52 protein-coding genes, 1 pseudogene and 1 riboswitch (1 of these 54 running past the window's edge) are annotated in these 57,671 nt (G+C 40.5%); of the genes and pseudogenes, 30 read left to right on the top strand and 23 right to left on the bottom strand.

Annotation, left to right across the window (positions count from 1 at the left end; genetic code table 11):
* The 3 genes from I6E72_RS12065 to I6E72_RS12055 all read right to left on the bottom strand — a co-directional run.
* A protein-coding gene (locus I6E72_RS12065) for an OmpA family protein (RefSeq protein WP_024607656.1) crosses the window boundary here: on the bottom strand, positions 1–298 show its beginning. The gene continues 764 nt to the left of window position 1, outside the view; the window shows 298 of its 1,062 coding nt (coding positions 1–298); the start codon lies at positions 296–298; its stop codon lies beyond the left edge, outside the window.
* A 390-nt stretch (positions 299–688) separates the two neighbouring features.
* Entirely contained in the window at positions 689–2,098 is a 1,410-nt protein-coding gene (locus tag I6E72_RS12060) for a protein adenylyltransferase SelO (protein ID WP_197112433.1), read from the bottom strand.
* Between the two features lie 11 nt (positions 2,099–2,109).
* Positions 2,110–2,805 carry a DNA-3-methyladenine glycosylase I gene (locus tag I6E72_RS12055; protein ID WP_007579979.1) on the bottom strand — a complete coding sequence of 232 codons (696 nt, stop codon included), beginning with the start codon at positions 2,803–2,805 and terminating at the stop codon, positions 2,110–2,112.
* 192 nt (positions 2,806–2,997) lie between these two features.
* A riboswitch (Lysine riboswitch) is annotated at positions 2,998–3,197 on the top strand.
* Between the two features lie 190 nt (positions 3,198–3,387).
* Between I6E72_RS12055 and dapA the strand changes: the two genes are divergently transcribed.
* From dapA to I6E72_RS12030, 5 genes are all read left to right on the top strand, one after another.
* Complete coding sequence (gene dapA, locus I6E72_RS12050; RefSeq protein ID WP_007579977.1) at positions 3,388–4,272, top strand: 4-hydroxy-tetrahydrodipicolinate synthase; 885 nt, start codon at positions 3,388–3,390, stop codon at positions 4,270–4,272.
* Between the two features lie 15 nt (positions 4,273–4,287).
* The gene (locus I6E72_RS12045) at positions 4,288–5,028 is read left to right on the top strand and encodes a 2,3,4,5-tetrahydropyridine-2,6-dicarboxylate N-succinyltransferase (protein WP_007376223.1); all 741 of its coding nucleotides are present in this window, start codon (positions 4,288–4,290) and stop codon (positions 5,026–5,028) included.
* Complete coding sequence (locus I6E72_RS12040; RefSeq protein WP_197112431.1) at positions 5,028–6,233, top strand: PLP-dependent decarboxylase; 1,206 nt, start codon at positions 5,028–5,030, stop codon at positions 6,231–6,233. The genes I6E72_RS12045 and I6E72_RS12040 overlap by 1 nt, the downstream gene beginning before the upstream one ends.
* Positions 6,234–6,238: 5 nt before the next feature.
* Entirely contained in the window at positions 6,239–7,360 is a 1,122-nt protein-coding gene (locus I6E72_RS12035; protein WP_197112429.1) for a succinylglutamate desuccinylase/aspartoacylase family protein, read from the top strand.
* A 207-nt stretch (positions 7,361–7,567) separates the two neighbouring features.
* Positions 7,568–8,602, top strand: a complete 1,035-nt coding sequence (locus I6E72_RS12030; RefSeq protein ID WP_165728327.1) for a phospholipase A — start codon at positions 7,568–7,570, stop codon at positions 8,600–8,602.
* A 72-nt stretch (positions 8,603–8,674) separates the two neighbouring features.
* Here I6E72_RS12030 and I6E72_RS12025 read toward each other — a convergent pair whose 3' ends face one another.
* The gene (locus tag I6E72_RS12025) at positions 8,675–9,568 is read right to left on the bottom strand and encodes a bifunctional GNAT family N-acetyltransferase/hotdog fold thioesterase (RefSeq protein WP_197102875.1); all 894 of its coding nucleotides are present in this window, start codon (positions 9,566–9,568) and stop codon (positions 8,675–8,677) included.
* Between the two features lie 247 nt (positions 9,569–9,815).
* On the opposite strand from I6E72_RS12025, the gene I6E72_RS12020 reads away from it, so the two are divergent.
* On the top strand, positions 9,816–10,529 hold the full coding sequence (locus tag I6E72_RS12020) for a spermidine synthase (protein WP_197112427.1): 714 nt from the start codon (positions 9,816–9,818) through the stop codon (positions 10,527–10,529).
* Here the strand turns inward: I6E72_RS12020 and dtd are convergent.
* Positions 10,518–10,955 (bottom strand): D-aminoacyl-tRNA deacylase, encoded by a 438-nt coding sequence (dtd, locus tag I6E72_RS12015; RefSeq protein WP_024589537.1) that lies wholly within the window; start codon positions 10,953–10,955, stop codon positions 10,518–10,520. The two genes, I6E72_RS12020 and dtd, sit on opposite strands and share 12 nt — an antisense overlap.
* Entirely contained in the window at positions 10,956–11,861 is a 906-nt protein-coding gene (locus I6E72_RS12010; RefSeq protein WP_024600023.1) for a virulence factor BrkB family protein, read from the bottom strand. It lies immediately after the preceding gene.
* 87 nt (positions 11,862–11,948) lie between these two features.
* On the opposite strand from I6E72_RS12010, the gene I6E72_RS12005 reads away from it, so the two are divergent.
* From I6E72_RS12005 to I6E72_RS11995, 3 genes are all read left to right on the top strand, one after another.
* Entirely contained in the window at positions 11,949–12,605 is a 657-nt protein-coding gene (locus I6E72_RS12005; RefSeq protein ID WP_197112425.1) for a DUF2959 domain-containing protein, read from the top strand.
* A 73-nt stretch (positions 12,606–12,678) separates the two neighbouring features.
* Entirely contained in the window at positions 12,679–13,758 is a 1,080-nt protein-coding gene (locus I6E72_RS12000; RefSeq protein WP_197112423.1) for an MBL fold metallo-hydrolase, read from the top strand.
* A gap of 67 nt (positions 13,759–13,825) precedes the next feature.
* Positions 13,826–14,554 carry a CBM9 family sugar-binding protein gene (locus I6E72_RS11995; RefSeq protein ID WP_197112421.1) on the top strand — a complete coding sequence of 243 codons (729 nt, stop codon included), beginning with the start codon at positions 13,826–13,828 and terminating at the stop codon, positions 14,552–14,554.
* 374 nt (positions 14,555–14,928) lie between these two features.
* On the opposite strand, the gene typA is transcribed toward I6E72_RS11995, so the two are convergent.
* Positions 14,929–16,752, bottom strand: coding sequence for a translational GTPase TypA (gene typA / locus I6E72_RS11990; protein ID WP_024589533.1), 1,824 nt, complete (start codon positions 16,750–16,752; stop codon positions 14,929–14,931).
* A 507-nt stretch (positions 16,753–17,259) separates the two neighbouring features.
* On the opposite strand from typA, the gene glnA reads away from it, so the two are divergent.
* From glnA to I6E72_RS11965, 5 genes are all read left to right on the top strand, one after another.
* A complete protein-coding gene (glnA, locus tag I6E72_RS11985) occupies positions 17,260–18,666 on the top strand; it encodes a glutamate--ammonia ligase (protein WP_024589532.1) in 1,407 nt (468 codons plus the stop codon).
* Between the two features lie 113 nt (positions 18,667–18,779).
* Positions 18,780–19,301, top strand: a complete 522-nt coding sequence (locus I6E72_RS11980) for a DUF4124 domain-containing protein (protein WP_024589531.1) — start codon at positions 18,780–18,782, stop codon at positions 19,299–19,301.
* An 82-nt stretch (positions 19,302–19,383) separates the two neighbouring features.
* Positions 19,384–20,454 (top strand): nitrogen regulation protein NR(II), encoded by a 1,071-nt coding sequence (glnL, locus tag I6E72_RS11975; RefSeq protein ID WP_007582173.1) that lies wholly within the window; start codon positions 19,384–19,386, stop codon positions 20,452–20,454.
* Between the two features lie 14 nt (positions 20,455–20,468).
* Entirely contained in the window at positions 20,469–21,854 is a 1,386-nt protein-coding gene (gene ntrC / locus I6E72_RS11970) for a nitrogen regulation protein NR(I) (RefSeq protein WP_197102867.1), read from the top strand.
* A gap of 29 nt (positions 21,855–21,883) precedes the next feature.
* Positions 21,884–22,342: a cyclic nucleotide-binding domain-containing protein gene (locus I6E72_RS11965; RefSeq protein ID WP_197112419.1), complete on the top strand. Its 459-nt coding sequence runs from the start codon at positions 21,884–21,886 to the stop codon at positions 22,340–22,342.
* 9 nt (positions 22,343–22,351) lie between these two features.
* Here I6E72_RS11965 and I6E72_RS11960 read toward each other — a convergent pair whose 3' ends face one another.
* Positions 22,352–23,017, bottom strand: coding sequence for a hypothetical protein (locus I6E72_RS11960; protein WP_197102865.1), 666 nt, complete (start codon positions 23,015–23,017; stop codon positions 22,352–22,354).
* A gap of 55 nt (positions 23,018–23,072) precedes the next feature.
* Positions 23,073–23,360 carry a hypothetical protein gene (locus I6E72_RS11955; RefSeq protein ID WP_007582180.1) on the bottom strand — a complete coding sequence of 96 codons (288 nt, stop codon included), beginning with the start codon at positions 23,358–23,360 and terminating at the stop codon, positions 23,073–23,075.
* 245 nt (positions 23,361–23,605) lie between these two features.
* Between I6E72_RS11955 and I6E72_RS11950 the strand changes: the two genes are divergently transcribed.
* The 4 genes from I6E72_RS11950 (at position 23,606) to I6E72_RS11935 (ending at position 28,124) form a co-directional block, all read left to right on the top strand.
* Positions 23,606–23,989, top strand: coding sequence for an RNA-binding S4 domain-containing protein (locus tag I6E72_RS11950; RefSeq protein WP_010554787.1), 384 nt, complete (start codon positions 23,606–23,608; stop codon positions 23,987–23,989).
* Positions 23,990–24,090: 101 nt separating this feature from the next.
* On the top strand, positions 24,091–24,519 hold the full coding sequence (locus I6E72_RS11945; RefSeq protein WP_165722250.1) for a hypothetical protein: 429 nt from the start codon (positions 24,091–24,093) through the stop codon (positions 24,517–24,519).
* A gap of 202 nt (positions 24,520–24,721) precedes the next feature.
* Positions 24,722–27,466, top strand: a complete 2,745-nt coding sequence (acnA, locus tag I6E72_RS11940) for an aconitate hydratase AcnA (RefSeq protein WP_010554785.1) — start codon at positions 24,722–24,724, stop codon at positions 27,464–27,466.
* Between the two features lie 403 nt (positions 27,467–27,869).
* Positions 27,870–28,124 (top strand): hypothetical protein, encoded by a 255-nt coding sequence (locus I6E72_RS11935; protein WP_010554784.1) that lies wholly within the window; start codon positions 27,870–27,872, stop codon positions 28,122–28,124.
* On the opposite strand, the gene I6E72_RS11930 is transcribed toward I6E72_RS11935, so the two are convergent.
* The 4 genes from I6E72_RS11930 to I6E72_RS11915 all read right to left on the bottom strand — a co-directional run bounded on the left by I6E72_RS11930 (position 28,125) and on the right by I6E72_RS11915 (position 33,178).
* On the bottom strand, positions 28,125–28,673 hold the full coding sequence (locus I6E72_RS11930; protein ID WP_010554783.1) for a DUF4124 domain-containing protein: 549 nt from the start codon (positions 28,671–28,673) through the stop codon (positions 28,125–28,127).
* Positions 28,674–28,817: 144 nt separating this feature from the next.
* Positions 28,818–29,558: a phosphoadenylyl-sulfate reductase gene (locus I6E72_RS11925; protein WP_007582191.1), complete on the bottom strand. Its 741-nt coding sequence runs from the start codon at positions 29,556–29,558 to the stop codon at positions 28,818–28,820.
* Between the two features lie 43 nt (positions 29,559–29,601).
* Positions 29,602–31,299, bottom strand: coding sequence for an assimilatory sulfite reductase (NADPH) hemoprotein subunit (gene cysI / locus I6E72_RS11920; RefSeq protein WP_007582193.1), 1,698 nt, complete (start codon positions 31,297–31,299; stop codon positions 29,602–29,604).
* A gap of 61 nt (positions 31,300–31,360) precedes the next feature.
* The gene (locus I6E72_RS11915) at positions 31,361–33,178 is read right to left on the bottom strand and encodes an assimilatory sulfite reductase (NADPH) flavoprotein subunit (protein WP_197112417.1); all 1,818 of its coding nucleotides are present in this window, start codon (positions 33,176–33,178) and stop codon (positions 31,361–31,363) included.
* A 303-nt stretch (positions 33,179–33,481) separates the two neighbouring features.
* On the opposite strand from I6E72_RS11915, the gene I6E72_RS11910 reads away from it, so the two are divergent.
* Positions 33,482–35,107: an endonuclease gene (locus I6E72_RS11910; RefSeq protein ID WP_197112415.1), complete on the top strand. Its 1,626-nt coding sequence runs from the start codon at positions 33,482–33,484 to the stop codon at positions 35,105–35,107.
* An 87-nt stretch (positions 35,108–35,194) separates the two neighbouring features.
* Here the strand turns inward: I6E72_RS11910 and I6E72_RS11905 are convergent, their stop codons facing one another.
* Positions 35,195–36,181: a hypothetical protein gene (locus I6E72_RS11905; protein WP_197112413.1), complete on the bottom strand. Its 987-nt coding sequence runs from the start codon at positions 36,179–36,181 to the stop codon at positions 35,195–35,197.
* A 418-nt stretch (positions 36,182–36,599) separates the two neighbouring features.
* Between I6E72_RS11905 and I6E72_RS11900 the strand changes: the two genes are divergently transcribed.
* Positions 36,600–38,099: a DUF3360 family protein gene (locus I6E72_RS11900; RefSeq protein WP_007582201.1), complete on the top strand. Its 1,500-nt coding sequence runs from the start codon at positions 36,600–36,602 to the stop codon at positions 38,097–38,099.
* A 93-nt stretch (positions 38,100–38,192) separates the two neighbouring features.
* Here the strand turns inward: I6E72_RS11900 and leuD are convergent, their stop codons facing one another.
* The 5 genes from leuD to fabR all read right to left on the bottom strand — a co-directional run bounded on the left by leuD (position 38,193) and on the right by fabR (position 43,908).
* A complete protein-coding gene (gene leuD / locus I6E72_RS11895) occupies positions 38,193–38,792 on the bottom strand; it encodes a 3-isopropylmalate dehydratase small subunit (RefSeq protein WP_197112411.1) in 600 nt (199 codons plus the stop codon).
* Positions 38,792–40,192 carry a 3-isopropylmalate dehydratase large subunit gene (gene leuC, locus I6E72_RS11890; protein ID WP_166379169.1) on the bottom strand — a complete coding sequence of 467 codons (1,401 nt, stop codon included), beginning with the start codon at positions 40,190–40,192 and terminating at the stop codon, positions 38,792–38,794. The genes leuD and leuC overlap by 1 nt, the downstream gene beginning before the upstream one ends.
* A gap of 60 nt (positions 40,193–40,252) precedes the next feature.
* Positions 40,253–41,329 (bottom strand): 3-isopropylmalate dehydrogenase, encoded by a 1,077-nt coding sequence (leuB, locus tag I6E72_RS11885; protein WP_166379167.1) that lies wholly within the window; start codon positions 41,327–41,329, stop codon positions 40,253–40,255.
* Positions 41,326–42,879 carry a 2-isopropylmalate synthase gene (leuA, locus tag I6E72_RS11880; protein WP_008171909.1) on the bottom strand — a complete coding sequence of 518 codons (1,554 nt, stop codon included), beginning with the start codon at positions 42,877–42,879 and terminating at the stop codon, positions 41,326–41,328. The genes leuB and leuA overlap by 4 nt, the downstream gene beginning before the upstream one ends.
* A gap of 405 nt (positions 42,880–43,284) precedes the next feature.
* Positions 43,285–43,908 carry an HTH-type transcriptional repressor FabR gene (gene fabR, locus I6E72_RS11875; protein ID WP_010555448.1) on the bottom strand — a complete coding sequence of 208 codons (624 nt, stop codon included), beginning with the start codon at positions 43,906–43,908 and terminating at the stop codon, positions 43,285–43,287.
* Positions 43,909–44,034: 126 nt separating this feature from the next.
* Here fabR and I6E72_RS11870 point away from each other — a divergent pair, with 126 nt between their 5' ends.
* On the top strand, positions 44,035–45,168 hold the full coding sequence (locus I6E72_RS11870; RefSeq protein WP_024589509.1) for an acyl-CoA desaturase: 1,134 nt from the start codon (positions 44,035–44,037) through the stop codon (positions 45,166–45,168).
* 13 nt (positions 45,169–45,181) lie between these two features.
* The gene (gene sthA / locus I6E72_RS11865) at positions 45,182–46,612 is read left to right on the top strand and encodes a Si-specific NAD(P)(+) transhydrogenase (protein WP_033040546.1); all 1,431 of its coding nucleotides are present in this window, start codon (positions 45,182–45,184) and stop codon (positions 46,610–46,612) included.
* Positions 46,613–46,719: 107 nt separating this feature from the next.
* Here sthA and hemE read toward each other — a convergent pair whose 3' ends face one another.
* A complete protein-coding gene (gene hemE / locus I6E72_RS11860) occupies positions 46,720–47,784 on the bottom strand; it encodes a uroporphyrinogen decarboxylase (RefSeq protein WP_197112409.1) in 1,065 nt (354 codons plus the stop codon).
* A gap of 530 nt (positions 47,785–48,314) precedes the next feature.
* On the opposite strand from hemE, the gene I6E72_RS11855 reads away from it, so the two are divergent.
* Complete coding sequence (locus I6E72_RS11855; protein ID WP_007582240.1) at positions 48,315–48,785, top strand: Rsd/AlgQ family anti-sigma factor; 471 nt, start codon at positions 48,315–48,317, stop codon at positions 48,783–48,785.
* 65 nt (positions 48,786–48,850) lie between these two features.
* On the opposite strand, the gene fkpA is transcribed toward I6E72_RS11855, so the two are convergent.
* Positions 48,851–49,597 carry an FKBP-type peptidyl-prolyl cis-trans isomerase gene (gene fkpA, locus I6E72_RS11850; protein ID WP_007582243.1) on the bottom strand — a complete coding sequence of 249 codons (747 nt, stop codon included), beginning with the start codon at positions 49,595–49,597 and terminating at the stop codon, positions 48,851–48,853.
* Positions 49,598–49,812: 215 nt separating this feature from the next.
* Between fkpA and I6E72_RS11845 the strand changes: the two genes are divergently transcribed.
* Together I6E72_RS11845 and I6E72_RS11840 are read left to right on the top strand one after the other, a co-directional pair.
* Entirely contained in the window at positions 49,813–50,811 is a 999-nt protein-coding gene (locus I6E72_RS11845; RefSeq protein WP_101162983.1) for a WD40 repeat domain-containing protein, read from the top strand.
* The gene (locus I6E72_RS11840) at positions 50,798–51,013 is read left to right on the top strand and encodes a SlyX family protein (protein ID WP_007378900.1); all 216 of its coding nucleotides are present in this window, start codon (positions 50,798–50,800) and stop codon (positions 51,011–51,013) included. The genes I6E72_RS11845 and I6E72_RS11840 overlap by 14 nt, the downstream gene beginning before the upstream one ends.
* Positions 51,014–51,045: 32 nt before the next feature.
* Here the strand turns inward: I6E72_RS11840 and I6E72_RS11835 are convergent, their stop codons facing one another.
* Entirely contained in the window at positions 51,046–51,249 is a 204-nt protein-coding gene (locus I6E72_RS11835; RefSeq protein WP_007378899.1) for a YheV family putative zinc ribbon protein, read from the bottom strand.
* Positions 51,250–51,381: 132 nt separating this feature from the next.
* Here I6E72_RS11835 and I6E72_RS11830 point away from each other — a divergent pair, with 132 nt between their 5' ends.
* From I6E72_RS11830 to I6E72_RS11810, 5 genes are all read left to right on the top strand, one after another.
* Positions 51,382–53,304, top strand: a complete 1,923-nt coding sequence (locus I6E72_RS11830) for an ATP-binding cassette domain-containing protein (protein WP_024589507.1) — start codon at positions 51,382–51,384, stop codon at positions 53,302–53,304.
* Entirely contained in the window at positions 53,288–53,710 is a 423-nt protein-coding gene (locus tag I6E72_RS11825; RefSeq protein ID WP_169044557.1) for a TIGR02444 family protein, read from the top strand. The genes I6E72_RS11830 and I6E72_RS11825 overlap by 17 nt, the downstream gene beginning before the upstream one ends.
* A 1,006-nt stretch (positions 53,711–54,716) precedes the next feature.
* Positions 54,717–55,709, top strand: coding sequence for a hydrolase (locus tag I6E72_RS11820; RefSeq protein WP_007582255.1), 993 nt, complete (start codon positions 54,717–54,719; stop codon positions 55,707–55,709).
* Entirely contained in the window at positions 55,706–55,960 is a 255-nt protein-coding gene (locus I6E72_RS11815; protein ID WP_007582257.1) for a YheU family protein, read from the top strand. The genes I6E72_RS11820 and I6E72_RS11815 overlap by 4 nt, the downstream gene beginning before the upstream one ends.
* 64 nt (positions 55,961–56,024) lie before the next feature.
* Complete coding sequence (locus tag I6E72_RS11810) at positions 56,025–57,221, top strand: dipeptidase (RefSeq protein WP_197112407.1); 1,197 nt, start codon at positions 56,025–56,027, stop codon at positions 57,219–57,221.
* A gap of 379 nt (positions 57,222–57,600) precedes the next feature.
* Here the strand turns inward: I6E72_RS11810 and I6E72_RS11805 are convergent.
* Positions 57,601–57,671: pseudogene (locus I6E72_RS11805) on the bottom strand (elongation factor Tu); the annotation flags it as partial.

Here is a 57,671-nt window from a genome sequence, read left to right as displayed (position 1 = left end):
CGTAACGCTCGCCATCAATACCGTTGCGGTTGCCAGCAACTTTATCAAAAGCATTAAAATCCATATCTGCATATTCAAGACGTGCGCTCCAGTAATCACTGAAACGGTAACCGGCTTCAACACCCCAGCCAGTTGATTCATTTACATCAAGACCAGCTTGAGCACGCATGTTTTTCCAAGATGCGTCATAATAGTCGCCAAATGCGCCAATGTAGAAACCTTCTTCTTTATCAGCAGCGAATGTAGATGCGCTAGTTGCAGCCAACGCGATTGCAATTGTAAGTGATTTTAATTTCATTGTTTTCTTCCCATTTGAACAATTTTAAATTGTAGCTAATCGATACTAGCTCAATCAGTTTTATATAGACTAACTGAGCCTTTGTTAATCAATACTTAACGAAAAATAAAGTTTATAACTTTTTTCTATGCCTCGTCACAACACACATCCACTTACTATAGGCGAAATTAAAACTTTATTGAAAAATAAATATAGTAGTTTGTTGTAAATTAGTACTTAGCAAGGAATGTAAGAGCAATTAAATTAAATGCACTTATAAATGCAAAGAAATATTGCTTGGCTTTAATTCGGCGCATAATACCACCAGAATTAACATTACCCTAGGTATATGCACATATTTGATTAAAAAATGACTCTTTTTAATCATGTAGTTATACTCAAAGTTAAGTATTAAGTACCACAAAAAGTTTGGTAATCATTATCATTTATCGGTGCAGCCTGAAATTCTGATAATTTTTCACTGTCAGAATACGGGTTACTGGCTATTTTTATAAAGCGCTGTAGTAACTCACTAGACCCTGTAGCGTTATATTGTGCAATTATTTCTTCGATCACATGATTACGCGGTATTACACGAGGATTTGCAGCTCTCATTATTTCATAACTATTATCGTCGGTTAAGCTTACCCACTTAGCTCTCCATTCAATTAGCGACTCAGGTATTACTGTTTCTTCTTTTAAAGATTCAGTAAGCGCATCGAAGGTATTGGTGTAATCGAGCTGATTATCTTTTAATAGTGCTAACAACTCTGCGATTAACTCGCCACTACTATTGCAAGATTCATTTAAACCCAGCTTTTGTCCCCACATAGCCGTAAACTCAGTATTAAATTGCTCAGCAAAGCTATTAATGTATGGCGTCATTAACGAAACAGCTTGTTCGTCATCATCGCTGATAAGCGGTATTAAACTCTCAGCTAAACGAGCACAGTTCCAGTTAGCTATATTAGGTTGATTACCAAATGCATACCGACCTTGTTTGTCGATAGAGCTAAATACAGTATCAAAGTCAAAGCTATTCATCATGGCACACGGGCCGTAATCAATGGTTTCTCCGCTTACTAGCGTATTATCGGTATTCATTACTCCGTGAATAAAGCCAACACGCATCCAGCTCACAACTAGCTTAACTTGGTTTTTAATCACAGCGCCTAAAAATGCTAAATAGCGCTGCGATCCTGTATCTGTTATTTCTGGGTAGTGTCGCTCTATAGCTAAATCGGCTAAATTTTTAAGTCCTTCAACATCGCCTTGCGTCGCTAAATATTGAAACGAGCCAACACGAATATGGCTCGTTGCTAAACGAGTCACTATGGCGCCTGCTTGTGGCGGATTACGATAAACCGTTTCACCACTACCAACAACCGCTAAGCAGCGTGTGGTTTTAATGCCTAGTGCATGCATTGCCTCGCTCATTACGTATTCACGAATAGCAGGACCAAGAGCACAACGCCCATCTCCCCCTCTTGAGTAAGGAGTAGCACCAGAGCCTTTTAATTGAATATCCCACAACTGGTTTTTATCATCATTAATAGCGCCCAGTAAATGCGCTCGCCCATCGCCTAAACGTGGTGAAAAATGTCCAAATTGGTGCCCAGAGTAACCAAGTGCTACCGCAGGAATCGCTTGTTTCTCGTTACCGCTAAAAGTGCTAGCACGCAAATCAGCTGCAACGTTAATATTAAACTCTTTTGCTAAGCTCTCGTTCCACAGCAATAACTGAGGAGAGGCAACACTTGCAGGGAAATCTTCTATCGCAAAGTTTTCCGTAATGTCTGTGTATCTTGGCACTAATTTCATGGTAATTCCTATTATTGCTGACTTATACCAACACGGTTGTCACCAACGCCATAAGCAACAATTAAACTTAACTCTTGCATACTTAAGCCGCTTTGCTTTTGCATTTCATTAAAAAAGGCTTGGGTTGCATTTAGTGACTTTTTAGTTTGTAAGCCGCCATCTATAATTTTATGGGCGCGTAAGTAACTCTCTACATCGCGTGATAGTAAAAAGGTATCTTTACCAAGTGCTCGTAGCGCATAAGGTCCTGTATTTCCGCCTAAACGCGCACCATGTTTTTTTAAATACGCCCATAAACCAATAATATCGTCTGCTGGCCAATTAGCGATAAACTGACTAAAACTGCCATGTTCCCCTGCTATTTCGTGGATCATGTAAGCATTTTCGGTAATTGTTTTTACTTTTTTATAGTTACGAACAATTCGCTCATCCGTTGCTTTTTGTTCCAGCATATCAGGTGGCATCATTAATAACTTATCAACGCTAAAATCCCAAAAAACCTCTCTAAAGCCTGGCCACTTATTATTAATGACTGACCAATAAAAGCCGCTTTGAAATACTTTTCGAGTAAATTCCTCAAGCCAATCGTCGTCACTTAACGTGCTTAGTTGTTTTTTAGATAGCGGTTTTGCAAGTAATAACTTAAGCATTTTTTCGGAGCCTTTTCGCTCTACCGCTCGCTTATAAATATCGCTAAATTTTTCCATACTAATTAAATACCTCACTACTTATATTGCTAGTGTACGAGAAAAGCACCCAATACGTAACCACTCCCATTATGGATGAATGAATATGCATTTAGTCGCTTGACACCTAGACGGCTAAAATGCTTTAATCGCCGTAATTACCCTATTTAAATTGCACAGGTTTGTAAGTTTTTACTCTACAAACAGGTGTAAAGGGCTAGAAGAGGTGCGTTATTCAGGTAGCGTATGTTAGGAGCGCAAACTCCAGTGAGCATACGTGAGGGGAATTAACGCCGAGAAGTAACCACTTTTGCGAGGTGTTTATTTCGGGCGACTAGGTTGAACCCTAGCGACTGTCACCAATAGCTGCTTATAAAAGCAGCTTATTAGTTTGGTGGAGAGCTTCTGGTCTTAAATATTAAGGCCGTGCGCCCTATTATTTTAAGCCCATTCGCTCTTCGAATTATTAGTTCGAACGACGTTAATGCGGCTCCTTCCATAAAGCTTTTTAACTCTTCGAATAATACCAATTGCATTAAATTAGTTATCGCTAAAATGATCACGTTTTTAATAAAGTTGGTACAAATTATAAGTTCGTGAGAGATGATCAACAACTTCAATTTAAACGACTACTCATTGTGGACCGCGCTCGTAACGCCATTTGATCAACACGGCGATGTTGACTACAACACGTTAACTAAACTGGTTAGCGATCAAGAAGCAGCGCATAACGGTATTTTACTACTTGGCAGCACGGGCGAAGGTTTAGCACTAACGCTAAAAGAGCAACAAGCCATTGTTGAACACGTATGCCAGCTAAAACCAGCAGTACCACTCATGGTTGCTGTGGGCGGCAGTAACTTAAAGCAACAAATTGAGTGGGTTAACTACTGTAATACACTCCCAATTCATAGCTTTTTACTTGGCTCACCGCTTTATGCAAAGCCTGGCGCTATAGGTCAAACTCATTGGTTTGAAAGCCTACTTAATGCAAGTGTTCACCCGTGTATGCTTTATAACGTACCGGGTCGAAGTGCTGTTAGCATTCCAACGGCAACAATTCAAAACTTACAAAATAATAAAAATTTATGGGCGTTAAAAGAAGCGAGCGGCAGCATTGCTCAGTTTGAAGCTTATCGCCAAGCTGCGCCTAATTTAGCTATTTTTAGTGGCGACGATGCGCTGATGCCTTATTTTGCCCAAGCCGGTGCAAAAGGTTTAGTGTCGGTAGCTGCAAATGCATGGCCCGCACAAACTCACGAGTTTGTTAAACGCAGCTTAAGTGGTCAACACCCTAATTTATTTGCCCAGTGGTCAAGCGCTATTAATAGCCTATTTGCTGTTGCAAACCCTATTCCCGTAAAGGTATTGATGCATTTGCAAGGTCGCTTAAGCAGCCCGCAACTTCGTCCACCTTTAACACACCTTGAGTTAACTCAAACCGATTGCATCACAACTGCAAACAACACCATTTTATCTTGGCATTAAATACAGGTTTTTATAATGAGCTGGTTAGAACTATTAAATAATTTAGAATCGGGCGCAGTACGCGCAGCATCACAAAACGAAAGCGGCCAATGGCAAGCTAACGTAGAAGTAAAACAAGGCATTTTGGATGCCTTCAAAAATGGCACTAATACTGAGTTTGCAGGTGGTTTTGTTGATAAACATAACTTAGCTCCGCAAGAATTTAGTACTGACGATGGCGTACGTATGGTGCCGGGTGGCTCTAGTGTTCGCCGTGGTGCTTATGTTGCTAAAGGCACGATTATTATGCCACCAGCGTATGTAAACATTGGTGCATACATCGACGAAGGCACAATGGTAGATAGCCACGCATTAGTTGGCTCGTGTGCACAAGTAGGTAAAAACGTACATTTAAGTGCTGCAGTGCAGCTTGGTGGTGTACTTGAGCCAATTGGTGCAAGCCCAGTAGTTGTAGAAGACGACGCCTTTATTGGCGCTGGCTGTATTATTGTTGAAGGTGTAGTCATTAAAAAAGGTGCAGTACTTGCCCCAGGCGTGCGTTTATCAGCAACTATTCCGGTATACGACTGCGTAAACGAGCGCCAACTAGATAAAGGCGAGCCAATCCCTGAGTACGCTATTGTAATACCAGGCTCTCGCCCTGCGTCAAACGAATGGGCGCGCGAGCAAGGCCTAAGCATGTCGTGTGCGTTAATAGTTAAATACCGCGACGAGAAAAGCGATGCATCGTTATTACTTGAAGAGGTTTTACGATAATGAGCTTTTTGAGCACGCCTATCAAAACCGCTGTAAATACTATTACACAACAACTTGATACACCTTTTTTTGTTTACGACCTAGATCAACTAAACACGCATCTTGCGCGTTTAGTTGCGCAAACCGATGTAAAACTGTGGTACGCGGTAAAAGCAAATCCACTGTCTAAAATTATTCAAAGCTTAGACAGTGCTGGCTTTAATTTTGACGTAGCAAGTAAAGGTGAGCTTGAGCAAGTGCTAGCACAAGGTATTAGCTCACAGCGCGTGCTCAACACAGGGCCTGCAAAAAGCCCTAAACAAATTAAACACTTTATTGAGCGCGGAGTACGTATATTCGTAGCCGAAAGCCTCAATCAAGTACGTTGGTTAAACCAACAAGCGCAACTACAAAATACGCAGTTACAAGTATTACTGCGAGTGCAATTACGCTGGCCTGAAGGTGAAAAAAACCCACTGGGCGGCGACAGCCTTACGCCGTTTGGTTTGGGTTGTGATGAGTGGCAAGCACTCAATGTAACCGACTACCCTACACTTAAGTTTGACGGCTTACATATTTTTCAGTGGGGCAACATGCTTAGCACGCAAAAGCTAAGCGAATTGTGGTCACAAATGATTGCACCACTTAGCCAACTTGCCAGCGATTTAAACATCAATCTTAAAGTTTTAGATTTAGGTGGCGGTTTAGGTATTCCTTATACACAAAATGAAGCAACGCTTGATTGGGATGACTTAATAGCTGCGCTCGCTAAAATTAAAAATGATGCGGGTGTAGAAGAGTTATGGATGGAACTTGGTCGTTATGCCGTGGGAGAATGTGGTCATTACGCAAACCCAGTAATAGAGCGCAAACAAAACTATAATCAACAGCAAGTAATTTTAAGCGGCGGTATAAATCACTTATTACGCCCTGCTGTTACCAGCCAAGATTTTCCTGCTGCGTTACTGCGTGAATCCAGTGCTAAAATTCAAGCGGTCACTTTATACGGCCCGCTTTGTACCGCGCTTGATTGCTTGGGTGAACATAACTTACCAAGCGATTTAAATGAGCACGATTGGCTGGTGTTCAGCCAATGTGGTGCTTACGGTTTTACCGAAAGTATGCCGTATTTTTTATGCCATGAGCTAGCCGCAGAGTACACTCTTCAAAACGGTACACTTACCTGTGTTCGCCAAGCCGAAAATGCTAGCCATTATTTAAGGTAATAAATATGAGCAATAAAACACACATCAGCCAAGAGAACATTGTAGTAGGGGAAGTTGCAAACGGCTTACCACTTACAATTCCTGTGTATCGTTTAAAAGGCGATGGCACAGGGCCTAGTGTTTATGTTCAGGCCAATATGCATGGCGCTGAAGTGCAAGGTAACGCAGTTATTTTTCAGCTACTTGAGCAATTAAAACACCTTAATCTTAATGGCGATATTACATTAGTGCCTTATGCTAACCCAATTGGTTGTAATCAAAAATCTGGCGAGTTTACCCTTGGCAGGTTCGATCCGATTACGGGCACTAATTGGAATCGCATGTATCACTACAATAAAAATTTAGTGGCACAGTTTGCACAAAATCATACCCAGTATGACGACGCTACATTAAAAAGTAACTTCAAACAGGCGCTTATTGAAGAAGTAGACAACAAACTTAACGGCCCTGCTTATTTACTTAATACGGGTAAACGCATTGCACTTAACCTACAAAAGCTCGCTCATCAGGCTGATATAGTACTCGATTTACACACAGGTCCTATTTCAAGCAAGCATTTGTACTGCCCAACCTATGCAACCGACAGCGCACGTTACTTTAATATTGAGCATATATTGCTTATTCCTAGTGATTTTGACGGTGCTATGGATGAAGCTAACTTTTGCCCATGGTGGCATTTGAGTGATGCACTTAGTGGGCAAGGTCGCGAATTATCAATACCTGTAGAAGCATTTACTGTAGAGCTAGGCAGCCAAGAAAAAATAGACTTAAAAGAAGCACTAAACGATGCTAACAGCATTTTAAGTTACTTAAATCACAAAGGCGTATTACAAAACGCACCGCATACGCCAGCCAATATGACTCGCTATGCATGTAATTTAGATGACTACTTTGCTTATTACGCCCCCATTGGCGGCATGGTTGAATACATAGCCCCACTTGGTGGGCACATTAAAGCCGGTGAGCCTATTGCTAATATTTTACGCATGGAGCGCTACTTAAGCGAGCAACCACTGCAAACACTTACTCTTGATTGCGATGCAATTGCTATTTTGCACTTTGCCTCAGCGAGTGTTAATCAAGGTACCGAGCTTTATAAGTTTTTTACTAACATATTTGAGCTTTAGCTCACCCTTCTCATTGCGTGAGAGCACATAGTTAATGTGCATTAAAAAAGCGGCCTAGGCCGCTTTTTTTCTGATCTATATTTACTTTGTATACGTAATGTCCTTGTTATAAATACAAATTCAGTAAAAGTTCACCGTTACATATGTAAAAAGACGTTATAATTAAATTAACGCATACAACACAACCCGAACCCACAAGGAATTACAATGAGCTGGCGCCACTGGATCACACTTTCTGCCTTAATAAGTACAGCTACCTTCGCACAAGAAGAAGTTGCTACAAATGAGCAAGACAACGACATCGAACTTGTAAAGCAGTGTATTTTAAATGAGGTAATTGGCGGAGATGGTAAACAAACATTAGACGATCTTCGTAAAAAGTGTTCAGCTCTTGAAGAAAACAAACAACTTACCGCGCTTGATAAACGCCAAGCTCGTGAAGAAGTAGGTAAAAAAAATAGAAATGTAATTACGCCACATAAGCGTAACTATATTTTGCCTCTTTCGTACGTGTCACACCCAAACGATCGCCCATTTGATGGCTTTGATGCACTAACAGACGATAACGACGGTGAACCGCTCGACAACTTAGAAGCAAAATACCAACTATCGATAAAAGTGCCTCTTTACGATGATTTTTCGGATAAAGACCAAGCTATATTTTTTGGCTTTACACTGCAATCGTATTGGCAGCTTTATAACTCAGAAATTTCTTCTCCATTTCGTGAGACCAACTACGAACCAGAGATATTTTGGATAAATTACCTCGACCCAGAAAACGTATTATGGGGCGACGAAATGGCAATTGCTTTAGGTATTTCGCATCAGTCAAATGGTCGAAGCCAACCAAACTCACGTTCGTGGAACCGTATTTATGCAGATTTTATCTGGGAAAACAGAGGCTTTGTTTTTAGCTTTAAACCTTGGTACCGAATAGCTGAGGACGAAAAAGAAGATATTTTAGAAGCCAATGGCGACGACAACCCAGACATATATAAATACATGGGTTACTTTGAGTTTAGCGGCGCGTATCGTTTTCATGACCATGAATTTAGCTTTATGACACGTAACAATTTAAATTCAGATAATCGTGGTGCAATTCAACTCGACTGGTCGTTTCCTTTATGGGGCCGAGTTCGTGGTTATGCACAATACTTTAACGGTTATGGCGAAAGCTTAATTGATTACAATGCGGATGTAGAACGTATCGGTGTAGGTATATTATTAACCGATCTGCTGTGATACTTCCCTAAGTTTTACGCACAAAAAAGCCAAGCATCGCTTGGCTTTTTTGTGTTTTGAACAGCTAAACAGTTATTTTTTTACTACAAACTGCCCTTCAAATTCGGCAACCACGTTATCACCATCGTAAATAGTTACTGGCACTACGTAACTTGCTTTACCATCGGTTTCTAAATCGCTTAACTTGCCCTTACAGGTTTGTATATCAACACAACCACGTGGGTCGGTAGTAAGCGGCTTTAAGTACTTAATGTTAGCATCGGCTAATACAATATTACCTTCAAGCCCAGCTTCTTTAAGTGCTAAGTACGTAGCGCCCCAACCTGTTAGCGTGGCCAAGCTATAAATAGAGCCTGCAAACATGGTGTTATGTAGGTTTAAGTTAGCGTCTAGGTCGGCGCTGGTTGTAAATTGCCAATCGGTATAGCTTTCTACCTTAATACCCATCGCGTCACTAATTGGAATAGACTCACGCCACGTATTTTGTAGTACTTGCGTCCAATTTGGATGACGAAACCAGCCTGGCTCAGACGGTTTTTGCTTTACCATTTTAAAATGTTGTACATCGCCATACGCTAAGTGCGCTTTTTCTTTTAATTCGTAACCGTGGCGTTTATAAAACTCAAGCGCTCGTTCGCGAGCAAACAAAACCAGTTCATCGGCATTTTGTGTCCATGCTATTTTTTCAAGCTCATGAAGCAAACGACTACCAATATGCTGATTACGGTTCCCCTCTGCAACTGCCATGTAGCGCACTTGTGCTTGCTCATGACTGTTAAAGTGCAAACGTGCTACGCCTAGTACTTCGCCTTCTTTATTTTTTATAAAGCGATGCTCAGAGTCTTGTTCCATATCGTCTTGTTCAGAGCCACGAGGCTCGCCCCAAGGCGCGCGTAATACCTGCCAACGCAATTGGTAATACGCTTGCCAATCTTCGCTACTTTGTGGGGTGCTTACCTGAAACATACATACTCCTGTTGTTATATAAGCCGTAAATAAAAGTCAAAAAAAGGCTACGGCGCTATACTAATAGTATTGGTTATCTACCAAGCTAAAAAAATAAAATAATTAAATTGATTGGCATTATTATGGCAAATACCATACTCCATCTTAAAAAAACTGCAAATACGACTTTGGTGATGGCTGTAAAATAACGTAAAAAAATAATGACAAAGGCCATTGCGCTTTAACGTTGCTAGTTTATGCTGAGAATATGACTGAAAAAATCAATTATATAAATTCACTGACGGGTTTGCTGAGCGATCAATTTATTGAAAATAGCCACAGCATTGGTCAGTTAATCTATTGGCATAAATGCAGTGGCGATCACATTCAAGTACGTGAGCACGAGCAGTTACGCTGGTTACTTATTAACGACACTCTTCAATCTGTTATTGATTCAAATAGCCCGGATTCATTACTTTTTCCACACTTATTGTACCTAGATAAGCACTGGCAAGCTCTTAGCGCGCCACAAAAAGTGTTAGAACTCGGCCTTGGCGGCGGTGCAATTCGTAACTATTTACAACACAAATACCCTAAAGCACAAATAACATCGGTTGAAAAAAACGCCGATATTATTGATTGCTATACCCAGTTTTTTTCGTCAAATAAGAATGAGCAACTGCTGTGCGCCGATGCGCAACAGATTTTAGAAAGTGTGCAAAATATTGATTGGATTATTCTAGATTTATTTAGCCAAATAGACGCGCCTCGATTTTTATTTGAAGAGGCATTTTATAAAAAAATCTACTCGGCTTTAAATAACAACGGCGTGCTATTTATTAACTTTTTATCGCAGCATGAGTCGCAATTAAAACAACTTCAGCAGCTATTACTCGATGTATTTGGTTGTAATATTAGCCCGCAAAAAATTACGGGCTATGTAAATCATATTGTCGTGGTAACCAAAAACTTAAACAGATAAGTTAAACGTAACGGGCCCATCGTTACACAAGCTTACTTGCATATCGGCACCAAACTCACCTGTGGCTATTGTAAGCCCCAACTCTTTAGCTTGAGCTACAAAGTATTCGTAAAGCTCGTTAGCTTGGCTTGGCGTTGCCGCAGATGAAAAACTAGGGCGCATACCCTTTTTAGTATCAGCCGCTAGCGTAAATTGCGAAACAACAAGTAACTCACCTTTAATATCTTTAAGGCTTAAGTTCATTTTGTCGTTTTCGTCAGTAAAAATACGATAATTACTTACCTTGTGTAAAAGCTTATCGGCCGTTTGTTTGTCGTCGTGTTTTTCAACGCCCAGCAACAACAATATACCTTGGCTAATTTCACCTACTACTTGGTTGTTAATTTCTACTTTGGCATGCTTTACACGTTGTATTAAACCTTGCATTTAAACTGTGTCCTTTATTGCTGGTTCATCATCTTCTAGTTCAAGCTCTGGTGTTTCTGGAATATCATTTGGGCTAATACACGCAGTAAATTCAGCGCCAAGCAAAACAACTACCCACGACAAATACACCCATACAAACAAAATAGGAATGGTTGCTACTGCGCCATAAATAACTTCGTATGACGGAAAATGGCTAATATAAAGAGCAAACCCCTTTTTAGTCAGCTCAAATAAAAGTGCCGCAAAAAAAGCGCCAGGTATTGCCGCTCTAAACGACACCCGCGTATTAGGCACTAAGGTGTAGAGCATAATAAAGCCCACCATCGAAATTCCATACGGCAATAGCTTTAACAAAAACCCGCTAAACCCAGGAATACCCTGATCAGCAAACGACACCAAAGATACAATATAAGAGGTAACACCAATACTGGCACCGAGCAACATAGGCCCTAAGCTCAAAACCATCCAGTACACAGCAAATGAGATCATCATTGGGCGCTTTTTCTTAATTCGCCAAATTCGGTTTAATGTGGCATCTACATTACGTATTAACAGCAAGGCTATTGCAGCTAAAAAGCCAATACCTACCGCCGTCATTTGGTTGGCATTGCCCGCAAAGGAGCTAATATGCTCTCTAATAACATCGGTAGAGGTAGGGACAAAGTTGGTAAACAAAAAGCTCTCAATTTCCATGCGAGTAGATTCAAAGCCCGGAAAGGCTGAAAATATAGCAACACCCACCGCAATTAATGGCACTAAAGAAAGAAGGGTTACGTAAGCAAGGTAACCTGCATTAACCGTTATTTGATCGTCTATACAACGATTAAAATACTGCATCCACCAACCAGGTTGCTGGCGTATAAAGGACTTAACTTGCTGTTTGTAATGTGAGAGCTTATCATTCATACAATTGACTTGTGCTTATATAGTTTTGATTATAATAACAATCAGCGCCATAATTTACAGCACTAACGCTCGTAAACAGGAATTCAAATGAAAAAACAAACATTACTCAGTGTTTCAATGCTTGTAGTAACACTTACTTTAACTGGCTGCCAATCAGCTTATTATTCTGCGATGGAAAAAGTCGGTGTTCACAAACGCGATATTCTAATTGACCGCGTAGAAGAAACCAAAGACTCGCAACAAGAGTCACAAGAAGAATTTAAATCGGCACTAGAGCGCTTAACTACTCTAATTGATTTTAATGGTGGCGAACTACAAGACACTTACAATCAACTAAACGATGATTACGAGTCGAGCTTAAATGCCGCTAACGAAGTATCAACTAACATCAATAAAGTAGAAGACGTGGCGGAAGCGCTATTTGATGAGTGGGCCGATGAGTTAGAGCAGTACAAAAGTGCATCACTTAAGCGTGAAAGCAGCAAAAAGCTAGCCGCGACTAAGCGTCAATTTGATCAGCTATTACGCTCAATGCGCAGCGCAGAGAGTAAAATGGAGCCAGTATTAACCTCGCTTCATGATAACGTTTTATACTTAAAGCATAACTTAAATGCACAAGCGGTATCGGCTATTAAAGGTGAATTCACTAACCTTAAGCGTGATATTCAAGTATTAATGAACGACATGAACAAATCGATTGCCGATTCAAACAAATTTATTGAACAAATGAACAGCGCTGGCTAATTATTTGTTACTTTAACAAGCCTGCTTAATTGCAGGCTTTTTTATGTTAAAGGCATGCTAAAAGGGATTTACAATGAAACGCTTTTTAACCGCAACAACGCTTTTATGCTTACTAACTGCCTGCGCCGCACCTAATAATATTAACCGTATTACCAGCCCCGACTCAGTTGTTGTTATTAATGATAAGAACGGTCGTTATAAAAATTTATACGCAGGTGAAAAAACATATCCCACTACCTGCACTGAAAACTGCTACCCAGCCCACCCAGACTTACTATGCAAAACCGGCAGCGAAAACTGCCAGTACCAAGGTCTGCAAACTAAACCACAACTTAGCACCGGCTATACCGTACGCTGGCTTGGCCACGCTAGTTTTGTAATTAACACCCCAAATGGTCAAAGTGTGCTGTTTGATCCGGTAAAAAATCAGTTTGATTCTCCAGTCGCACTTGGCTTTAAACTCGGCGGTGGTATTTATCGTAAAGCCGGCGCTTGGCCTAGTGAGCAAGAACTGGAAAATATTGATGCTGTAATGTATTCGCATATTCATTACGATCACTTTAATAAGGCCGACATACAAAGCATTGGCAATAAACCTCGCTATTTAACACCACTCGGTATGGCCGACAACTTCCCCACCGGCGGTTTTAATATTAGCGAAATGCCGTGGTACTCAACAACCAACATTGACGACTTAGTTATTAATGCCGTGCCAGCTCATCATTTTAGCGCTCGCGTATTGGTGCCCTTTATTTACGAAGATAACAATAAAGACTTATGGAATGGCTGGCTGCTTGAACAAAACGGCAGTACCTTATTTTTTGCAGGCGATACGGGCTACTCAAAACACTTTAAAGACATACAGCAAAAATATGGCGATATAGATGTGTGCTTAATACCAATCGCATCTTACTACAGTAAAGAAAGTGGTAAATTTTATCGCTACGTTCACACCACACCAGAAGACGCGCTCAACGCAGCACAAGAACTTAACTGCAAAGTAATGATTCCTTGGGGGTATGGTAACTCAAGTTGGAAAATGGGCGACCATACTAGCCACTCTGCTTTGCTACGTTTATTACACATGGTTAAAAAAATGGATGCTAAAACACCGCTGTATATTTTAAACGAAGGCGAAAGTATTTCACTGTAACTATTTACTTAGCTGTTTTAAGATTGTTATTACATTAAGACAAATCGACAATAAAATTGAGAGATTAATGAAGAAATTAGCACTCGCCTTAAGCTTTTTATTAAGCACGCCAGCAATGGCTATTGATGTTGAACATACATCAACTCCAATTACTATTGATGGCGTATCAGAAAGCGCATGGGATAAAGCCGCTTGGCACGACATGCCTTATCTAATGGATGGCACACTGCCATCAAACGATGCCGACTTTAAAGGGCGTTATCGTTTATTGTGGGATCAAAACTATTTATACCTACAAGCCGATATTGTGGATGATGTTCTAATAGATACACACGCAGATCCAACCTATAAATATTGGGATGACGATGCGCTTGAAGTATTTATTGATAGCGATGCATCGGGCGGAAATCATCAATTTAATCACACCGCATTGGCGTACCATATTGGCCTTGATAACCAAGCTGCCGATTACGGACCTGATAAAAAAGCCCATTTGTATACCGACCACCTAGTTAGTAACTGGAAGCGCAATACCACCGCACCCTTTAATATTACCTGGGAAGTAGCAATAAAACTCTACCCTAATGATTATAAAGAAGGTGCTAAAAACCCCCCACTTACACTTAGCGAAAAACAAGTAATAGGCTTTATGTTAGCGTATTGCGATAACGATGGCAGTGACGTGCGCGAGCACTTTATGGGTTCACACGAAGTACAACCAGTAAATGGCGACAGAAATCGTGGCTTTATAGATGCAGACGTATTTGGCAAAATCACCCTACTCCCTAAAAAGTAAGTAACTACCAATAAAATAATTGAACACGTATGTTGGGTTGAGCGAAGCGAAGCGAAACCCAACGCAAAAAAATCCCACCAACAAACACTGATACTTTGCATTATGGCTGTTTCAGCTCTCTCTTTCTCTTCTCATTCCCTTCTCCTTGTGCAAAAGATCTTTAAGTAAATTATTCACAAAGAGGTTAAGAGGCGCTGCGCTTTTAGAGGTAAATATATTATGGAAATTTCATCACAAAACAGTAGCTATGTAATTTTGAGCTAAATACTGTCAGCTGACGACTTATAGCCTACAGCTCTTGTTTTCAAAACACAAAAAAGCCGCTGTATTTTTCAATACAGCGGCTTTTAAAATCATAATTCTAAATTAATAGATTATGCTTTAGGTCCACGACCTGCACGTTTACGTTCGTTTTCTGTAAGGTAACGCTTACGAATACGAATGTTTAGTGGAGTTACTTCAACTAGCTCGTCATCATCGATGAACTCAAGCGCTTGCTCAAGTGAGTAGTTAAGGTGTGGAGAAAGCGTTTGCGCTTCATCAGTACCAGATGCACGTACGTTAGTTAACTGCTTGCCTTTAAGGGCGTTAACTGTAAGGTCGTTATCACGGTTATGAATACCGATAACCATACCTTCGTATACTTCAACACCGTGACCGATGAATAAACGGCCGCGTTCTTGTAAGTTGAATAATGCGTTAGTAAGTGCTTTACCAGTTGCATTTGCAATCATTACGCCGTTCTTACGAACACCGATGTCGCCACCTTTGTGAGGACCGTAATGATCGAACGTATGGTACATAAGACCAGAACCCGAAGTAAGCGTCATGAAATCAGTTTGGAAACCAATTAAACCACGGCTAGGGATCATGAAATCTAAACGCATACGGCCTTTGCCATCTGGAGTCATGTTAGTAAGCTCACCTTTACGTAGGCCAACTTGTTCCATAACAGAACCCTGATGCTCGTCTTGACAGTCAATAGTAACTGTTTCAAACGGTTCTTCTAGAACGCCATCTACAGTACGTAAGATAACTTCCGGACGAGAAACTGAAAGCTCGTAACCTTCACGACGCATGTTCTCGATTAAGATACCTAGGTGTAATTCACCACGACCAGAAACACGGAAGCTATCTGGGCTACCAGTATCTTCAACGCGAAGTGCTACGTTGTGTACTAATTCTTTGTCTAAACGTTCACGGATATTACGTGACGTTACAAACTTACCTTCTTTACCACAGAAAGGTGAGTTATTTACAGAGAATGTCATTGTTACAGTTGGCTCATCAACACTTAGTGGTGGTAATGCTTCAACGTTTCCTGGGAAACAAACTGTATCAGAAATCTTAAGCTCACCAATACCTGTTACAGTTACGATGTTACCAGCGTAAGCTCTATCAGTTTCGATACGTTCAAGACCTAGGTAGCTTTGTACTGCGCCAATTTTACCATTACGTGTAGTGCCATCAGCACTGATAATAGTAACTTGTTGGTTAGGAGCAACAGAACCACGTTTAATACGACCAATACCAACTACACCAACATAAGAGTTGTAATCTAGTTGAGAAATTTGCATTTGGAAGTCACCTTCAGGATCTGCATCCGGTGGTGATACTTCGTCAACGATCATCTTGAACATAGGTTCCATGTTGTCTGATGGCTCGTCTAAATCTAGTGTTGCCCAGCCGTTGATAGCTGAAGCGTAGATTACTTTAAAATCTAACTGTTCGTCAGTTGCGCCAAGGTTGTCGAATAAATCAAAGATTTGATCCATAACCCAATCAGGACGTGAACCTGGCTTATCAATTTTATTGATAACTACGATTGGCTTTAAGCCTTGCGCGAATGCCTTTTGCGTAACGAAACGCGTTTGTGGCATTGGACCTTCTTGAGCATCAACAAGTAATAATACTGAGTCAGCCATCGAAAGTACGCGTTCAACTTCACCACCGAAATCGGCGTGTCCCGGAGTATCTACGATATTGATATGGTAGTCGTTCCAAGAGATGGCTGTGTTTTTAGCCAAAATGGTAATACCACGTTCTTTCTCAATGTCGTTTGAGTCCATCACGCGCTCTTCGTTACCGCCGCGTGTTTCTAATGTACCTGATTGCTCAAGTAGTTTGTCAACCAGAGTTGTTTTACCGTGGTCAACGTGCGCGATAATCGCTATATTTCTTAACTTTTCGATGCTCATATATTTACTCAGAGAAATTAAATTCTCAATGATCCTGCAAGATCTACGCACTCATCCACGCTTTCGCGAGATGTCCCAGCATAGGATTTAAAAGGGCGCATATTATCCCTCATTAATGACATGGATGAAAGTTTATCCAATACATATTTTAAAACTTTCTCAATACTTTTACTAAGTATCTGTTTTATATATGACAATTATATGAATTAAATTTCAATATTTTTTTGAAAAACAGCCTTTTTGACTATTTTTCCGATCTTTTTGTTACTCTTTTGCATTTAGGTTATGCTAATTTCAGCTGATTAAATTAACAACAAATTACGCTCTGTAAATTTTGCACCGAAATGGAATATTTACGCACCAACATGGTGCGTTTGTATATTCCATTTTGATGCAATGATATTTTTTTAATTTATAAACAGCCAGTTACAATAATGGCACAAAATCAGCTTAGTAAATACCAAAGCAATTATGCAGCAATAACAAAACCCAATAGTTGGAGGACACATGTCACAATCGGTTTTAGATTTTATTAAAGAAAATGACGTCAAGTTCATTGATTTACGCTTTACTGACACTAAGGGTAAAGAACAACATGTATCGATCCCTCATCACCAAGTTGATGAAGATTTTTTCGAAGACGGTAAAATGTTCGACGGTTCTTCAATTGCAGGCTGGAAAGGCATAAACGAATCAGACATGGTATTAATGCCAGTTCCTGAGTCAATCAAACTAGACCCTTTCACTGAAGAAGCGACATTAATTTTACGTTGTGACGTAGTAGAGCCTTCTACACTACAAGGCTATGAGCGCGACCCGCGTTCTGTTGCTAAGCGCGCTGAAGATTACATGAAATCTACAGGCATTGCAGACACTGTTTTATTTGGCCCTGAGCCAGAATTTTTCGTATTTGACGATGTTAAATACAAATCAGATATGTCTGGATCTATGTACAAAATTGATTCTAAGCAAGCTGCTTGGAACTCAGATAAAGAATATGCAGATGGCAACACTGGTCATCGTCCAGGTGTTAAAGGCGGTTACTTCCCAGTTGCTCCAGTTGATGACTTCCAAGATTGGCGTTCAGCTACGTGTCTAGTTCTAGAAGAAATGGGCCAAGTAGTAGAAGCACATCACCACGAAGTAGCAACAGCAGGTCAAAACGAAATCGCTACTCGCTTTAATACAATGGTATTAAAAGCGGATGAAATTCAAGAAATGAAATATGTTATCCATAACATGGCTCACTTATACGGTAAAACAGCAACGTTTATGCCTAAGCCAGTTGTTGGTGATAACGGTTCTGGTATGCATTGTCACCAGTCACTTGCTAAAGATGGTGTAAACCTTTTTGCTGGTGATAAGTACGGCGGTCTTTCTGAAGATGCACTTTACTACATTGGCGGCATCATCAAGCATGCTAAAGCAATTAACGCTTTTGCAAATGCGTCTACTAACTCGTACAAACGTTTAGTACCAGGTTTTGAAGCACCAGTTATGCTTGCATACTCTGCACGTAACCGTTCTGCATCAATCCGTATCCCAGTGGTTCCATCTGAAAAAGGTCGTCGTATTGAAGTACGCTTCCCGGATCCAACTGCTAACCCATACCTTGCTTTCTCAGCAATGCTTATGGCTGGCCTTGATGGTATCAAAAACAAGATCCATCCTGGCGATGCTATGGATAAAGATTTATACGACTTACCAGCTGAAGAAGCAGCAGAAATTCCAACTGTTGCAGCATCACTTGACGAAGCACTATCTGCACTTAGCGCAGACCGTGAATTCTTAACTCAAGGTGGCGTATTCACTGATGACTTAATCGATGCTTACATCGAACTTAAGTCTAAAGAAGTTGAAAAGCTTAACATGACAACTCACCCAGTTGAGTTTGAAATGTACTACAGCTGTTAATTAAGCTGTAAAAAATATGTGTGTTCTCAAGCCCGCTTTGCGGGCTTTTTTAATGGTAAAATTAGTCAATCTCCACTAAAGTTAAGTTACCGATAAAAATGCAGGGCTGCAGAGTGAATAACAAGATTTTATTACTATTAATTACTTTAGGATTAAGTAATTATGGTTATGCCGGTGAAACAAAAATATACGCTTGGAAAGATAAAAATGGCGTATTAGTGTTCTCAGACACCCCTCATAAAGGGGCCCAAGAGGTAAAGCTCACCAGCCAAGATCTTAATATGCCTGCAACAAATACTGACATTTTTGACGAGCAACCTCAGCCTCAACAAGCGGCCTTTAGTATTGCTATTTCCTCACCTGATCATAACCAGACTATTCGTGAAAATACCGGCACTGTTTATGTAACTAGCCGAATAAAACCACGCTTTGAAACTGGTTTTACTATACAACTTTTTATTGATGGTAAAGCACACGGCCCAGCCAGTGACAGCTCAACCTTTGCAATTAGAGATGTAGAACGTGGTCAGCACACACTACAATTAAAGCTTTTTAATAGTAAAAACCAAGTTATTGCTACAAGCGAACCCTGCATATTTTTTATGCACCGAAAAGGGCTAAACCTAGGTAACTAAATTGGGGCATTACTAAACGTGCAGCAGTGTATTTAACCATATAACTTGCTTGCAAACATCCACGCACTAAAATGGTGCAGCTATGATTAATAATAAAAACTTTAGCCCTGAGCTACTCGATGCCATTTGGCAAAATCAAACAACCGCTATCATGCTACTTGATAAAAACTTCACCGTTGTATATGCCAACACCAGTACCAGCGAGCTGCTTGGCCTTGGTAATAAGCGCTTGTTAGAACAACCGTTTGATAGCCTTTTTAACTACCATTCAATCGATTTACAGCGTATAGAACAATACTCATTAGTTGAAGGCGTAGATTGCCAGCAGCATAGAGCTGACGTGGTTTTTAGCGATTCTCGCCATGCAAAAGTAGCCGTAAGTACACGACAAATTAAGTTTAATGGCTCGCTTTATATTTTATTTGAGTGGCGCCAAACCGATGACGAAATTAAGCACGACCAAGCGTCTAATCAAATGCATCAATATCAAGCTGCCCGAAACCTAATTAGAGGCTTAGCTCACGAAATTAAAAATCCTTTAGGTGGAATTCGCGGAGCGGCGCAGTTATTGCAGTATGAGGTTGATCAACAAGAAAGAGATCAATGTGCTGAGCTCATCATTGAGCAAGCCGACCGATTACGCGAACTAGTAGATAGGCTTTTGGGGCCCAATCAACTTCCGCAAAAATCGTATGGCAATATACATCAATCACTTGAATCAGTTGCAAGGCTAAGTACGTTAGATAATTGTTCTAACATTAGCTTAGTTAAAGATTACGACCCAAGTATTCCTGATGTATACATTGATCAAGGCAAAATTCAGCAAGTGGTATTAAACATTGTTCGAAATGCCCAACAGGCGCTTGTAGATGGCGGTGAAATAACAATAAAAACCCGCATTAATCATCAGCATCGTCGCCCAGGTAAAGCACCTAAAAAAGCCTTGTTGATCCAAATATCTGATAACGGACCAGGTATTGATCCCAGTGTACGCGAAACACTGTTCTACCCTATGATCACCAATAAAGAAGGTGGCTCTGGGTTAGGACTCTCAATAGCGCAAACACTGATAGATCAACATGATGGCTATATAGAATGTGATAGCTGGCCTGGACATACTGAATTTAATATCTATCTGCCCTTTGCAGATTAATGTTTGGAGTTTGCATGAAAACAGTTTGGCTTGTAGATGATGATGCTTCTATTCGATTTGTACTTGAAAAAGCACTAACCCGTGCAGGGTTTAACACAGAGAGCTTTGCTAATGCGCAAGATGTACTAAGCGCCCTAAAGTTTAGCCAACCTACTGTTTTAGTTTCTGACGTACGAATGCCTGGTATGGATGGTATGGCGTTGCTTGAACTTATTGCGGAGCAAAACCCTGGGCTGCCGGTTATTATAATGACTGCGCACTCAGATTTAGACTCAGCTGTAAATGCATTCCAAAAAGGTGCTTTTGAATACCTCGCTAAGCCGTTTGATTTAAACGAAGCAGTGGCGCTAGTCGAAAGCGCATGCAGAGCAAACTCCACTAAAAAAACTAAGCGCAAGCAAGCTCCACCAAAAAGTGCCCACATAATTGGTGAAGCGCCCGCAATGCAAGAAGTGTTTAGAGCGATAGGTAAACTATCGGCTTCTAGCATGAGCGTATTAATAAATGGTGAATCTGGAACAGGTAAAGAACTTGTCGCCAGTGCTTTGCACAATCATAGCCCACGTAAAGAAAACCAATTTATTGCACTTAACATGGCAGCCATTCCAAAAGAGCTTGTTGAGTCAGAGTTATTTGGCCACGAAAAAGGCGCATTTACGGGCGCCGACAGCGTGCGTAAAGGCCGTTTTGAGCAAGCCAATGGCGGCACACTATTTTTAGATGAAATTGGTGATATGCCACTTGATGTACAAACACGTTTATTACGCGTTCTTGCCGATGGTGAGTTTTATCGCGTTGGTGGCCATCAAAGTATAAAAGTGGACGTACGCATTATTGCAGCTACGCACCAAAACCTTGAAGATTTAGTTAAACAGGGCAAATTTAGGGATGATTTATTTCATCGTCTTAATGTTGTGCGCCTACGTTTACCCGCTCTTCGAGAACGCACTGAAGATATAGAAAGCTTATCGCAACATTTTTTACATAAAAGCGCTAAAGAGCTACAAGTAGAAAGCAAAGTGCTGAGCCCTAAGGCAACAGAGCAATTACGTTTATTTAATTGGCCAGGCAATGTACGCCAATTAGAAAACACGTGTCGCTGGCTGACAGTTATGGCACCGGGTGAGCTTGTAAGCGAGCAAGACTTACCGCCGGAGATTCTGGATGCTTCACCAACCCAAGAAGAAGGTGATTGGTTAGATGCGTTTCAACAATGGCTTAATCAAGAGCTAAAAAAAGGCAAAGAAAATATTTGGCCTGACATTCAAGCCCAGCTAGAAACTCGCTTAATTAAAACCGCACTGGCTAATTGTTCTGGTCATAAGCAAGATGCTGCTATAAAAATTGGTTGGGGACGCAACACGTTGACCCGAAAATTAAAAGAGCGCAATATTAGCTGATTAAACGCTTTTAACACATTTGGTTATTGATGAAGCTAATCGAACATATTCCATTATTCAAACAAATGGAAATAATAAACAGGCTGCACTTTTTTAAAGAATTTACGCTCAGCGAGCGCCAAGTCTTATTAGAGTCGTTCGGCCTGTTGTATTTAGTAAGCCAGCATCAATTTTTATTTAAGCAATACGATAACGACAAACGTTTGTACATTGTACTTAGCGGCGCTTTACTGGTATTTAAGCATAACCATTTGCTAGAACTTGGCACTATTGAGCCCGGTGAATTTATAGGTGAAGGTGCCTTTATAAATAACCGAGAGCGCAGTACCAGTGCTCGCGCTAAAACCGACACCATAGTACTTGCCATTACCCCTGAAGCACTCACCCGCTTACCTAATGTTATCCGCGAAAAAATTAAAGACCGAATTATAGAAGGTATGAGTCTGCGTATTGCAAAACTTAGCGAGCATATAGAAACTCACGATTAACTCTATCACTCAGTCCATATAAACAATTTGTAGTGAGCAATCAAGCCAGCTGGGGTTATTAACGTGAGCTGTAAACCTGTAAGTATCGGATGGTTTGGCGCCAAAGGGCGTATTTATAAATGGTTGTGAGTGACTGTATGTTTGCGAATAATTTTTGTAATAAATGACAACGTAACCGTACAAAAACTCCCAACCTAACCTTACAACAGCGCCACTGGGTAAGGTAAAGTCAGCATATTTATCTGTAAATGTGACGAGTAAATCATTGTACTTGTCTTCGCTGCATTGAGTTGTTCGTAACTTTTTAGGCATAACAAAGGTTGTACCCGCCACTGCATTTTTTAGATAAAAGCCTATATTGCCATCACCATAAAAATGATTTGAACGCGTTGTATAGTTAACTTGTGGCTCGTAACCTAGCCCCTGCATAATAGTAGCTAACTGCTCAGTCTCTTTTGGGTAAATTTTGTCACTTGATAAGAGTAATGTAGCCTCACCAAACTCTGATGGGATTGCCAGCGGTACATATTCATAAGGGAGCGATTGTGCTTTTAGCGCAGCATCGAGCTGATTGCTCTGTTCATCTTGCAAGTTTTCACTAAATACATACACGGTAGGTTGTTGGCACGCAGCTAATGGTAATGCCAACACACACATTAAAATTCCATTTTTCATAGTTACCCCTTTTGATTACGCTTGTAGTCTATTAAAGGTAACTATTTATAGCAATTTAATTGGTTTGGCTATCTAACCAAGCATCAACACTTTTTCGAGTATATAAAACTTCTTTAAATAAACGATGTCGTTCAAACTCGAGTTTTGTTTTTCTCGTGGCATCGCCACTAACTAAACGGCTATGGGTATCATTGAACTTTGAAATTACAGAAAAACCGCGCTCATCTTGATCAGCTTGCTTTTTTACAGAATTAGCAAGGTGCTCTCTAACATCGTCAGCAGTTAACATACCTGAATTGTCTAATCCCATTAGCTCTTTTTTCATTGCCAATCTTACGCCCATTTCCTACTCCATTTAATGAAAACTATTTAATCCGCCAAAGTTTTAGCAATTAGCAGGCCACACGTAAAATTAACTGCTGCAAAGGTTACTCTTCAATTGCTTCAGTTTTTTTAAAGACAGATAAAATACATAAAAAATTTCATAGCTATTTACGTATTACAATTAGCGAAAGTCACTTGCTTTGGTGCAAAAGTAGCTGCAAGCCTTTATACTACAGCCTGTGCGTTACCCCACCGAGAGCAAATATGAACGAAGAATACATAGAAATAGAATTAGAAGAAGAGCCGATTGAGCTCTGTAAATTATTAAAAGTACTAAACTTAGTTGAAGGTGGCGGCCAAGCTAAAAACCTAATTACCGAAGGCTATGTGGGTGTTAACCATGAAATTTGTACAATAAAGCGGAAAAAATTATACAGTGGCGATGTATTAGAATTTGATGGTGAATTTTTTAAACTTGCGCTAAGTGAAGATGCAACCCCTGCAGAAAAACCTGCGGTACAAACTCAAGCAGAGTCAAAGCAAGCTGCACCACAACCAACAAATCAGCCAGCTAAAAGTAAGCGTAAGCGAACTAAAAAACCAAAAGTAGATGATAAAACAGGTCGTCGACCTATTTCATTTGGTTAAGCATTTAAAAGCCCTCTTTTTATATAAAAAGGTCAACTTGTATAGTTGGCCTTTTTACTCTTTAATAACCTAGTTAATAATAATAAAAACAAGGTTATAAAATGTCTGTTAAAACACCTAAAAATTGGTTTAAGCCCGTTGTATGGGCGGCACTCGTATGGAACTTACTTGGCGTTATTGCATTTGCTATGCACATGATGATGACACCCGAAATGATAGGTAAACTTCCGCTAGATCAACAAGCTGCCTACTCTAACGTTCCTATTTGGTCAACCATTTCATTTGCTATAGCTGTATTTGGAAGCACTTTTGGTTGTCTGTTTTTACTTGCTAAAAACGCGCTGGCAACACCTACTTTTGCGCTATCGCTCGGCGCTATTTTAATTCAGCAATATTATAATTTTGTGGTCATAAACAGTATTGAGCTACTTGGCGCAAGTGCTGTATTTATGCCTATTTTTGTAATCGTTATTGCCATCGCTTTACTTTGTTTGAGTATTAAAGGTAAGCAACAAGGTTGGTTACAGTAATTAATAAGGGTTGAAATAACTTTTGACCCTACCTCTTTCAAATCATCTCTTGAAATTAAACTTTTCAGCATCATCTCTACTATATTAACTGTATAAAATTCGTTCTCTAAACACGATTTTTTACACTGGTATGTACTTTGCAACTCGAACACTACAGAGGTCACTCTTCAAAATATTTTTCTAATTCATAAAGGGGCAAATAATGAATAATAGTTTCGATACCCAACATCAGCTCACAATAAATGGTGAGCAATATCATATTCATTCTCTAAAAGGACTTGGCGACAAAGCGAAACGACTGCCCTTTTCCTTAAAAGTATTACTTGAAAACCTTCTTCGTAACGAAGATGGCGCAAATATAAAAGAACAAGATATTCAAGCCCTTCTTAATTGGGATCCTCAAGCAAAGCCTGCATCTGAAGTTGCCTTTACTCCCGCCCGTGTTGTTATGCAAGATTTTACCGGTGTACCCGCTATTGTAGATTTAGCCGCGATGCGTGACGCAATGGAAAAACTAGGTGGTGATCCTGCAAAAATAAACCCGTTATCACCTGCTGAACTTGTTATTGATCATTCGGTACAAGTAGATGGCTACGGAAATGATGGTGCATTTGATTTAAATGCAAAACTTGAATACGACCGAAATAAAGAACGTTATGAATTTTTACGTTGGGGACAAACCGCTTTTGATAATTTAAAAGTAGTGCCACCAGCAACCGGTATTGTTCACCAAGTAAACCTAGAATACTTAGCGCGCGTTGTTTTTAATGAAGAGCGCGACGGCAAAAAATTCGCTTACCCAGATACGCTTGTAGGGACTGACTCTCACACCACCATGATTAATGGCTTAGGTGTGCTTGGTTGGGGTGTAGGCGGTATTGAAGCTGAAGCAGCCATGCTTGGTCAGCCAATTAGCTTACTCATTCCACAAGTAGTCGGTATGAAGCTAAGTGGCCGCTTACCTGAAGGTACTACCGCTACAGATTTAGTATTAACGGTAACAGAAATACTGCGTAACCATGGTGTAGTGGGTAAATTTGTAGAGTTTTATGGTGATGGCCTTGCCGACTTACCACTTGCCGATAGAGCAACCATAGCGAATATGGCACCTGAATACGGCGCTACGTGTGGTATTTTCCCAATTGATGATGAAACCATTAACTACCTTCGCTTAACAAACCGCGACGAAAGTCACCTAAAGGTAATTGAGGATTACGCAAAACACCAAGGTTTATGGCGTAACGATGGTGACGAAGCTAGCTATACCGATACACTCGAGCTTAAACTAGGTGATGTTGTACCAAGCCTTGCAGGCCCTAAACGACCACAGGATAGAATTTCCCTAGACAAGGCTGGTGAAGTGATTAGCCAGCATTTAAAAAACTTTCAAGATGAACGTATGGCTCGTCGTGATAATAGCGACGAAGAACAAGCTCGTATTGAAAGTGAAGGGCCAACAACAAATCCAGATGAACCAGTTAACGAAGCGCAGTTTATGGGCGCCGCCAAGGTTAAATTTAAAGGGCAAGAGTTTGAGTTAAACGATGGCGCTTGTGTTATTGCCGCAATTACCAGCTGTACTAATACTTCTAACCCAAGTGTTATTTTAGCTGCTGGTTTGGTTGCCAAAAAAGCAAAACAGTTAGGCATTAATGTAAAACCTTGGGTTAAAACATCACTTGCACCAGGCTCTAAAGTAGTTACCGACTACCTAGAAAAAGCAGGCCTGATGGATGACCTAGAAAGCCTAGGCTTTAACTTAGTTGGCTACGGCTGTACTACGTGTATTGGTAACTCAGGGCCGCTTGCAACTGAAATATCAGACGCAATTCAAAAACATAAATTAGTAGTGAGCTCTATTTTATCGGGTAACCGTAACTTTGAAGGGCGTATTCACCAAGATGTTAAAATGAACTTTTTAGCCTCTCCTCCGCTTGTTGTAGCTTATGCCATTGCAGGTAGAACCGATATTGACGTATACAACGAACCCCTTGCTCAAGATGCTAACGGTAATGATATTTACCTTAAAAACATTTGGCCAAGCGTTAAAGAAGTAAGTGACCTAGTTAAAGAAACAGTAACTAAAGAAATGTTCGAAAAAAGCTACGCTAACGTTTACGAAGGCGATAGCCGCTGGCAGCAAATTAAAATACCCGATGGCAAACTTTACGATTGGGATGACGCATCTACCTACATTAAAAAAGCACCATTTTTTGATGGTATGAAAGTAGAACCACCAGGTATCCCCACTATCGAAGGCGCACGTTGTTTAGCTAAACTTGGGGATTCAGTAACCACTGACCATATTTCTCCAGCAGGTGCTATTAAAGCAGATGCACCAGCAGGTTTATACTTGCAAGAAAATGGCGTAGATAAAGCGCAGTTTAACTCGTACGGTTCACGCCGTGGTAATCACGAAGTAATGATGCGTGGTACGTTTGCTAATGTGCGTCTTAAAAACTTACTAGCTCCAGGTACTGAAGGTGGCGTAACACGTACTCAGCCTGGCGATACGCTAGAGAGTATTTATGATGCAGCAATGGAGTATCAAAAAAATAATACGCCACTCATTATTTTAGCGGGTAAGGAATACGGTACGGGTTCATCTCGTGACTGGGCTGCTAAAGGCTCACTTTTATTAGGCGTTAAAGCCGTTGTAGCACAAAGCTATGAACGTATTCATCGCTCTAACTTAATTGGTATGGGTGTATTACCTCTGCAATTTAAAGAAGGTGAAAGCTACGAGTCACATGGGTTAACAGGGCAAGAACAATTTGATATTGATGGCCTGTACGATAAAACCGATGAAGTAACCGTTATTGCTACAAATGCCGAAGGTAAAAAAGTAACCTTGAGTGCTGATGTACGTATTGATACCCCTAAAGAGTGGGATTACTACAAACACGGCGGTATTTTACAATATGTACTGCGTAATATGCTCGACTAACAAAGACAGTAGTTAATACATTTAAAAGCCCAGCTTAATAATAAGCTGGGCTTTTTTATGTGTGCTGTTTGTTGTCTTAAATCAATGCTAAGCATTTAAAGCGTGCCTACACTAGGGCCTGTTGACCTTTCAGGATTAAAATTTGTTCAACCTAGGGGCTATTTAATCGCGGCGTGAGGTTTGTAACCTAGTGGGCTAAGTAAAAACCGAGCAACAAAGAGTAAATAGCCCCTAGGCAGAACCCTTCGGGCAGCGCATGTTTGGCATTTATTCCACGTTATCGCCTATTCATGGGGAATAACCACACTACATAGGCTCTGCCTTGCCTAAATACCAAACACACTGCTGCAAATTTAACCTCGAAAGATAAACAGGCCCTAGGGCTACTCTTAGTGAGGTAACTATGTCGCAAACAATGATAATTAGGCTGCTTAAAACATCAATAGTGCTTGGGTTGTGCCTTATCGTGACTGGCCACACTTTAATTGTGTCGAGTTACTTCACTGTTAATCATGGTATTAAAGGAATAATTATAGCGGCGGCATGCATTGCTATAGGCGTGTTGTTGTCGCTTCCTACTAAAATATATTTAACCGTATTATTGATGGAAGCCGAAAAACGTTATTTAAAAAACCATAAAAGTACTCACTCTAAATAATTAAAGTGCACTTAAATTATTAATTTCTTTATTACGTTTTTCTAGTTTGTCTTTTACATTTTCGGCATCATTAAATAGCTTTTTAACAGAGTCTGGGTTCAAAATACTAATCCCCTCTGGTGCAGCCGACATTGTATTTGTACTTGGAGAGGTATTTAAAATAGACGTGTCTTCTGCTGCAATAACAGTAATATCTTTAGGATCGAGTTTTACTTCAATACTTTTTGCATGCGGGTTAGGTGTATCAGAAAAGTGCCATTGGCCTGTTTCGTCTTGCCACTTAAAAATTTTGCTGCTTGAGGTAGTACTTTCAGGCATTGGTTCATCAGAAATACTGCTCGCAATTTTATCGCCAGCTTGCTTAACTCCCTGCACTGCTTGGTCCAAAGTATTGCTAGATAGCGCAACCATTTTTTCTTTAATTTGCTGAGATTCACTGCTAATTGATGATGCAGAAAGCCATGTTTGACCATCGGGCTTTTTTAAATAAAACAAAGAGATAACTGCAATAGCCATGATTGATATAGCTAAGTAGGTAAAGTATTTCATAGCGTTCCTGCTTTAATTAATCCTTTATTGCCTTGAGTCTAATAAAAAACACTTAATTAGGCAATTTTTTGTACCCTAATAAAAGAAAATAAAAACGCAGCCGAAGCTGCGTTTTTATTTGCATTTAACTACACCGTAGTCGCGTTAAATACCGTCACCATCCATGTGTAGTCCGCATTCTCGGTTTAAACCAAAAAAGCGAGTTTCTTCCTCTGTCATTCCTGGTTCTAACTTACGTGTTGTATGTACGTCTCCCATAGACACATAACCTTGCTCCCATAATGGGTGGTAAGGTAAATCGTGCTTGGTAAGATACTGATACACGTCGCGGTTAGACCATTCAATAATCGGGTACACTTTAACGGTACCACGGCTAATTTCTACAAACTGTTTATCAGCACGTGTAGATGATTGATCGCGACGCAGACCACTAAACCACGTGCCCGCTTCTATTTCTTTTAACGCGCGGGTCATCGGCTCTACTTTATTAAGCTGATTATATTGCTTAATGCCGTCTTCGCCTTTCTCCCATAGTTTACCAAATTTAGCCTCTTGCCATGCTGGGCTAAGTGGCGCTCTATACACCTTTAAGTTAAGTGATAAACGCTCACTCATTTGCTCAATAAACTGATACGTTTCAGGAAACAAATAGCCTGTATCGGTTAATACAACGGGAATATCTGGACGTTGTGAGGTCATTAAATGCAGCATTACTGCCGCTTGAATACCAAAGCTAGATGATAAAAAAGCCGTATTAGGCAAGTTATCAAGCGCCCATGCAACACGCTGTTCTGCGCTCATATTCGCTAGTAAACCATTAGCATCAGCTAACATAGCCGTTTGGCTTTGTTTATCTAGCTGTAAAATGTTTTTAAATTCACTCATGGTAAATTCCAAACCTCACCAGCGCCAAAGCGCTGGTATTTAATTAAGCGTGAAAATCGGTTACTGATACTTTTACTTCAGCAACAATGCCTTTGCGTATAACAAAGTCACCAAAACACTCACCGTCATTGCGCTCGCTCGCCCATTGGCCAATGAGCTTATCGAATGCTTCTAGGTAAACGTCTTCGCCTACGTTCTCAAGGTACAATTTAGGAATACGTGTACCTTCTAAATTACCACCTAAGTAAACGTTGTATTTACCTGGGCCTTTACCCACTAAACCAGCTTCTGCAAGCATTGCGCGGCCACAGCCGTTCGGGCAACCTACAACGCGCATAATAATGCTGTCATCGGGTATACCGTGCTTAGCAAGTAATGCTTCAGTTTTTTCTACTAGGCTTGGTAAGTAACGCTCTGCTTCGGCCATTGCAAGTGGGCACGTTGGCAGTGAAACACACGCCATAGAATTTTTACGCTGCTGCGAATCTGTGTCATCAATCAGGCCATGGCTACGAGCAATTTCTTCAATTACGGCTTTTTGATCTGCAGGTACGCCAGCAATAATTAAGTTTTGGTTTGCCGTCATACGCATGTCACCTTGGTGAACTTCTGCAATTTTACGACAACCTGTTTTAAGCGGCTTGCCTGGATAGTCTAAAATACGACCACTTTGAATAAATAGCGTTAAGTGGTGCTTACCATCAATGCCTTCAACCCAACCAATGCGGTCGCCACGATGAGTAAACTCAAACGGACGGCTTGGTGCAAACGTAACGCCTGAGCGCTTTTCAACTTCTGCTTTAAATACATCAACACCTACACGGTCTAATGTGTATTTAGTTTTTGCATTTTTACGGTTTGAACGATTACCCCAATCGCGCTGCACAGATACAACATGCTCTGCAATTTTTAAGGTATCTTCTAGCGTAATAAAGCCAAAGTCATCGGCTTTGCGCGGATAAGTTGCTGTATCGCCATGCGTCATGGCAAGGCCACCGCCCACTAATACGTTAAAACCAACTAGCTTGCCGTTATCAGCAATTGCCACAAAGTTTAAATCGTTAGCGTGCACATCAACTTCGTTGTTAGGTGGGATAGTTACCGTTGTTTTAAACTTACGCGGTAAGTAGTTAGATCCTAAAATTGGCTCTTCTGTGGTTTCTGCTTTTTCGCCATTTAGCCAAATTTCAGCATACGCTTTCGTTTTTGGTAATAAATGTTCAGAAATTTTTGCAGCCCAGTCGTAAGCTTCTTGGTGTAACTCAGACTCAACGGGGTTAGTAGTACAAAGCACGTTACGGTTAACGTCACCCGCGGTAGCAATAGAGTCTATACCTACGCTATCAAGCATTTGGTGCATGCCTTTAATATTAGGCTTTAATACACCATGAAACTGAAACGTTTGACGCGTTGTTAAACGAATGCTGCCGTAGCTTGTTTTGTCATCTGCAAACTTGTCGATTGCTAACCACTGCTCTGGCTTAATAATACCGCCAGGCATACGTGCACGTAACATTACATTATGTAGCGGCTCTAGCTTTTGCTTAGCGCGCTCACCACGTATATCGCGGTCATCTTGCTGATACATGCCATGAAAACGAATTAGCTGAAAGTTATCGGCTGTAAAGCCACCGGTAATTTCGTCTGTTAAATCTTTTTCTATGGTGCCACGTAAAAAGTTACTTTCTCTTTTCAAACGTTCGTTATCAGAAAGTTTTACGTTTTTATCTTGTTCGCTCATTTTAAATCCTAAATTTGTTACAGTGACGGCTGCTAGCTGTTAAATAAAATAAGAAACGTGATTAATACACGTCTTTCTGATAGCGGTTTGCGCTACGCAAATCTTTTAAATATTGCTCTGCGTCTTCATTGCTCTTGCCTGTGTTTTCTTTAACAATATCAAGCAAGGCGTTGTGTACATCTTTTGCCATGCGATTTGCATCGCCACAAATATAAAAGTGAGCACCGGCTTCTAACCATTCAAACACGTCTTTACTATTACTGCGTAACTTATCTTGCACATATACTTTTTCTGCTTGGTCACGGCTAAATGCAACATCTACTTTGTTAAGTAAACCCGATTTTAAATAACCCTGTATTTCTACTTGGTATAAAAAATCTTGAGTGAAATGTGGGTTACCAAAAAACAACCAGTTTTTGCCTTGCGCTTCACGCGAATCACGTTCTTGTAAAAATGCACGAAACGGCGCAATACCCGTACCAGGACCAACCATAATCACAGGTGTATCATCGTTAGTGGGTAGGCGGAAATTGTCGTTGTGTTCGCTAAATACTTTAACTTTACAACCTTCTTCTGCACGACGAGTTAAGTAACCAGTACAGCCACCTAAATGCTCGCTATCAAATGCATCAAACTGCACTAGACCTAGTGTTAAATGTACTTCGTCTTCAACCTCAGCTTGGCTAGATGCAATTGAGTACAAACGAGCTTGTAGTTTACGTAGGCAATCTACTAATGTTTGTGCATCAATTTTTGCAGGGTTTTGGCGAATTACATCAAATATTTGGCGAGGTTCAATATACGCACGCATTGCGGCTTTATCTTCTACAAGCTTTAATAATTCAGGCGTACCAGTTGCTATTGCGTATTTTTCTACAAAACCTGGGTATGACTGAGTCAGCTCTAGTTTTTCAATAAGTGCGCCGCGTACGCTTAGCTCTTCATCACCTACTTTTACAATGCTTGTTGCATCTATTTGAGTAAGTGTAAGTACTTCATCAACTAATACATCATCATTTAAAAAGTACACACCTAATGAATCGCCTGGTGTGTAAGTAATGTCTGAACCTTCAAGCGAAATTTCAACGTGGCGTACATCTTTAGTCGAGTCGCGACCGGTAATTTTTTGAACTGTTAATAGCTCTGCTTCAAATGGATTTTGTTTTGTATATTGGCTTGAAGCAGTCGTTGGTGCGCCAAATGGCATTGATACAACTTGACCACCAGCGGCTTCTTGCTGCGCTTTTAAATCAGGTTCGAATGCATCAACGGCACCGGCGATCCATGTTGCAGCTTCATCTTCGTAATCTACATCTAAATCAGCACGTTGATATATGGTTTGCGCACCGAGTTTATTTAAACGCTCTTCAAAATCTTTTGCTGTTTGGCAGAAAAACTCATAGCTAGAATCACCTAAGCCAATAACCGCTATTTTTACATCGTCTAGTTTTGGCGCTTTTTTAGTGGCTAAAAATTCGTGAAGTGTTTCTGCGTCTTCTGGTGGCTCACCTTCGCCGTAAGTAGATACAACGATAGTTAAAAACTTTTCTTTTTTCAGGGCTGTTGGTTTGTAATCTGACATGCTAACAAGCTTAACGGCTAAGCCTCGCGACTCAGCCTGCTCTTTCATTTTGGTAGCTACACCTTTTGCGTTACCTGTTTGCGAACCATATAAAATAGTTATCGCTGCTGCATCACCCGCAGCCGCCGGTACGCCAGCAGTAGGAGCGCCTAACGCAGCCGAATTAGCATTTGCAGCTAAGTAACCACTTACCCACGCTTGTTGAATTGGATTAAGTTCAGCCACTAAACCTTGCAGCTTTTGTACTTGATCTTGCGATAGCGGGCTTGCCGCAGCATTTAGTTGACCTAACAACATGAATCGATTCCCCATAACCCTGAAAATTAAACACAACACACTTTGTGTATTGTTAAAAATGAGTTTTACCTCATCCAGAGCGTATCTGTTGAGGTTTTCTAAGTATGTAGGATAACGGGCTCTGCATAGATAAAAAAAGAATAGAATCTGCTTTGATATTCCATTTAGTTATTAATTTATAAAAATACCTTCAAAAACAGATTAAAGGACGATTGTTGCCTTTTATGGCACTTTAAATTAACAATTTTGTAACCTAACTAATGTAGGGTATATTCCTCATTCAAAATAAAAATAGGAACAACTATGTTACACGGGAAATATAAAAATAAACTACTTAGTACCGCATTGTTACTTGGCTCATTACCTGTAATGGCCAATGTAGCTAATGGCGGCTTTGAACAATGGACTGGCAATACACCTGATGCATGGACTACGATAGATAGCGGAATTGCTTTATCTCGCTCAACCAGTACAGTTAAAAGCGGTAGTAGCTCTGCTGCTGTCAATGTAACAACAGGATCGCAAAGTAACACTGATTTACTACAACAAGTTGCTGTAGAAGCAGGTAAAACCTATAACTTTTCGGCTGATGTTTACCACACCGAAGGTAAAATTAAAGCTCGCTTGTATGTAGATGGTTATCAAAGCTATTCAAATCAAGCACAAACTAACCAATGGCAAACAGTTAGCCATAGCTATTCAGCAAGTAGTGATAAAACAATTAGCGTAGGGCTTAGGTTTTATGATGTAAGTGGATTTGATGGCAACGAAACCGTATACGTAGATAACTTTTTACCAAACGCTGATGGCAGCGCATCAACAAGCTGTACCGACAATAGCCTTACCTTAACGCTTAATACCGATAATTACGGTAGCGAAACTAGCTGGGCCGTTAATAACAATCAAGGTAGTGCTGTTGCTAACGGCAGTGGTTACGCATCAAACACTCAGTATGATGAGCAAATATGCCTAACTGATGGAACTTACACACTTGTTATTAACGACAGCTACGGCGATGGCATGTGTTGTTCAACAGGTAATGGCAGTTATGCGCTTAAGCAAGGCTCTACCACACTTGCTAGCGGTGCAAGTTTTAATAATACAGACAGCACGGCATTTACTTTAGGTAGTGGCTCTAGTGATGGCGGCGGGACCAACCCAACACCCACTGGCTATTATGTTACTGCTCAAGGGTTATCGGGTTATGCACTAAAAACTGAGCTTTATAATATTATTAAAGATCATAATGCACAGGGTTACTCGGCTATTTGGAATTTTTACGACTCGTCTGCACGTGATACATACTTTGAAAACGATAACAGCATTTTAGATATGTATAGCGAAAAACCAAACGGCTCAGATAGCTACAATTATGCTGCGGTGAGCGATCAATGTGGTAACTATAGTGGAGAAGGCGGCTGTTACAACCGTGAGCATTCATTTCCTAAAAGCTGGTTTGGCGGCACTATTGAGCCAATGAACTCAGATGTGCATCATATTTACGCAACCGACGGTTATGTAAACTCAAAACGTAGTAACTTCCCATTTGGTGAAGTAGCAAGCGCTTCATTTACATCAACTAACGGAAGTAAATTAGGTTCTGCCGCAAATTCATTAAATTACTCAGGTACTGTATTTGAGCCAATTGACGAATTTAAAGGTGACTTTGCTCGCGCTTATTTTTACATGGCAACGCGCTACGAAAATGTAATAGGCACTTGGCAAACCAAAACGACCTCAAGTAATGCTGTACTTAATGGTTCAAGCAACCAAGTATTCGAGAACTGGGTTGTAGCCATGCTGCTTAACTGGCATAACAGCGATCCTGTAAGCCAAATGGAACTTGACCGTAACCAAGCAGCGTTTGAATTTCAAGGCAATCGTAACCCGTATATCGACCACCCTGAATTTGTAGAAATGATTTGGTAAAAGTTAGCAGTTAAAACAAAAGCCTTTGCAAATGCAAAGGCTTTACCTTTTAGTGTGTAATATTTTTTAGAAATATGATGGTTTAAGCTAATTATAAGAAACAGCTGCGATAAGTGACTTTTCAGCTCTGTTTTTCATCAACGTTAAAAGTGAATGATGAAAATCTTGAAATATCACCTCTCCCCATATTCGTGAATAAATACCAAAGTTTGTATTATCTTGAACGGTCGTTTTTAACGTTAAAATTGTATTGCCGCTTTTATCTTCACTTAGCTGATAGCCTCCATAAAGTGGAGAAAAGTATTCACCGCCAAGTTTCACGTGTTTATCGAGTGCGTCATCGGGGATAGCATCTGGGTCTATATCAAATCTATAATGCATCTGTTTATTTGGTTGCCAGTCGGTTATTACTTCTTTAAACACAACGCCTTTTTGCCATTTACTCGTTCTAATTGCCCCAACACCCGTAGCATTCATATTTGCCTCTAAAGGTTTAGGTACACCTATTAATTGGGTAAGCGAAAATGGCAACTCTTGTGGCTCTATTGTGCTTACATTTGCAAGCTGCTGCCATACACGATTTATAGGTGCTTCAATAACCATAGAGTTGGTGACTTCGTACGTTTTTGATAAATTTAAAAAATTAACTTCAATAGGTGAAAGTAATACAGGAAGCAAAGCAATTGAAAGTAAAGAACGGTTAGCATTTTTTGTTTGACGATTCTTAATAAAGCCTGCCAGTAAACCGCCAATACTTGCAAAGAGCATAAAGGCAGGTAATGCCATAGCTACACAAATACTGCCTTCAAGTAAAGTAATTACACTTACAAATAAAAAAACAAAAATAGGCTGCCAAGCAATCGTCACCATTTGCCTTTTAGTTAATGCTTTTGATTCATTGTACTCAAAGTGAATACGAATATAGCCAATAGCAACAGGCACTAAAAACATAAATGATATAGAGACTAAGCTACCTAAATTATAAGCATTGACTAGCTCTACAAACAGCCGCATAAATATCCCGTAAAGCGTACCAAGTAAAATACCAATTGATTTAGGGGAGTTGAGTTGCATCTCTATTCTTTATTGTTGTTATTAACAATCAGAAAGTAACAAAAGTATTATTTCACCACAAATAAAACGAAATTAACGGCTCCTGCAAGCAAATAACTTGAAATAAAACGGCTTTCACAGCCACTAAGACTAAAGGATAATAACCTGCCGTTAACACTATACTATTAGGTAAATAGTGCTCCGCCTCCTTAATATCACATTCAAGAAGATGATTTATAACAACTTTTAATCACATTCTGTAATTTCATGATTTTTAATGTAAAGCTGTTTTTAAATTAACTGTATTAAAAACAACCATGCACGACCTTTTGCCTATACATAACAGCCTAAAAGCTGATCTACCCTGCATGTTCAATATTCATTTGCTTTAACAACAGCCGTATTTATTTGATTAAGCAACAATGTTGCAGGAGAACGCATGCAAACTACACCACCCGGTGATGCACCATCAAACACGCACAAGGATGCTCAAAGCTACGAGCAACTTCATAAACCCAGCTCTGAGTTTAATACTCGCGACGAGTATCTCGAACACGAATTACAAATTATGCAGCCTAAGCGCTGGCGTCCTAATTTACCGTTTAGAGATTACCGATTTGAATTTGAAGACACCATTCCAGCAATGGCGGGCACAATTGGTAAAGTCGTTATGGTGGGTGCTATTGCGGCAACATTTGCAGCGCCTCTTGGTTTAAGCGATGCATTTGTTTTAGAAAACGTGCGCTACGAATTACTCATTGTTTCTATTTTTATCATTTTATTTTCGGGCTTTATTTTACCTACAGCCAACTTGGCTGGTACTCATGGCCCACTTATTCCACTAATCCCTATTGTTGTTGCTGCTGGCGGTCACCCTATGGCGTTTGGCTTACTCATTGGTGCCTTTGGTTTTATTTTAGCCATAACCAAGGGAGGAAGTATGCTCGCGCGCCTAACCAGTAAAGGTGTATGTGGCGGGCTGCTCATTTATTTAGGCTTTATTGGTACTATTTCGCAAGTTAAAAAGCTGTTTGCTTGGGCTGAAGCCATTGATATGGCACACATTGCGTTTATTGTTATTTTAGCCACCATTTTACTATATGCACTGTTAGAGCACTTTAAAAAACGTTGGTTAGCCGTGCCGTTAAGCTGCCTTATTGGTGGCGTGGTTGCCTTTGCCTTAGGTGCACCGTTTGAGTTTCATACTGCACCGGGTTTACCAAATATGAACCCTGCATACTGGTGGGGCGAAAACACGGGTTGGATGCTAGGTTTACCAACACTTGAAAGCTTTGTTGTTGTGCTCCCATTTGCAGTGCTCGCCGTTGCTATGTGGTCTCCTGATTTTTTAGGCCATCAAGTATTTCAAAAAATAAGCTATCCGCAACGCACCGAAAAAGTACAAATGAATATCGACGACACCATGCTAAGTGCATCGGTTAGACAAACATTTGGCTCACTTGCCGGTGGTGCTAACTTTGCCTCCTCTTGGGGTACTTATATTGTGCCTGCCGCTATTGCTAAACGCCCTATCCCTGCTGGCGCTATTTTAACGGCATTATTTTGTATTATTGCTGGTTTATGGGGTTACCCTATGGATTTAGCAATTTGGCAGCCTGTATTGTGTGTAGCGCTTATTGTTGGTGTGTTTATCCCGCTACTTGAAGCTGGCATGGAAATGACGCGCGAAGGTAAAACGACGCAATCAGCCGCTATTGTGGTGTTTGCTTCGACCTTGGTTAATCCTGCTTTTGGTTGGTCACTTACTATGTTACTTGATAACTTAGGGCTGATTGGCTGTAAAGAGCGCAGCGCTGAGCTAACTAAAATGAGCCGCTGGGTGATTCCACTTATCATGTTTGTGCTACTTACCACTGTAATGGCAATTGTAGGCATGTTACCCGGTATACCTGCGTTAATGGCTGACTTTAGGCATTAACCTTTAGCTATTACATCTCATATTTACCCACAAAAAAGCACGGCAATTGCCGTGCTTTTTAATACGTGATTTTTAATACACACGGTTAAGCAATTACTGCCAAGAACGCTCAGTCGCTAGTTGTTTTTCAAACGTATCAATTTGTGGGTTTAGCGTTTCGGTTACACCAATAAAGTCTAAACCACTTAACAAACGCTCTTTTACCTCTTTACTAATATCAAAACTAATTGGTGCAAACTTACTGCTTGTTAGTGTTTGATTTTCAAGATCGATTTCAATGTTAATATCGTCGTGCTGCTCGCTAAGTACAAACAATTGCTCAAGCGTATCGGCAGGTAATGCAATGGCTAACATTTGGTTGTTACCACAGTTATTAAAGAAAATATCTGCAAAGCTTTCAGCTAAAATAACTTCAAAGCCATATTGCTTCAGCGCCCATGGCGCGTGCTCACGAGATGAGCCACAACCAAAGTTGTCGCGCGTTAATAATATTTGCGCGCCTTGGTAGCATGGGCGGTTTAAAATAAAGTCAGGGTTTGGCTCGTCGTTATCTAGGTAACGCCAATCATAAAACAATGCAGCATCAAAGCCTTCGCGGCTAGTTGATGTTAAAAACTGCTTAGGAATAATTTGGTCAGTATCTACATTGTTTTTATCAAGTGGGGCCATTAAGCCACTAAAAAATACGCTCATTAGGCTTCTCCTCTAATATCAACAAAGTGACCATGTATTGCAGCAGCTGCGGCCATTGCAGGGCTAACTAAATGGGTACGCCCGCCACGACCTTGGCGACCTTCAAAATTACGGTTAGAAGTAGATGCACAACGCTTGCCTGCTCCTAGGCGGTCATCGTTCATCGCTAAACACATAGAACAACCTGGTTCGCGCCATTCAAAGCCAGCGGCTTTAAAAATATCGGCTAAGCCTTCGTCTTCGGCTTGTTTTTTAACTAAGCCAGAGCCCGGTACAATTAACGCCTCTATGCCGGCTACAACATGTTTGCCTTCAACAATTTTTGCAGCAGCGCGCAAGTCTTCAATGCGGCTATTTGTACATGAGCCAATAAATACCGTGTCTACTTTCGCGCTTGATAATTTATCGCCCGCTTTTAAATCCATGTATTTAAGCGCGCTGCGAATAGCATCGGCTTTAATTAAGTCTGGTTCTTTATCTGGATCGGGTATGCACTCATCAACACCAATTACTTGCTCTGGGCTTGTGCCCCAGGTAATTTGTGGCTGAATGTCGTCGGCATTTAGCTCAACAACTAAATCAAAGTGTGCGCCTTCATCTGTTTTTAATGTTTCCCAATATTCAACGGCTGCATCAAAATCTGCGCCTTTTGGTGCAAACGGACGACCTTTTAAGTAATCATAAGTAATTTGGTCAGAAGCAATTAAACCCGCTTTTGCACCCATTTCTATGCTCATATTACATAGCGTCATACGGGCTTCCATTGAAAGCGCTTCAATGCCTGCACCACAAAACTCAGCTACATAACCTGTGCCACCAGCGGTACCTAACTTGCCAATAACCGCCATAATTAAATCTTTAGCCGTAACCGTTGGACGCAATACACCGTTAATTTGAATTTTTAACGATTTCGCCTTTTTTTGCTGTAGCGTTTGCGTTGCTAATACGTGCTCAACCTCAGACGTACCAATACCATGCGCTAATGCACCAAACGCACCATGTGTAGAGGTATGGCTATCGCCACATACAATGGTTGTGCCTGGCAAGGTAATACCTTGCTCTGGGCCCATTACGTGCACAATGCCTTGGTTAATCGAGTTTAAATCGTAAAGTACAATACCAAACTCTTTACAGTTTTTATCAAGCGCCATTAATTGGTTTTTAGATACTTCGCTTGCCGCATCAAGTGAACGGCTCTTAGTCGATACGTTGTGATCCATCGTTGCAAAAGTTTTTTCTGGGCAACGTACAGTACGGTTTTTTTCACGTAGACCTGCAAAAGCCTGCGGAGAAGTAACTTCATGCACTAAATGGCGGTCAATATAAAGTAAGTCGGTTTGCTCATTTATGCTGGCAACGGTATGTGCTTGCCAAATTTTTTCGTATAACGTTTGGGCCACTTGCTAATTCCCTAATCTGTTTGAGTTGCAGCATAACGGTGCTGCAACTTTACTATGTTATTAAATGCGTGAAACGATGGCTGCAGCCACATCGCTTGTGCTGTAACCTGCATTTGGATATATATCTGGTGTGCCAACGCCTGCTTCTACGGCTTCTGCTACTGCTTTTTCAATGGTGCGTGCAGCTTCGTCTTGTCCTAGCGAGTAACGTAGCATTAATGCAGCACTTAAAATTTGTGCTATTGGGTTTGCAACGCCTTTACCTGCAATATCTGGTGCTGAACCGCCTGCTGGCTCGTACAATCCAAAACCCGATTGATTCAAGCTTGCCGATGGTAATAAGCCCATTGAGCCTGTGATCATGGCGCACTCATCTGACAAAATATCGCCAAATAAGTTATCGCAAAGTAATACATCAAATTGGCTAGGCTGCTTAACTAACTGCATAGCGGCGTTATCTACGTAAATGTAATCTAAGCTTACTTCTGGGTAGTCTTTGCTTACTTCGGTTACTACTTCGCGCCATAATACGCTTGATGCTAATACATTGGCTTTATCAACAGAGGTAACATGGTTACTACGTAGTTTTGCAGCTTCAAAAGCAAAGCGTGCAATACGTTCAATTTCTTTACGCGAGTATGTTTGCGTATCAAATGCAAACTCTTCTGCGCCTTCACCACTGCGGCCTTTTTCACCAAAGTAAATGCCGCCAGTTAGTTCGCGCACACATAAAATATCAAAACCTTTTTCGCTGATATCAGCGCGAAGTGGCGACGCTGCACTTAATGCAGGTAATAACTGTGCAGGGCGTAAATTACAAAACAAACCAAAGTGCTTACGAAGCGGCAATAACGATGCGCGCTCAGGCTGCTCGTTTGGTGGTAAGTTTTCCCATTTAGGACCGCCTACCGAACCAAATAAAATAGCGTCTGAGTTTTCGCACGCAGTAAGCGTGCTCTGTGGTAATGCTTTACCAAATTCGTCAATGGCTGCACCGCCAATTGCATAATGCTCGCGGTTTAGGGTAAAACCAAACTTATTGCTTACAGCATCAAGTACTTGCTCTGCTGCTGCCATGACTTCTGGGCCAATACCGTCGCCAGCTAATACCGCAACGCTGTAGTTTGTTTTACTCATCCTGCTTTCCTTTGTTGTTTTAAATCAGACACTTTTTGTGCACGATAAATTAAGTTATAAACACGGATCATGGCGCGTACCGACGCTTCAACCACATCCGCTGCAATACCCGCACCGTGGTAAGGTCGGCCATCGTATTTAGCTATAATATTTACTTGGCCTAATGAGCTTGCACCTTGACCTGTCGCTTCTAAGTTATATTCAATCATTTCAACGCTCATACCGGTTAAGCGCTCAATAGCTGCAAACGAGGCTTCTACTGGACCATTACCTGTCGCGGCTTCTTGTTTAGCTTCGCCATCAATTCGCATTCCAATCGTAGAACTTGCTACCGATTGTGAGTTAGAGGCTGAGTTAACAAATTCTAATTGGTATTTTTCGTCTTTGTCGTTAATTTGATTAAAGTAAATCATCGCCTCAAGGTCGTAATCGTATACTGTGCCTTTTTGGTCAGCCAATTCGATAAAGCTTTTATATAAGCCATCCATATCGTAATCAGATTTTTGATAGCCTAACTCTTCTAAGCGATGCTCAATAACATGACGGCCCGAACGCGAAGTCATATTTAATTGGTTGCTTGGCACACCCACGCTTTCTGGCGACATAATCTCATAAGTATTTTGCGCTTTTAATACACCGTCTTGGTGAATGCCAGAACTATGTGCAAAGGCGTTTTCGCCAACAATCGCTTTATTTGGTTGTACTGGCATATTACAAATCTTAGCCACTTGGCGAGATGCACGGTAAATTTCTTCACTTTTAATATCGGTATATACTTTTAAGTGGTCGTGGCGCATTTTCATGATCATCGCCACTTCTTCAAGCGAGCAGTTACCAGCACGCTCACCAATGCCATTAATAGTACACTCAATTTGACGTGCTCCGGCTTGCACTGCAGCCACCGAGTTTGCTACTGCTAGGCCTAAATCGTTGTGGCAATGCACACTTAAGCGCGCTTTATCAATATTTGGCACGTTATTCATTAAATGGCGGATCATCGCGGCGTATTCGTCTGGCGTTACAAAACCAACGGTGTCTGGCAAGTTAATAGTTGAAGCTCCGGCATTAATTGCCTGCTCAACAATTTTACATAAATCCCAATGCGGCGTACGACCGGCATCTTCACACGAAAACTCAACATCATCAGTATAGTTACGTGCCAATTTAATTGATTTAACAGCCATTGCCGTTGCATCGTCTAAGCTCATACGTAATTTATGTTCAAGGTGCAAAGGGCTTGTAGCAATAAAAGTATGAATACGGCTTTGCTGAGCTGTGCGAAGTGCTTCGCCACAGGCTTCAATGTCTTTAGCAACTGAGCGTGCCAAACCACAAATAATCGGGCCTTTTACTTCGGTTGCAATACGTTGCACCGAGCGAAAATCAGCAGGGCTCGAAACCGGAAAACCCACTTCCATCACATCCACATTCAAGCGGCTAATTGTATGTGCTAATTGAATTTTATCATCTTCAGTAAGGCTTGCTTTAAGTGCCTGTTCGCCATCACGTAAGGTGGTATCAAAAATCCATACTTTATCTTGCTCTTGCATAACTGCCCCTCATTCCTATGTTACCCAAATTTCAATTAATCCCAGCCGCGAGATAAAAAAAACCCCGCAATTGCGGGGTTTTTAGTGTTCAACTCGATGCAAACACACTAATCCCCGCTTACTTGCCATAGCAGTAAGAGGTTAAGTTTTAGTGTAATTAAACGAATAATATGCATCTTGTTTTCTTGTGTGTGTGTTCAGTGAAGCCTATTTTTAACATTACACCGCAGCGGAAGCAAGCATAAAAATTCCACAAAACAGATTTAAAAACGATTCAATTGGGTTTTTTAATTCAAACAAGGTGACTGTGAAGAATTAAAATAACAAATACGTAACTAGTGACGCTTAAATTAATAAGCACTGCAATATACCGTGCTTATATTAACTTTTTACAATTTTTTTAAGCTATGCTTCTTTATTCGTTTCTCTTACGTAATGCCCGGCTCCACGAGTAATATAACGCAGCTGCCAAATAACGCGCTCAATTAATTCGTCGCGTTGCAATCCTTCTATATCGAGCGCTTCTGCACCCGCATTAAATACGAGCGTTACCATAGATTCAGCCTGAATATAGGCATGCATAGCATTACATTTAGTTTCACTTTCTAAATAATGAGCCAACTCTAAAATAAAATGTTTTACTTCGCGGGCTACAGCGGCTCTAAATGCTTTAGAAGTCCCAGAGCGTTCTCGCAGCAACAACCTAAATTGGTTACTTGAGTTATCAATAAACTCCATAAAAGTAACCACTGAGGTATTTATAACACTGCCGCCATCGTTTGCTATTCGTCTGCGTGCTTGACGCATTAGTTGACGAAGGGTTAAACCGGCTTCGTCTACCATGGTTAAACCTAGCTCATCCATGTCTTTAAAATGACGATAAAAAGACGTTGGGGCAATACCAGCTTCTCGTGCCACTTCGCGTAAACTTAAATTCGAAAAACTATGATCAGCACTCAGCTGATTAAATGCCGCTTGAATTAACGCCTGTCGTGTTTTTTGTTTCTGTTGCGCTCTAACACCCGACATCAACAGCTCCCTGAATTATTTTATATGAATATTTAGTGATATTAGCTCAATTGTCCAGTCTAATACTTGACGACAAGAGTTTGAAATACTATTTTAGCTTACAGTTGTACGCTGAGATTGAGAATTATGAATAAACCACCGATTATTTGGACAAACGTCCTATTTTTTAGCCTAACCTTTTTGGCGGCTGCCACACTTGTACCTTGGTACGCCATTAGCTACGGATTTACCAGCGCGCATTGGATTGCTTTTGTAGGCTGCATGTTTTATGCGGGCTTATCAATTACTGCCGGCTACCATCGATTATGGGCACATAAAACCTATAACGCACACCCTGCAGTTGAATTTATTTTTGCGCTTGGCGGTGCTTTTGCACTACAAAACAGTGCTTTGCATTGGAGTAGCGATCACCGTATACATCACGGTCAAGTTGACGACCCAATAAAAGACCCTTACGCGGCTACCAATGGTTTTTGGTATAGCCATATCGGCTGGATGTTACGTGACTACCAAGGCGATAGCTACAACGACTATAGTAATTGTCGTGATTTACAACGAAATAAAGTCGTTATGTGGCAACATAAGCACTACTTGAAACTAGCTATTGCTATGAACGTAGGTTTGCCTCTTGCACTTGGTTTATTAGTTGGTGATGTGTGGGGTATGTTAATTCTTGCAGGTTTACTACGCTTAGTACTAAGCCAACACTTTACCTTTTTTATAAATTCGGTTGCACATATTTGGGGCTCTCGCCCATACACCGAAAAAAATACGGCACGCGATAACGGCTTTTTAGCGTTATTTACATACGGTGAGGGGTATCACAACTTCCACCATATTTTTGCAAGCGACTACCGTAATGGTATTAAATGGTTTCATTACGATCCAACAAAATGGATGATCCGCTCTTTAGCTGCTGTTGGTTTAGCTAATAAACTAAAGCGTACACCTGTTGAACGTATCGAAAAAGCAAAGGCTGAAACGCTAATGAGCAAAACGCAAACGCGTCTTGCAAAATTGCCTTTAGCACAAGATAAGATTACATTATTACAACAAGAGTACGATTTACTGCTGAAAAAACTGCAAAATTATTGTTCACTACAAAAACAAGTGTTAGAAGTTAAAAAAAATAACATGGCAAAGCAGTGTGAACGCTCAGCATTAATGGCACAATACCATGAGTTGGAAGCCGCCTGGGAAAATCAAAAACAGGCATGGCTAGCACTTAATGCGAGGTTATTAAAAGCCTCTTTTAATTAATTTAGGAGTGGCTGTGGCCAAACAACCAGAACAAAAAAAAGTACCCGTGACATACCAATATGATGCAATAATTATTGGCACGGGTCCTGGCGGTGAAGGTACCGCCATGAACCTTTCAAAAAACGACAAAAAAGTAGCGGTTATTGAACGCCAAGAATCAGTTGGTGGCGGTTGTGTACATTGGGGAACAATTCCTTCAAAAGCGCTTCGCCACTCTGTTAGCCGCTATATTGAATACAAAGCAAATCCGTTATTTAATGTTGGTGAGCGCCCTAGCCGCTTAACATTTCCTGATATTTTACGTCACGCAAGTTCTGTTATTTCTAAGCAATCTAATTTACGTAGTAGCTTTTACGATCGTAACCGCATTCATATGTTTCAAGGTGATGCGAGCTTTGTAGATAAGCACACGATTGAAGTAAAAAGAAATGATGGTTCAACTGAGCGACTGACTGCTAAAACGATTGTTATAGCAACCGGCTCACGCCCTTATCGCCCACCAGAAGTCGATTTTACGCATTCTCGTATTTACGAAAGCGACACTATTTTAGGTCTTAAACACGACCCTCACCGCGTACTTATATACGGCGCTGGTGTAATTGGTTGTGAGTACGCTTCTATATTTAAAGGTTTAGGCGCTAAAGTTGATTTGGTTAATACACGCGACCGACTACTTGCTTTTATGGATGCTGAAATATCTGACGCGCTTAGCTATCACTTTTGGAACAGCGGTATTGTTATTCGTCATAACGAAGAGTTTGACCGAATAGAGACCCGTGACGACTGCGTTATTATGCATTTAAAATCAGGCAAACGCGTAAAAGCTGACTGTATTTTATTTGCTAATGGCCGTACTGGTAACACTGATACATTAAACCTTGAAGCCATTGGTTTAAAAGCCGATAGCCGTGGCCAATTAAAAGTTAACGAAACATATCAAACAGAAATTGATAACGTTTACGCTGTAGGTGATGTAATTGGCTATCCAAGCCTTGCAAGTGCTGCGTTTGACCAAGGTCGTATAGCTGCTGATGCAATTGCGTGTGGTAACTGCGACGACAGACTGATTGTTGATATTCCGGCCGGTATTTATACCATCCCAGAAATGAGCTCAGTCGGTAAAACCGAGCAAGAGCTTACAGCCGCTAAAGTACCATATGAAGTTGGCCGTGCTCAGTTTAAGCATTTGGCACGTGCGCAAATTGCTGGTACTGAAGTAGGTAGTTTAAAAATATTATTCCACACCGAAACCAAAGAAGTACTTGGCGTACATTGTTTTGGCGAGCGTGCCTCTGAAATTGTTCACATTGGCCAAGCTATTATGGAACAAAAAAATGGTGGCAATAATATCGACTACTTTGTAAATACCACATTTAACTACCCAACCATGGCTGAAGCCTACCGTGTTGCGGCATTAAATGGTTTAAATCGCTTATTTAAATAACTGCTTAACTAAGAAGTTTTAAAAGCCTTTATAAATAGGTAACAAAAAACCCGCAACTTAGCGGGTTTTTTACTTTTAAACAGTTTTAAAGTTTATTTAAGTAGCTATTACTTATGGTACTTAGCACTTAGCTCATGTACTGCATTAATGAATACACCAGCATTTTCAGGGTCTACATCTGGTGTAATACCGTGGCCTAAGTTAAACACGTGGCCATTGCCTGTACCGAAGTCTTCTAAAATAGTGTCTACTTCTTGGCGAATACGCTCTGGTGTACCGTGTAACATAGATGGGTCCATATTACCTTGTAGAGCTACTTTATCACCCACACGGCGTTTAGCGTCGCTAATATTAATAGTCCAATCAAGACCAATTGCATCACAACCTGTTGCTGCAATAGCTTCAATCCATTGACCACCATTTTTAGTGAACAAAGTAACCGGTACTTTACGACCATCGTATTCACGAATTAAGCCATCTACAATTTTATGCATATATTGCAGTGAAAATTCGTTGTAATCGCGCGGGCTTAATACACCACCCCATGAGTCAAATACCATTAGCGATTGCGCGCCAGCTTTAATTTGAGCATTTAAATAATCAATAACTGAGTCAGCTAACTTATCGAGTAATAAATGAAGTGTTTGCGGCTCTGCAAACGCCATTTTTTTGATTTTACCAAATACTTTGCTGCTACCGCCTTCAACCATATAAGTTGCTAGCGTCCAAGGTGAACCAGAAAAACCAATAAGCGGTACTTCACCTTTAAGTTCACGACGAATAGTGCTTACTGCGTTCATTACGTAGCCAAGCTCGTCTGTAGGATCTAACTTTGGAATTTTTTTAACATCAGCAAGTGATGAAATAGGACGTTCAAACTTAGGGCCTTCGCCAGTTTCAAAGTAAAGACCTAAACCCATCGCATCTGGAATCGTTAAAATATCACTAAATAATATAGCGGCATCTAACGGGTAGCGACGTAATGGCTGCAGTGTTACTTCACATGCAAGCTCAGCATTACGGCACAGGCTCATAAAATCGCCCGCTTGTGCACGTGTAGCGCGATACTCTGGTAAATAGCGTCCTGCTTGGCGCATCATCCATACCGGAGTTACATCAACAGATTGTTTTGCAAGTGCACGTAAATAACGGTCGTTTTTTAATTCGCTCATGGCGTAAATGATCCTAAGACTTGTATAAATTGTGCAAGATTGTACCACCATATTCTCCGACCCTCTATTGCTTAGGGACGAAAACAGCTTTACCTAGAGGCAGATCAATATAATGGCGTGCCTTAATCCATTTTGACTATAAAACAAGCAAAAAAGAATAACATTTAAAACTTTTTATTAATATGTTTGCAACATCACAAAAACCTTGTTATTGTTTGTCCCGCGTTAACAAAAACAATAATAAAAATCTTAAAACAATAAAAATAAATGTTTTAAAATAATAACAATAAAAATCATCTCATAAAAATAAGAAAGCTTGTTATAACAAGTCACTGAAAGAAATTAGACCACCGTAACTGGTGGTTTTTTCTTGCCTAAAATAAAATCCCTCGCCTTAGATTATATAAAAAGGTACACCCCTCAAAGTAGCTCAACTTTACTTGTTGATATACTCGCAAATTAAATATATCTTGATGTACATAAACTTATTATATTCTAATTGAAAGACCAACCCAGCTAGGAGAACAGTTATGCTGACGCGTGTAGAAAAAGCTCAACAAAAATGGGGTGGTAGCCACACAGTAATTGATAAATGGCTAAACGAACGCCAAGACCTTATTGTACTTTATTGCAAAATTGCAGGTTTTACGCCGTACGAAAAACAAGATCAAGCATTGCCAGAGCCAAAACTAATTGAATCATTTTGCCAACTTTTAATGGATTACCTATCTGCGGGCCATTTTGAAGTGTATGACGATATAGCAAAAGCATGTGAAAAAAAGGGCTTACAGAGCCAAGAGCTTGCAAACTCTATTTACCCGCGTATTTCCAGTACAACCGACATAGCGTTAGATTTTAATGATAAGTACGCTGAAGTAGACAAAGAAGACTTGTTAAAGGGTTTTGATGATGACTTGTCTGTTATTGGTGAGGCATTAGAAGCACGCTTTGCACTTGAAGATGAGCTTATTGATAACTTGTTTTCTAATCACGCAAACTAATATGTTATTTACGCATATTAAAAAAGGGACCTAAGGTCCCTTTTTGCATTTACACAATAAACTTATTATTGTGCTGGTGCTTCTTCATTTTGAATTTCAAGTAATTCAACTTCAAATACAAGTGTTGAATTAGCTGGAATCTTACCTAAGTCACGGTCGCCGTAAGCAAGTTCTGAAGGAATAGTGAACTTGTACTTAGAACCCACTGACATAAGTTGTAAACCTTCAGTCCAACCAGCAATTACGCGGTTAAGAGGGAAAGTTGTAGGTTCGTTACGTGCATATGAGCTATCAAACTCAGTACCGTCTAATAAAGTACCTTTGTAGTGTACTTTAACTACGTCTGTTGCTACTGGCTTTTCGCCATCGCCTTCGCTAAGTACTTCATACTGCAGGCCAGACTCAGTTACTGTAACGCCTTCTTTTTTTGCGTTGTCAGCTAGGTATTTAACACCCGCTTCTTTGCTTTTTTCAGACTCTACTTTTGCTTTTTCTTCTTGCTTAGTACGTACTGATGTATCTAGTTCAGTTAATACTTCGCGAATTTTTTCTTCGTCAATTTTTGCATTACCAGCAAGTGCATCTTCAAAACCACGGATTAGAAGTGCTTGGTCTAGCTCAATACCAATTTCTGTTTTGTCTGCTAAGTCTTTATTTAAAAAGTTACCTACAGATGCACCAATACCGTATGCTTGTTGCTGTTCTACAGTGTCTAATTTAACTTCAGCTTGTTCTTTTTTTGCTTCTTGATTACAAGCTGTAAGCGCTAAAACTGACGCTGCAATCAATGACAATCTAATCGTCTTTTTCATTTTAAATCTCCGACACACTTTGCAGTTGTCATTTTAATGTATTATTACTAGTTAAAGATTAACGGCCCACATGATAGGCTGCTTGTTTAATGACTAAATTCCACATTGTTAGCTAAACTAAAAACATATCCAGTGATTAGACAAACAACCTAGGCATTTAACGCGTCCTAGTCTAACCTCTCAGTCACTAAGAGTTAAGGGGAAATACCTGTAATATGTCGATATTTCGTACTTTTTTAATCGTATTTAGCTGTTTTTTAGCCATCGCCTGTACCGATAAAAAACAACACGCTGTAGCAAGTTACGAACATGCTGCACAAGGTGCGTTTTCATCAACACTTTCAAACGATGGTAAATACAGTTTGATCTCCTCTATCAACCATGGGGTCGCCCTGTGGGATAATCAACAGCAGGTACTAAAATACCAATGGTTTCAGCAGCAAGATCAAGACAGTTTGGTATACGCCGTTGCTATTGCTTTTGATAACAGCGTGGCTGTTACCGCCGAAAAAACCACGTTTGCTGTGTGGGATATAGCCACAGGCAAAAATAAAGGATATTACAAAATACAAAAAGCCAGTATTCGCGATATTGCTATTAGCAATCAAGGTCGTAGTGTTTTATACGGCCGTAGCGACGGCGTTGTCGTATTTGTAAACCTAGAAACCGGACGTCGTATTGAGTTTTTAGGTCATCAAGATAAAGTTAACACCGTTGACCTATCACCTAACGGACGCTACGCCTTAAGTGGTTCTAACGATTATGTTGCTTACTTTTGGGATACACGTACAGGGCAAGTAATTCATCGTTTTAATCACCCAACGCGTGTTACCCAAGTGACGCTCGATCCACAAGGTCGCTATGCGTTTACGGCCGACAGTATGGCACAAGCAAATGTATGGAAGCTGACTACAGGTGATCTTGTGAGTAAACTGAAGTATATTGCGCGTCAGAAAATTTTTACTGCTGTGCGCTTTAACGAACAAGGCACTTTGCTTGCAACCGGCTCGCCAAATAAGCGCGTAGATTTGTGGCAAATACCAAGCGGTGAAAAAATTCAAACTTGGCAGGTTACCCCGCGCGAAGGCAGTAAGCCTAAATCGGCGGTGGTGCTAGATGTGACATTTACAGATAACGGTAAGTCGTTGTTAACCGAAAGCTCCAGCGGTATCGCAGAGCGATTTATTATACGAGAGAATAATGAACACAATTGAACATCGCTTAATGGAACTTGAAGCCAAAGTGGCTTTTCAAGATGAGACGATTGAAGTCTTAAATGATGAAATAAAAGTGCACCAGCAACTTTTAGCAAAAATGAAACGCCAAACTGAGCTGCTAGCAGAAAAAATTAAAGAGTCGCAGTCATCATCGTCTATGATGTCTGAAGCACCTGAGCCGCCTCCGCCGCATTACTAAAACAGGTAAAAGTTAGGCAATAAAAAACCGGGTTAGTCGCCCGGTTTAAATACACCAATTACTTGTTCAAATTGGCGAGTAGACGCCTGAACAGCGTTATCGGGTTGCGCCATTTTATGACCACACTCAACACACTCTACTTTTTCAACATCATGTTCTCTGTATAGCATCATAGTATCCATGGCTTTGCAGTCAGGGCACGATGCACCAGCAATAAATCGCTTCTTTTGTCTCACAACATTTTTCCTGTGGTTTGAACTGCTGTCATTTTATCGTATAACTTCACTTGTTGATACGCTTGATAAGAGCATTAAGTTCTATGTTATGATAGCGCCAACTTAACAAGGGCACAGCAAAGTAACGCATTCATGATCCAAATCTCAGAAATAGAACTACTTCGTGGCGGTAAAGCCTTATTAAAAAACGCATCAGCTACGTTATTCCCAGAGCACAAAGTAGGCCTTGTTGGCGCTAATGGCTGTGGAAAATCAACGCTATTTGGTTTACTAAAATCAGAACTGCAACTAGATGCCGGTAACTGCAGCATTCCAAAAGATTGGTCTATTGCCTCTGTTAAGCAAGAGACACCTGCACTTGAAATAAGCGCGATTGATTATGTACTTCAAGGCCACCCAGAATACTACGCAATGCGCATAGCACTGCGTGAGGCCGAGAAAAATAACGATGGCGACACACAAGCCAAAGTACATATTCAGCTTGAAAACATTAAAGGCTACAGCATTGAATCGACCGCCGGTGAGCTATTACATGGTCTAGGCTTTGCCAATAACCTTATAGAAAACCCTGTAAGCTCGTTTTCGGGTGGTTGGCGTATGCGTTTAAACCTTGCCCAAGCATTAATACGCGACGCCGATTTACTACTTCTTGATGAGCCAACAAACCACCTTGATTTAGATGCCGTTTATTGGCTTGAACGCTTTTTACGCGCTTACACAGGCACCCTTGTACTTATATCGCATGACCGTGAGTTTTTAGATGCGGTGGTTGATCAAATTTGGCACGTAGATAAACAACTTATCAACGTGTACAAAGGTAACTACTCGCAGTTTGAGCGCCAAAAAGCAGAGCGTTTACTACAACAACAAGCGATGTTTGATAAGCAGCAAGATCAAATTGCACACTTAGAGCAATTTATAACGCGCTTTAAAGCAAAAGCCAGTAAAGCTAAACAAGCACAAAGCCGTGTGAAAGCACTTGAACGCATGGAAAAACTAGCGCCGGCACATGCCGACTCGCCATTTAACTTTGAGTTTGCAGAGCCAAAAGCATTACCAAACCCACTAATGACAATAGATAAAGCCAAAGCGGGTTATGGTGACGTCACTATTTTAAATAATATAGAGCTAAACCTTGTACCAGGTAGCCGAATTGCTTTACTTGGTCGAAATGGCGCGGGTAAATCAACGTTAATTAAACTGCTTTCTGGTGATTTAGAGCCGCAAGCGGGCGAAGTTATTCAGCATCACGGATTAAATATTGGTTACTTTGCGCAGCATCAGCTGGAATCTCTTGATTTAAAAGCCAGTGCAATAACGCACATACAACGACTAGACCCAAAAGCCACTGAGCAATCACTACGTGACTTTTTAGGCGGCTTTGCCTTCATTGGCGATAAAGCACTTGAGCCTGTAGCCCCATTTTCGGGCGGCGAAAAAGCACGTTTAGTACTTGCCATGTTGGTATATCAAAAACCAAATTTATTACTTCTCGATGAGCCAACTAACCACCTTGATTTAGAAATGCGCCATGCACTTGTTATGGCACTACAAGGCTTTGAAGGCGCTATGGTTACCGTATCGCATGATCGCCATATGCTTAAAAATACTGCCGATGAGTTTTACTTAGTAGATGACGGCAAAGTAACTCAGTTTGGCTACGACTTAGATGCATATTATCAATGGTTACTTAACGCGAATAAAGAAGCTGTTAAAGCGCAGCAAACCGACGAGCCTAAAGCAAACCCAGGTGTTAACCGTAAGGAGCAAAAGCGCTTAGAGGCTGAGTTTAGAAAAGCCACTCAGCCACTTAAAAAGCAAATTGAAAAGCTTGAAAAGCAACTCGATAAATTTACCGCCGAATTAAGTGAAGTTGAAGTGACCTTAGGTGATAACGAACTGTACAACGACGACAACAAAGCCAAGCTTAAAGAGTTATTAGCCAAGCAAGCAACCCTTACGCCTAAACTTAACGACGTTGAAGAAGAGCTACTTATGGCACTTGAAGAAATGGAAGAAAAAGAGCAGGCATTCGCCGATGAACTTGCTCAATAGCGACCATTTTTGGCAGTTTGCGTGCACCTTGTACGCAAAGCCTGATCAACAAACAACCTTGCTGGCACTACAAAACCAGCAAGGAAAAAACGTTAATTTATGCTTATTACTGCTTTATTTAGATTCATTAAATTTAAGTGTTAATGCCCAACAGTTAAATGAGTTAACGCAAGTAGTTAGTGAATTTGATACTTATGCATTACAGCCTCTGCGCGCTGCTCGTAGCTATTTAAAAGCTAATCAGAATACGATAAGTGATTACGCCACAATACGCGCAGAGTTACTAAGCACTGAGCTAAAGCTTGAAAAACAACAGCAACATATGTTGATTGAAGCAGTAAATGAGCTTGAATTAATCGAGCATGCAGAACCAAACAATATTGAGCTGTATATGAAAGCCACTTAGGCTGCGACTTTTTATACCCTCCTCCACTGCTCATTCTATTTTCTTTGTGCAAAAAACCTTTAAGTAATTTATTCACAAAGAGGTTAAGAGGCGCTTCGCTTTTAGAGGAAAACAAACTAGATTACTTAGGTAAAAATATAAATATTGAGCGGTTGTTTAGCTCAGCATTTTATTACCCTGCCCTAATTTTCTTCTCTTTTTCTTCTTTTTTCGCAAAGATCTTTAAGTAATTTACTCACAAAGAGGTTAAGAGGCGCTTCGCTTTTAGAGGAAAACAAACTAGATTACTTAGGTAAAAATATAAATATTGAGCGGTTGTTTAGCTCAGCATTTTATTACCCTGCCCTAATTTTCTTCTCTTTTTCTTCTTTTTGCGCAAAGACCTTTAAGTAATTTACTCACAAAGAGGTTAAGAGGCGCTTCGCTTTTAGAGGAAAACAAACTAAATTACTTAGATATAAATATTGAGCAATTTGTTGCTCTACCCTCATTTACTTCTCATTCTTTTCTCTTTGTGCAAAAAATCTTTAAGTGGTTTACTCAAAAAAGTTTAAAGCGCTACGCTTTTAGGTAAAGTGAAAAACTCTCTTAGCTCTCAGTGGTAATAACTTAGTAGCCCTTAAAGCATGATCTAAATCAACTTAGCTTCACCCCTATATCTGCTTATGTAAATAACTTGATCTCGATCACGTTGCGACCTGCAAACACCGCCTATGATTAACCCATCAACAACGAGGGGAACAACTCATGAACGTATTCTTTAGAGACTTTTTTACAGATCCAGTTTTATTTATGTCTTTTGGGTTTTTAACCATCGTTGTTTCTTTGTGTATATTTTTTGCTTTTTTCTTTTTGAAAAAAATACATGATGCAGAAATCCCCGAACAAAATTAAGCACGACGCACTAAAGCGCCTTATTAGTTTACTAGTTAGGCGCTTTTTATTTTCTGAAGCGAAAAATTTGGTACACTAGCTTTTCGTTTAATACAAAGTGCGTAGTACAAACATGATCTCTCAGTTCAAACCAGCATGGTGGATGACCAATCGTCACGTTCAAACCATAATGCCGCGTTTTTTCCGCCCATTTCACCACACTCGCTACGAACTTGAGCAACTTGATACACCTGATGGTGACTTTATTGAGCTCGCATGGTCACTTCCACATAACGAAACCGCTCCACTTGCCGTTGTTTTACATGGCCTTGAGGGCAATATAAATAGCTTTTATGCCAAAGGCATGATGAAGGCGTTAAAAAAGCAAGGTTATGCAGTTGTGCTTATGCACTTTAGAAATTGCTCAACTGAAGTAAATCGCCTGCCACGTGCTTATCACAGCGGTGACACCGCCGATTTAGCCTTTTTTATAAATCACTTAAAGCTGCAATTTCCTGAGCGCACTATGGTCGCTGTAGGTTTTTCGTTAGGCGGTAACGTACTGGCCAAATACTTAGGTGAACAATCACAAGCATGCCCACTAAGTGCTGCAGCGGTGGTATCTGCTCCTTATGATTTGTCGTCATCAAGCGATGTTATTCGTAAAAGCTTAGGTAAAATTTACCAAAAATATCTGCTCGATCGCATGAAAAAATCAATGCAGCGAAAGCTGCCACAAATTAAGCAGCAAATTTCACTAACACCAAAACAGTTAATGAAAATTGACGATTTATTAGAGTTTGATAATCAGTTAACAGCCCCTCTGCATGGTTTTGAAAACGCACACGATTACTATCGCAAAGCCAGTGCAATGCCGTACTTAAAAGATATCGCTATACCTACACTTATTATTCATGCCAAAGACGACCCTATGCTCTCAATTAAGGCCGTACCAAGTAGGCAAGACGTAAGTGAGCATGTTACGCTGCGCATCTCTGACAAAGGCGGACACGTTGGTTTTATTAGCGGTAAAAATCCGTTTAAGCCTATATTTTGGTTAGAGAAAGCCGTGCCATGCTATTTTGGGCAACATGTTTTAGGCAACGCAAACAAAGAGCAATTATGATTATCCCTTTTGAACAACTCGATAAAGATACACTATACAACCTAATAGAAAGCTACGTACTGCGCGAAGGCACCGATTATGGCGAAGTAGAAGCAAGCATCGAATCTAAAGTTAACCAAGTTAAGCTTCAGCTTAAAAATGGTGAAGCGATGGTGTTTTTCTCTGAATTACATGAGTCAGTTACTATTATTTCTAAGGGCGAATTTAAAGCGCTGCAAAGTGAAGAGCATCAAGCAGAGGCGTTTGATTAAGGTGTAGTACTTGTAACTTTTGAATTGAACGTACACAATGGCTTTTTACCCAAAGAGCCAAAACATGATAAAACTCAGCACTCTAGTGGTAGCCATATCACTAGCTTTAACTAGCCAAGCCCAAGCAGAACAAACAATAACAGCATCTGACAAGGCAATTAAACTCGCTAAAGACACCATTTTAATTGATACCCATATCGACGTACCTTATCGAATTTACGAAAGCTGGGTTGATGTAACTAAAGCGACAACTGATGGCGATTTTGACTACCCTCGCGCTGTAAAAGGCGGTTTAAATGCACCGTTTATGTCAATTTATATTCCTGCGCATTTGGAATTTGAAGGTAAAGGAAAAAGCTACCAACTAGCCAATCAAATGATTGATAGTATGGAAGCCATAGCCCAGCGCGCACCCGATAAGTTTGCTATTGCTAGCTCAAGTACTGATATAGAAGAGCAATTTAAACAAGGTAAGCTTTCTATAGCCATGGGTATGGAAAACGGCTCTCCTATTGAAGGGGATATGAAAAACCTTCAGCACTTTTACGACCGTGGTATTCGCTACATCACGCTAGCGCACTCGCAAAGCAACCATATTTCGGATTCGTCTTACGATATACGCCGTAAATGGAAAGGCTTAAGCCCATTTGGTAAAGAGCTTGTCACTGAAATGAATAATATTGGTATGCTAATCGATGTATCGCATATTTCTGATGATGCGTTTTATCAGGTTATGGATCTATCTAAAACACCCGTAATTGCCTCACATTCATCACTTCGTAAATACACGCCTGGCTTTGAGCGTAATATGAATGACGATATGCTATTGGCACTTAAAGAAAATGGCGGCGTTATTCAAATTAACTTTGGCTCAAGCTTTGTTACCGCTAAAGCAGGCAGTTGGGGCAAGCAGTTAAAAAACACAAAAGAGTCCGTTAAAAAAGACGGCACTAAATTAAGCAAAGATTTTGATGCTGCATACCGTGCTAAAAACCCATACCCATTTGCAAGCCTTGAGCAAGTACTTGATCATATTGATCACGTAGTTGAGCTAATTGGTATTGATTATGTAGGTATTGGTTCTGATTATGATGGAGTTGGCGATTCATTACCTATCGGTTTAAAAGATGTATCTAGCTACCCTAATCTTGTTCAAGGTTTAATGGACAGAGATTACAGCGACAAAGATATTAAAAAGATTCTTAGCGGTAATTTATTAAGAGTTTTAAAACAAGCTGAAGAGTATGCGAAAAAGCATTAAAGCTTTTATCATATATTAGTAATTGGCTAAAAGACCAAGAGCTAACTCAATATAAGCACGGCCTAGCCGTGCTTTTTTTATATCTAAGAGCTCAGTTATTTTCAGCAACCTTTTTCCTCGGGTTTCGTAAAACTCAACCTAAGCTACGGCAATAAAGCTATACCTAGGAGCAAATCACTTTTCTTCAGGCATTAAAAAAGGCCACCTGAGTGACCTTTTTCTAACAATTAACTTTAACGTTAATTATTACGCTTTGAACGTTGCTACAAAGCACCTACGCCTAAGGTAAGAGCGCCACCTTCATATGACACTTTTCTCCAGGCATTAAAAAAGGCCACCTGAGTGACCTTTTTCTAACAATTAACTTTAAAGTTAATAATTACGCTACGATAGTTGCTACAACACCAGCACCTACAGTACGACCACCTTCACGGATAGCAAAACGAAGAC

The sequence above is a fragment of the Pseudoalteromonas sp. NSLLW24 genome, from assembly GCF_015864725.1.
GTDB lineage: Bacteria > Pseudomonadota > Gammaproteobacteria > Enterobacterales > Alteromonadaceae > Pseudoalteromonas > Pseudoalteromonas arctica.
The sequence above is the reverse complement of the archived record's forward strand: the minus strand, read 5'-3'. Positions and strand labels throughout refer to the sequence as shown.

What these genes read in the sequence shown, in the direction of transcription:
- I6E72_RS11845 (WP_101162983.1), top strand. Translation starts at nt 49,813, where the DNA reads ATGTCGATATTTCGTACTTTTTTAATCGTATTTAGCTGTTTTTTAGCC.
- typA (WP_024589533.1), bottom strand. Translation starts at nt 16,752, where the DNA reads ATGAGCATCGAAAAGTTAAGAAATATAGCGATTATCGCGCACGTTGAC.
- I6E72_RS11950 (WP_010554787.1), top strand. Translation starts at nt 23,606, where the DNA reads ATGAACGAAGAATACATAGAAATAGAATTAGAAGAAGAGCCGATTGAG.
- I6E72_RS11900 (WP_007582201.1), top strand. Translation starts at nt 36,600, where the DNA reads ATGCAAACTACACCACCCGGTGATGCACCATCAAACACGCACAAGGAT.
- I6E72_RS11910 (WP_197112415.1), top strand. Translation starts at nt 33,482, where the DNA reads ATGTTACACGGGAAATATAAAAATAAACTACTTAGTACCGCATTGTTA.
- ntrC (WP_197102867.1), top strand. Translation starts at nt 20,469, where the DNA reads ATGAAAACAGTTTGGCTTGTAGATGATGATGCTTCTATTCGATTTGTA.
- I6E72_RS11915 (WP_197112417.1), bottom strand. Translation starts at nt 33,178, where the DNA reads ATGTTGTTAGGTCAACTAAATGCTGCGGCAAGCCCGCTATCGCAAGAT.
- I6E72_RS12020 (WP_197112427.1), top strand. Translation starts at nt 9,816, where the DNA reads ATGACTGAAAAAATCAATTATATAAATTCACTGACGGGTTTGCTGAGC.
- acnA (WP_010554785.1), top strand. Translation starts at nt 24,722, where the DNA reads ATGAATAATAGTTTCGATACCCAACATCAGCTCACAATAAATGGTGAG.
- dtd (WP_024589537.1), bottom strand. Translation starts at nt 10,955, where the DNA reads ATGCAAGGTTTAATACAACGTGTAAAGCATGCCAAAGTAGAAATTAAC.
- dapA (WP_007579977.1), top strand. Translation starts at nt 3,388, where the DNA reads ATGATCAACAACTTCAATTTAAACGACTACTCATTGTGGACCGCGCTC.
- I6E72_RS12055 (WP_007579979.1), bottom strand. Translation starts at nt 2,805, where the DNA reads ATGGAAAAATTTAGCGATATTTATAAGCGAGCGGTAGAGCGAAAAGGC.
- I6E72_RS11815 (WP_007582257.1), top strand. Translation starts at nt 55,706, where the DNA reads ATGATTATCCCTTTTGAACAACTCGATAAAGATACACTATACAACCTA.
- fabR (WP_010555448.1), bottom strand. Translation starts at nt 43,908, where the DNA reads ATGTCGGGTGTTAGAGCGCAACAGAAACAAAAAACACGACAGGCGTTA.
- I6E72_RS11905 (WP_197112413.1), bottom strand. Translation starts at nt 36,181, where the DNA reads ATGCAACTCAACTCCCCTAAATCAATTGGTATTTTACTTGGTACGCTT.
- leuD (WP_197112411.1), bottom strand. Translation starts at nt 38,792, where the DNA reads ATGAGCGTATTTTTTAGTGGCTTAATGGCCCCACTTGATAAAAACAAT.
- I6E72_RS12040 (WP_197112431.1), top strand. Translation starts at nt 5,028, where the DNA reads ATGAGCTTTTTGAGCACGCCTATCAAAACCGCTGTAAATACTATTACA.
- I6E72_RS11820 (WP_007582255.1), top strand. Translation starts at nt 54,717, where the DNA reads ATGATCTCTCAGTTCAAACCAGCATGGTGGATGACCAATCGTCACGTT.
- I6E72_RS11930 (WP_010554783.1), bottom strand. Translation starts at nt 28,673, where the DNA reads ATGAAATACTTTACCTACTTAGCTATATCAATCATGGCTATTGCAGTT.
- cysI (WP_007582193.1), bottom strand. Translation starts at nt 31,299, where the DNA reads ATGAGCGAACAAGATAAAAACGTAAAACTTTCTGATAACGAACGTTTG.
- I6E72_RS12025 (WP_197102875.1), bottom strand. Translation starts at nt 9,568, where the DNA reads ATGTTTCAGGTAAGCACCCCACAAAGTAGCGAAGATTGGCAAGCGTAT.
- I6E72_RS12035 (WP_197112429.1), top strand. Translation starts at nt 6,239, where the DNA reads ATGAGCAATAAAACACACATCAGCCAAGAGAACATTGTAGTAGGGGAA.
- I6E72_RS12010 (WP_024600023.1), bottom strand. Translation starts at nt 11,861, where the DNA reads ATGAATGATAAGCTCTCACATTACAAACAGCAAGTTAAGTCCTTTATA.
- I6E72_RS11825 (WP_169044557.1), top strand. Translation starts at nt 53,288, where the DNA reads ATGAACTTGCTCAATAGCGACCATTTTTGGCAGTTTGCGTGCACCTTG.
- I6E72_RS11955 (WP_007582180.1), bottom strand. Translation starts at nt 23,360, where the DNA reads ATGGGCGTAAGATTGGCAATGAAAAAAGAGCTAATGGGATTAGACAAT.
- I6E72_RS11945 (WP_165722250.1), top strand. Translation starts at nt 24,091, where the DNA reads ATGTCTGTTAAAACACCTAAAAATTGGTTTAAGCCCGTTGTATGGGCG.
- I6E72_RS11965 (WP_197112419.1), top strand. Translation starts at nt 21,884, where the DNA reads ATGAAGCTAATCGAACATATTCCATTATTCAAACAAATGGAAATAATA.
- I6E72_RS11935 (WP_010554784.1), top strand. Translation starts at nt 27,870, where the DNA reads ATGTCGCAAACAATGATAATTAGGCTGCTTAAAACATCAATAGTGCTT.
- I6E72_RS11810 (WP_197112407.1), top strand. Translation starts at nt 56,025, where the DNA reads ATGATAAAACTCAGCACTCTAGTGGTAGCCATATCACTAGCTTTAACT.
- leuA (WP_008171909.1), bottom strand. Translation starts at nt 42,879, where the DNA reads ATGCAAGAGCAAGATAAAGTATGGATTTTTGATACCACCTTACGTGAT.
- I6E72_RS12060 (WP_197112433.1), bottom strand. Translation starts at nt 2,098, where the DNA reads ATGAAATTAGTGCCAAGATACACAGACATTACGGAAAACTTTGCGATA.
- I6E72_RS12045 (WP_007376223.1), top strand. Translation starts at nt 4,288, where the DNA reads ATGAGCTGGTTAGAACTATTAAATAATTTAGAATCGGGCGCAGTACGC.
- fkpA (WP_007582243.1), bottom strand. Translation starts at nt 49,597, where the DNA reads ATGAAAAAGACGATTAGATTGTCATTGATTGCAGCGTCAGTTTTAGCG.
- I6E72_RS12000 (WP_197112423.1), top strand. Translation starts at nt 12,679, where the DNA reads ATGAAACGCTTTTTAACCGCAACAACGCTTTTATGCTTACTAACTGCC.
- I6E72_RS11840 (WP_007378900.1), top strand. Translation starts at nt 50,798, where the DNA reads ATGAACACAATTGAACATCGCTTAATGGAACTTGAAGCCAAAGTGGCT.
- I6E72_RS11960 (WP_197102865.1), bottom strand. Translation starts at nt 23,017, where the DNA reads ATGAAAAATGGAATTTTAATGTGTGTGTTGGCATTACCATTAGCTGCG.
- I6E72_RS12030 (WP_165728327.1), top strand. Translation starts at nt 7,568, where the DNA reads ATGAGCTGGCGCCACTGGATCACACTTTCTGCCTTAATAAGTACAGCT.
- leuB (WP_166379167.1), bottom strand. Translation starts at nt 41,329, where the DNA reads ATGAGTAAAACAAACTACAGCGTTGCGGTATTAGCTGGCGACGGTATT.
- I6E72_RS11870 (WP_024589509.1), top strand. Translation starts at nt 44,035, where the DNA reads ATGAATAAACCACCGATTATTTGGACAAACGTCCTATTTTTTAGCCTA.
- I6E72_RS12005 (WP_197112425.1), top strand. Translation starts at nt 11,949, where the DNA reads ATGAAAAAACAAACATTACTCAGTGTTTCAATGCTTGTAGTAACACTT.
- hemE (WP_197112409.1), bottom strand. Translation starts at nt 47,784, where the DNA reads ATGAGCGAATTAAAAAACGACCGTTATTTACGTGCACTTGCAAAACAA.
- I6E72_RS11925 (WP_007582191.1), bottom strand. Translation starts at nt 29,558, where the DNA reads ATGAGTGAATTTAAAAACATTTTACAGCTAGATAAACAAAGCCAAACG.
- I6E72_RS11830 (WP_024589507.1), top strand. Translation starts at nt 51,382, where the DNA reads ATGATCCAAATCTCAGAAATAGAACTACTTCGTGGCGGTAAAGCCTTA.
- I6E72_RS11995 (WP_197112421.1), top strand. Translation starts at nt 13,826, where the DNA reads ATGAAGAAATTAGCACTCGCCTTAAGCTTTTTATTAAGCACGCCAGCA.
- glnA (WP_024589532.1), top strand. Translation starts at nt 17,260, where the DNA reads ATGTCACAATCGGTTTTAGATTTTATTAAAGAAAATGACGTCAAGTTC.
- glnL (WP_007582173.1), top strand. Translation starts at nt 19,384, where the DNA reads ATGATTAATAATAAAAACTTTAGCCCTGAGCTACTCGATGCCATTTGG.
- I6E72_RS11855 (WP_007582240.1), top strand. Translation starts at nt 48,315, where the DNA reads ATGCTGACGCGTGTAGAAAAAGCTCAACAAAAATGGGGTGGTAGCCAC.